At 62.2% G+C, this 55,061-nt stretch carries 59 protein-coding genes (1 of these 59 cut by a window edge); 33 read left to right on the forward strand and 26 right to left on the reverse strand.

Annotation, left to right across the window (positions count from 1 at the left end; genetic code table 11):
• Together AB0N65_RS10505 and AB0N65_RS10510 are read right to left on the reverse strand one after the other, a co-directional pair.
• Nucleotides 1–164, reverse strand: the beginning of a protein-coding gene (locus AB0N65_RS10505; RefSeq protein ID WP_364160849.1) for a LacI family DNA-binding transcriptional regulator. It extends 856 nt beyond the left edge of the window; the window shows 164 of its 1,020 coding nt (coding positions 1–164); the start codon lies at nt 162–164; its stop codon lies beyond the left edge, outside the window.
• Nucleotides 165–440: 276 nt separating this feature from the next.
• A complete protein-coding gene (locus AB0N65_RS10510) occupies nt 441–1,064 on the reverse strand; it encodes a phospholipase (RefSeq protein ID WP_364160851.1) in 624 nt (207 codons plus the stop codon).
• Nucleotides 1,065–1,088: 24 nt separating this feature from the next.
• Between AB0N65_RS10510 and AB0N65_RS10515 the strand changes: the two genes are divergently transcribed.
• Complete coding sequence (locus AB0N65_RS10515) at nt 1,089–1,502, forward strand: helix-turn-helix transcriptional regulator (protein WP_364160853.1); 414 nt, start codon at nt 1,089–1,091, stop codon at nt 1,500–1,502.
• 48 nt (nt 1,503–1,550) lie between these two features.
• Nucleotides 1,551–1,949, forward strand: a complete 399-nt coding sequence (locus tag AB0N65_RS10520) for a VOC family protein (protein ID WP_364160855.1) — start codon at nt 1,551–1,553, stop codon at nt 1,947–1,949.
• A 108-nt stretch (nt 1,950–2,057) separates the two neighbouring features.
• On the opposite strand, the gene AB0N65_RS10525 is transcribed toward AB0N65_RS10520, so the two are convergent.
• The 3 genes from AB0N65_RS10525 to AB0N65_RS10535 form a co-directional block, all read right to left on the reverse strand.
• Entirely contained in the window at nt 2,058–3,191 is a 1,134-nt protein-coding gene (locus AB0N65_RS10525) for a glutamate--cysteine ligase (protein WP_364160857.1), read from the reverse strand.
• A 37-nt stretch (nt 3,192–3,228) separates the two neighbouring features.
• The gene (locus AB0N65_RS10530; protein ID WP_364160859.1) at nt 3,229–3,681 is read right to left on the reverse strand and encodes a hypothetical protein; all 453 of its coding nucleotides are present in this window, start codon (nt 3,679–3,681) and stop codon (nt 3,229–3,231) included.
• Nucleotides 3,682–3,981: 300 nt separating this feature from the next.
• Nucleotides 3,982–4,755, reverse strand: a complete 774-nt coding sequence (locus tag AB0N65_RS10535; RefSeq protein ID WP_364160861.1) for a GAF and ANTAR domain-containing protein — start codon at nt 4,753–4,755, stop codon at nt 3,982–3,984.
• A 177-nt stretch (nt 4,756–4,932) separates the two neighbouring features.
• Between AB0N65_RS10535 and AB0N65_RS10540 the strand changes: the two genes are divergently transcribed.
• The 7 genes from AB0N65_RS10540 (at nt 4,933) to AB0N65_RS10570 (ending at nt 12,012) form a co-directional block, all read left to right on the forward strand.
• Entirely contained in the window at nt 4,933–5,364 is a 432-nt protein-coding gene (locus tag AB0N65_RS10540; RefSeq protein WP_364160863.1) for a hypothetical protein, read from the forward strand.
• Nucleotides 5,365–5,429: 65 nt separating this feature from the next.
• Nucleotides 5,430–5,654 carry a hypothetical protein gene (locus tag AB0N65_RS10545; RefSeq protein ID WP_364160865.1) on the forward strand — a complete coding sequence of 75 codons (225 nt, stop codon included), beginning with the start codon at nt 5,430–5,432 and terminating at the stop codon, nt 5,652–5,654.
• Between the two features lie 439 nt (nt 5,655–6,093).
• A complete protein-coding gene (locus AB0N65_RS10550) occupies nt 6,094–6,885 on the forward strand; it encodes a DeoR/GlpR family DNA-binding transcription regulator (RefSeq protein WP_364160867.1) in 792 nt (263 codons plus the stop codon).
• Nucleotides 6,882–7,868, forward strand: coding sequence for a 1-phosphofructokinase family hexose kinase (locus AB0N65_RS10555; protein ID WP_364160869.1), 987 nt, complete (start codon nt 6,882–6,884; stop codon nt 7,866–7,868). The genes AB0N65_RS10550 and AB0N65_RS10555 overlap by 4 nt, the downstream gene beginning before the upstream one ends.
• A 2-nt stretch (nt 7,869–7,870) precedes the next feature.
• A complete protein-coding gene (locus AB0N65_RS10560) occupies nt 7,871–9,922 on the forward strand; it encodes a fructose-specific PTS transporter subunit EIIC (RefSeq protein WP_364160871.1) in 2,052 nt (683 codons plus the stop codon).
• A gap of 56 nt (nt 9,923–9,978) precedes the next feature.
• Complete coding sequence (gene ptsP, locus AB0N65_RS10565) at nt 9,979–11,691, forward strand: phosphoenolpyruvate--protein phosphotransferase (RefSeq protein WP_364160873.1); 1,713 nt, start codon at nt 9,979–9,981, stop codon at nt 11,689–11,691.
• 45 nt (nt 11,692–11,736) lie between these two features.
• The gene (locus tag AB0N65_RS10570; protein WP_364160875.1) at nt 11,737–12,012 is read left to right on the forward strand and encodes an HPr family phosphocarrier protein; all 276 of its coding nucleotides are present in this window, start codon (nt 11,737–11,739) and stop codon (nt 12,010–12,012) included.
• A 33-nt stretch (nt 12,013–12,045) separates the two neighbouring features.
• Here AB0N65_RS10570 and AB0N65_RS10575 read toward each other — a convergent pair whose 3' ends face one another.
• Complete coding sequence (locus tag AB0N65_RS10575; protein ID WP_364160877.1) at nt 12,046–13,002, reverse strand: DNA topoisomerase IB; 957 nt, start codon at nt 13,000–13,002, stop codon at nt 12,046–12,048.
• A 36-nt stretch (nt 13,003–13,038) separates the two neighbouring features.
• A complete protein-coding gene (locus AB0N65_RS10580; RefSeq protein ID WP_364160879.1) occupies nt 13,039–13,518 on the reverse strand; it encodes a DNA starvation/stationary phase protection protein in 480 nt (159 codons plus the stop codon).
• 311 nt (nt 13,519–13,829) lie between these two features.
• On the opposite strand from AB0N65_RS10580, the gene AB0N65_RS10585 reads away from it, so the two are divergent.
• Complete coding sequence (locus tag AB0N65_RS10585; RefSeq protein ID WP_018778938.1) at nt 13,830–14,000, forward strand: hypothetical protein; 171 nt, start codon at nt 13,830–13,832, stop codon at nt 13,998–14,000.
• Between the two features lie 157 nt (nt 14,001–14,157).
• Here the strand turns inward: AB0N65_RS10585 and AB0N65_RS10590 are convergent, their stop codons facing one another.
• Nucleotides 14,158–14,436, reverse strand: a complete 279-nt coding sequence (locus tag AB0N65_RS10590; protein ID WP_364160881.1) for a hypothetical protein — start codon at nt 14,434–14,436, stop codon at nt 14,158–14,160.
• A 115-nt stretch (nt 14,437–14,551) separates the two neighbouring features.
• Here AB0N65_RS10590 and AB0N65_RS10595 point away from each other — a divergent pair, with 115 nt between their 5' ends.
• The 3 genes from AB0N65_RS10595 to AB0N65_RS10605 are packed head-to-tail and all read left to right on the forward strand — an operon-like array spanning nt 14,552 to nt 16,090.
• The gene (locus AB0N65_RS10595) at nt 14,552–15,085 is read left to right on the forward strand and encodes a DUF6328 family protein (RefSeq protein WP_364160883.1); all 534 of its coding nucleotides are present in this window, start codon (nt 14,552–14,554) and stop codon (nt 15,083–15,085) included.
• Nucleotides 15,086–15,088: 3 nt separating this feature from the next.
• Nucleotides 15,089–15,799 (forward strand): DUF6766 family protein, encoded by a 711-nt coding sequence (locus AB0N65_RS10600; RefSeq protein ID WP_364160885.1) that lies wholly within the window; start codon nt 15,089–15,091, stop codon nt 15,797–15,799.
• 24 nt (nt 15,800–15,823) lie between these two features.
• Nucleotides 15,824–16,090 (forward strand): Rho termination factor N-terminal domain-containing protein, encoded by a 267-nt coding sequence (locus tag AB0N65_RS10605; RefSeq protein ID WP_364160887.1) that lies wholly within the window; start codon nt 15,824–15,826, stop codon nt 16,088–16,090.
• An 85-nt stretch (nt 16,091–16,175) separates the two neighbouring features.
• Here AB0N65_RS10605 and AB0N65_RS10610 read toward each other — a convergent pair whose 3' ends face one another.
• Nucleotides 16,176–16,868, reverse strand: coding sequence for an FCD domain-containing protein (locus tag AB0N65_RS10610; RefSeq protein WP_364160889.1), 693 nt, complete (start codon nt 16,866–16,868; stop codon nt 16,176–16,178).
• A gap of 245 nt (nt 16,869–17,113) precedes the next feature.
• Between AB0N65_RS10610 and AB0N65_RS10615 the strand changes: the two genes are divergently transcribed.
• The 4 genes from AB0N65_RS10615 (at nt 17,114) to AB0N65_RS10630 (ending at nt 21,508) form a co-directional block, all read left to right on the forward strand.
• Nucleotides 17,114–18,331 carry an aminotransferase class V-fold PLP-dependent enzyme gene (locus AB0N65_RS10615; RefSeq protein WP_364160891.1) on the forward strand — a complete coding sequence of 406 codons (1,218 nt, stop codon included), beginning with the start codon at nt 17,114–17,116 and terminating at the stop codon, nt 18,329–18,331.
• A 70-nt stretch (nt 18,332–18,401) separates the two neighbouring features.
• Nucleotides 18,402–19,697, forward strand: coding sequence for a sugar ABC transporter substrate-binding protein (locus AB0N65_RS10620; RefSeq protein WP_364160893.1), 1,296 nt, complete (start codon nt 18,402–18,404; stop codon nt 19,695–19,697).
• Nucleotides 19,698–19,703: 6 nt separating this feature from the next.
• Nucleotides 19,704–20,675 (forward strand): sugar ABC transporter permease, encoded by a 972-nt coding sequence (locus tag AB0N65_RS10625; RefSeq protein ID WP_364160895.1) that lies wholly within the window; start codon nt 19,704–19,706, stop codon nt 20,673–20,675.
• Complete coding sequence (locus AB0N65_RS10630) at nt 20,672–21,508, forward strand: carbohydrate ABC transporter permease (protein WP_364160897.1); 837 nt, start codon at nt 20,672–20,674, stop codon at nt 21,506–21,508. Before AB0N65_RS10625 ends, AB0N65_RS10630 begins: the two co-directional genes overlap by 4 nt.
• A gap of 90 nt (nt 21,509–21,598) precedes the next feature.
• Here the strand turns inward: AB0N65_RS10630 and AB0N65_RS10635 are convergent, their stop codons facing one another.
• On the reverse strand, nt 21,599–22,465 hold the full coding sequence (locus AB0N65_RS10635) for a Ku protein (RefSeq protein WP_364160899.1): 867 nt from the start codon (nt 22,463–22,465) through the stop codon (nt 21,599–21,601).
• 38 nt (nt 22,466–22,503) lie between these two features.
• On the opposite strand from AB0N65_RS10635, the gene AB0N65_RS10640 reads away from it, so the two are divergent.
• On the forward strand, nt 22,504–25,059 hold the full coding sequence (locus tag AB0N65_RS10640) for an ATP-dependent DNA ligase (RefSeq protein WP_364160901.1): 2,556 nt from the start codon (nt 22,504–22,506) through the stop codon (nt 25,057–25,059).
• A 72-nt stretch (nt 25,060–25,131) separates the two neighbouring features.
• On the opposite strand, the gene AB0N65_RS10645 is transcribed toward AB0N65_RS10640, so the two are convergent.
• Nucleotides 25,132–25,392 (reverse strand): hypothetical protein, encoded by a 261-nt coding sequence (locus tag AB0N65_RS10645; protein WP_364160903.1) that lies wholly within the window; start codon nt 25,390–25,392, stop codon nt 25,132–25,134.
• A gap of 71 nt (nt 25,393–25,463) precedes the next feature.
• Nucleotides 25,464–25,691 carry a hypothetical protein gene (locus AB0N65_RS10650; protein ID WP_364160905.1) on the reverse strand — a complete coding sequence of 76 codons (228 nt, stop codon included), beginning with the start codon at nt 25,689–25,691 and terminating at the stop codon, nt 25,464–25,466.
• A 254-nt stretch (nt 25,692–25,945) separates the two neighbouring features.
• Between AB0N65_RS10650 and AB0N65_RS10655 the strand changes: the two genes are divergently transcribed.
• The 7 genes from AB0N65_RS10655 (at nt 25,946) to AB0N65_RS10685 (ending at nt 32,509) form a co-directional block, all read left to right on the forward strand.
• A complete protein-coding gene (locus AB0N65_RS10655; protein ID WP_364160907.1) occupies nt 25,946–26,719 on the forward strand; it encodes a putative protein N(5)-glutamine methyltransferase in 774 nt (257 codons plus the stop codon).
• 274 nt (nt 26,720–26,993) lie between these two features.
• Entirely contained in the window at nt 26,994–28,613 is a 1,620-nt protein-coding gene (locus tag AB0N65_RS10660) for an MFS transporter (RefSeq protein WP_364160909.1), read from the forward strand.
• 452 nt (nt 28,614–29,065) lie between these two features.
• Entirely contained in the window at nt 29,066–29,362 is a 297-nt protein-coding gene (locus AB0N65_RS10665) for a hypothetical protein (protein ID WP_364160911.1), read from the forward strand.
• Nucleotides 29,363–29,400: 38 nt separating this feature from the next.
• Nucleotides 29,401–30,798 (forward strand): hypothetical protein, encoded by a 1,398-nt coding sequence (locus AB0N65_RS10670; protein WP_364160913.1) that lies wholly within the window; start codon nt 29,401–29,403, stop codon nt 30,796–30,798.
• A complete protein-coding gene (locus AB0N65_RS10675) occupies nt 30,795–31,400 on the forward strand; it encodes an ATP-binding cassette domain-containing protein (RefSeq protein WP_364160915.1) in 606 nt (201 codons plus the stop codon). Before AB0N65_RS10670 ends, AB0N65_RS10675 begins: the two co-directional genes overlap by 4 nt.
• Complete coding sequence (locus tag AB0N65_RS10680) at nt 31,397–31,942, forward strand: hypothetical protein (RefSeq protein WP_364160917.1); 546 nt, start codon at nt 31,397–31,399, stop codon at nt 31,940–31,942. The genes AB0N65_RS10675 and AB0N65_RS10680 overlap by 4 nt, the downstream gene beginning before the upstream one ends.
• A 3-nt stretch (nt 31,943–31,945) precedes the next feature.
• Nucleotides 31,946–32,509, forward strand: coding sequence for a hypothetical protein (locus AB0N65_RS10685; RefSeq protein ID WP_364160919.1), 564 nt, complete (start codon nt 31,946–31,948; stop codon nt 32,507–32,509).
• A 55-nt stretch (nt 32,510–32,564) separates the two neighbouring features.
• On the opposite strand, the gene AB0N65_RS10690 is transcribed toward AB0N65_RS10685, so the two are convergent.
• From AB0N65_RS10690 to AB0N65_RS10710, 5 genes are read right to left on the reverse strand one after another with little or no spacing between them, the layout of a single operon-like run.
• Nucleotides 32,565–32,810: a hypothetical protein gene (locus tag AB0N65_RS10690; RefSeq protein WP_364160921.1), complete on the reverse strand. Its 246-nt coding sequence runs from the start codon at nt 32,808–32,810 to the stop codon at nt 32,565–32,567.
• A gap of 37 nt (nt 32,811–32,847) precedes the next feature.
• Nucleotides 32,848–34,755, reverse strand: a complete 1,908-nt coding sequence (locus tag AB0N65_RS10695; RefSeq protein WP_364160923.1) for a glycogen debranching N-terminal domain-containing protein — start codon at nt 34,753–34,755, stop codon at nt 32,848–32,850.
• On the reverse strand, nt 34,752–36,083 hold the full coding sequence (locus AB0N65_RS10700; RefSeq protein ID WP_364160925.1) for a hypothetical protein: 1,332 nt from the start codon (nt 36,081–36,083) through the stop codon (nt 34,752–34,754). The genes AB0N65_RS10695 and AB0N65_RS10700 overlap by 4 nt, the downstream gene beginning before the upstream one ends.
• Nucleotides 36,083–36,880 (reverse strand): sugar phosphate isomerase/epimerase family protein, encoded by a 798-nt coding sequence (locus AB0N65_RS10705; RefSeq protein WP_364160927.1) that lies wholly within the window; start codon nt 36,878–36,880, stop codon nt 36,083–36,085. The genes AB0N65_RS10700 and AB0N65_RS10705 overlap by 1 nt, the downstream gene beginning before the upstream one ends.
• The gene (locus AB0N65_RS10710; protein WP_364160929.1) at nt 36,877–37,929 is read right to left on the reverse strand and encodes a zinc-binding alcohol dehydrogenase; all 1,053 of its coding nucleotides are present in this window, start codon (nt 37,927–37,929) and stop codon (nt 36,877–36,879) included. Before AB0N65_RS10710 ends, AB0N65_RS10705 begins: the two co-directional genes overlap by 4 nt.
• 107 nt (nt 37,930–38,036) lie before the next feature.
• On the opposite strand from AB0N65_RS10710, the gene AB0N65_RS10715 reads away from it, so the two are divergent.
• Both AB0N65_RS10715 and AB0N65_RS10720 read left to right on the forward strand, forming a co-directional pair.
• Nucleotides 38,037–39,020 carry a Gfo/Idh/MocA family oxidoreductase gene (locus AB0N65_RS10715; protein WP_364160931.1) on the forward strand — a complete coding sequence of 328 codons (984 nt, stop codon included), beginning with the start codon at nt 38,037–38,039 and terminating at the stop codon, nt 39,018–39,020.
• Entirely contained in the window at nt 38,995–40,014 is a 1,020-nt protein-coding gene (locus AB0N65_RS10720) for an ROK family protein (protein WP_364160933.1), read from the forward strand. The genes AB0N65_RS10715 and AB0N65_RS10720 overlap by 26 nt, the downstream gene beginning before the upstream one ends.
• 11 nt (nt 40,015–40,025) lie before the next feature.
• On the opposite strand, the gene AB0N65_RS10725 is transcribed toward AB0N65_RS10720, so the two are convergent.
• Nucleotides 40,026–41,798 carry a class I mannose-6-phosphate isomerase gene (locus tag AB0N65_RS10725; RefSeq protein WP_364160935.1) on the reverse strand — a complete coding sequence of 591 codons (1,773 nt, stop codon included), beginning with the start codon at nt 41,796–41,798 and terminating at the stop codon, nt 40,026–40,028.
• A gap of 89 nt (nt 41,799–41,887) precedes the next feature.
• Here AB0N65_RS10725 and AB0N65_RS10730 point away from each other — a divergent pair, with 89 nt between their 5' ends.
• Nucleotides 41,888–42,460 (forward strand): SGNH/GDSL hydrolase family protein, encoded by a 573-nt coding sequence (locus AB0N65_RS10730; RefSeq protein WP_364160937.1) that lies wholly within the window; start codon nt 41,888–41,890, stop codon nt 42,458–42,460.
• Here the strand turns inward: AB0N65_RS10730 and AB0N65_RS10735 are convergent.
• The 4 genes from AB0N65_RS10735 to AB0N65_RS10750 are packed head-to-tail and all read right to left on the reverse strand — an operon-like array spanning nt 42,444 to nt 46,965.
• Nucleotides 42,444–43,619 carry a hypothetical protein gene (locus AB0N65_RS10735; RefSeq protein WP_364160939.1) on the reverse strand — a complete coding sequence of 392 codons (1,176 nt, stop codon included), beginning with the start codon at nt 43,617–43,619 and terminating at the stop codon, nt 42,444–42,446. The genes AB0N65_RS10730 and AB0N65_RS10735 overlap by 17 nt on opposite strands.
• Nucleotides 43,616–44,545, reverse strand: a complete 930-nt coding sequence (locus AB0N65_RS10740; RefSeq protein ID WP_364161039.1) for a carbohydrate ABC transporter permease — start codon at nt 44,543–44,545, stop codon at nt 43,616–43,618. Before AB0N65_RS10740 ends, AB0N65_RS10735 begins: the two co-directional genes overlap by 4 nt.
• Nucleotides 44,546–44,548: 3 nt before the next feature.
• Nucleotides 44,549–45,550, reverse strand: coding sequence for a sugar ABC transporter permease (locus AB0N65_RS10745; protein WP_364160941.1), 1,002 nt, complete (start codon nt 45,548–45,550; stop codon nt 44,549–44,551).
• The gene (locus tag AB0N65_RS10750) at nt 45,547–46,965 is read right to left on the reverse strand and encodes an extracellular solute-binding protein (RefSeq protein ID WP_364160943.1); all 1,419 of its coding nucleotides are present in this window, start codon (nt 46,963–46,965) and stop codon (nt 45,547–45,549) included. The genes AB0N65_RS10745 and AB0N65_RS10750 overlap by 4 nt, the downstream gene beginning before the upstream one ends.
• Nucleotides 46,966–47,251: 286 nt before the next feature.
• Between AB0N65_RS10750 and AB0N65_RS10755 the strand changes: the two genes are divergently transcribed.
• A complete protein-coding gene (locus AB0N65_RS10755; protein ID WP_364160945.1) occupies nt 47,252–48,397 on the forward strand; it encodes an ROK family protein in 1,146 nt (381 codons plus the stop codon).
• Between the two features lie 4 nt (nt 48,398–48,401).
• On the opposite strand, the gene AB0N65_RS10760 is transcribed toward AB0N65_RS10755, so the two are convergent.
• On the reverse strand, nt 48,402–49,817 hold the full coding sequence (locus AB0N65_RS10760) for a PLP-dependent aminotransferase family protein (protein WP_364160947.1): 1,416 nt from the start codon (nt 49,815–49,817) through the stop codon (nt 48,402–48,404).
• On the opposite strand from AB0N65_RS10760, the gene AB0N65_RS10765 reads away from it, so the two are divergent.
• The 3 genes from AB0N65_RS10765 to AB0N65_RS10775 are packed head-to-tail and all read left to right on the forward strand — an operon-like array spanning nt 49,816 to nt 51,829.
• On the forward strand, nt 49,816–50,769 hold the full coding sequence (locus tag AB0N65_RS10765) for a DMT family transporter (RefSeq protein ID WP_364160949.1): 954 nt from the start codon (nt 49,816–49,818) through the stop codon (nt 50,767–50,769). The two genes, AB0N65_RS10760 and AB0N65_RS10765, sit on opposite strands and share 2 nt — an antisense overlap.
• Nucleotides 50,770–50,785: 16 nt before the next feature.
• Nucleotides 50,786–51,409, forward strand: a complete 624-nt coding sequence (locus AB0N65_RS10770) for an FMN-binding negative transcriptional regulator (RefSeq protein WP_364160951.1) — start codon at nt 50,786–50,788, stop codon at nt 51,407–51,409.
• A gap of 9 nt (nt 51,410–51,418) precedes the next feature.
• The gene (locus AB0N65_RS10775) at nt 51,419–51,829 is read left to right on the forward strand and encodes a VOC family protein (RefSeq protein ID WP_364160953.1); all 411 of its coding nucleotides are present in this window, start codon (nt 51,419–51,421) and stop codon (nt 51,827–51,829) included.
• Between the two features lie 14 nt (nt 51,830–51,843).
• Here the strand turns inward: AB0N65_RS10775 and AB0N65_RS10780 are convergent, their stop codons facing one another.
• Nucleotides 51,844–52,359, reverse strand: a complete 516-nt coding sequence (locus AB0N65_RS10780) for a GNAT family N-acetyltransferase (RefSeq protein WP_364160955.1) — start codon at nt 52,357–52,359, stop codon at nt 51,844–51,846.
• The gene (locus AB0N65_RS10785) at nt 52,356–52,826 is read right to left on the reverse strand and encodes an SRPBCC family protein (RefSeq protein WP_364160957.1); all 471 of its coding nucleotides are present in this window, start codon (nt 52,824–52,826) and stop codon (nt 52,356–52,358) included. The genes AB0N65_RS10780 and AB0N65_RS10785 overlap by 4 nt, the downstream gene beginning before the upstream one ends.
• Before the next feature lie 135 nt (nt 52,827–52,961).
• Here AB0N65_RS10785 and AB0N65_RS10790 point away from each other — a divergent pair, with 135 nt between their 5' ends.
• Nucleotides 52,962–54,005, forward strand: coding sequence for an FUSC family protein (locus AB0N65_RS10790; RefSeq protein WP_364160959.1), 1,044 nt, complete (start codon nt 52,962–52,964; stop codon nt 54,003–54,005).
• Here the strand turns inward: AB0N65_RS10790 and AB0N65_RS10795 are convergent.
• On the reverse strand, nt 53,962–54,981 hold the full coding sequence (locus AB0N65_RS10795) for an Lrp/AsnC family transcriptional regulator (RefSeq protein WP_364160961.1): 1,020 nt from the start codon (nt 54,979–54,981) through the stop codon (nt 53,962–53,964). The two genes, AB0N65_RS10790 and AB0N65_RS10795, sit on opposite strands and share 44 nt — an antisense overlap.
• Nucleotides 54,982–55,061 lie beyond the last annotated feature (80 nt).

Genomic DNA, 55,061 nt, shown 5'->3' on the forward strand with positions numbered 1-55,061 from the left:
GCCGCCGAGGCCCTGTAGCCGAGCTTGCCGGCCGCCTCAGCCACTTGCCGCTGGGCTTTTTCGGAAACGTTGGGGAGGTTCCGCAGAGCCCTGGATACCGTGCAAATGGACAAACCGGAGAGGACAGCAACGTCCTGGATTGTCGCCCTGTGAGTCTTAACCATGCAACACGGCCTCAACCCTTTCCATACTCGGTGACACCTTTGGGTGGCGGCGCGTTGGGGAGCCGCAAGCCAAAAGTGTAAGCGCTTACAATTTTGCCATTCAATAACGTGTGGGCGAATGCGAAATTGTGACGCGAATCTTGGAAAAACCTTGCCCCGACGGCCCTTGATGCCGTCTAATCCGGGCCCCGCTCACCCAACTGGGTCGCATTTGTGCGCGTTTTGCCGGCCCAGAACGCGCACAAATGCGACCCAGTTGGGCGGGAGGAGCGGGGGTCAGCGCGTGCCGAGGACGTAGTAGCGCAGGAAAGCGCTGACGTCCACGAGCTCGGGAGCTTCGATTCGATGCCCCATGCCCGGATACGTCCGCGCGGTCAATGCCGTGTTGGCGTTCAGCCATTCCTCCGTGTGCGCGATAGCGTCCTCATTGATCACGGGATCGGCTTTGTCCCTGCCCCAGAAGAAGGGCGGGGGCGTGTCAAAGGACTCGCTGAGCGCCAGGAGGTCGTTGTCCATCACAAACCCGGACAGTCCCACGGTGGCAGCGAATTCCTTGGGCCGCAAGCGCAGGAGCGTACTAGCCATGGCCATCCCCTGCGAGTACCCGAGCAGGCTCACGCTGCTGTGGTTGCGTTTCACGGAGTTGATCCAGTCGAAGACCCGGTTGGTTGAGGTGATCACGTCGGCAAAATCGTTGGTCAGGAAGTAGTCCAGGAGGAACCAGCCGTAATGGTCGCCAATCACTTTGGGCCCGCGGAGGGCTGCGCACGTGAATTCTCCGGGAAGGTGCGGGAACAGCTCCACCATGCGTTCCTCGCTGGTGCCGTAACCGTGCATCATCACCAACAAGGGGGTGCCCGCGCGCTGGTTTTCGGGCTTCGACCAAACCACTGAATCCATGGGATGAGCCTATAGACTGACGGCATGACACCGCAGGAACTGGCCAACCTGGCCCATCTGCGGCGTGCCCGTGACTTCATCGACCGCGAGTACGCGCGGCCGCTGGATGTTCCCACCATAGCCGCCGGCGCACTCATGTCGCCAGCGCACTTTTCCCGCCAGTTCAAGGCAGCGTACGGAGAATCGCCCTACAACTACCTCATGACCCGGCGTATCGAGCGGGCCATGGCCCTGCTCCGTGCCGGAACCAGCGTCACCGATGCGTGCATGGAAGTGGGCTGTACTTCGCTGGGCTCCTTCAGTTCGCGCTTCACGGAGATTGTTGGGATGCCGCCGAGTGAATACCGTTCCCTGGAACACGAAGCCGTCAAAGCCATGCCCAATTGCATCGCCAAGCAGCAGACGCGCCCGGAGCGCAAAGCGGCAGCCAGAAGCTGAGCAGGATCGAAGAAGCGCGCGCCGCACAGCTGCAATAGCGTGAGTGCCATGAACATTTCATTGAAGTACGCACACGTCACTGTCAACGATGTCGATGAGTCACTCGCCTTCTACCGCGACGCCCTCGGCTTTGAGGTCAGGAACGACGTCGGCTCCGACGGGCAGCGATGGGTCACCCTCGGCAGCCCGTCGCAGGACCTGGAACTCGTGTTGTCCCCACCGCATGCAGGGCGTTCCAAAGCCGATGGCGATGCCATCCAGGAACTACTCACCAAGGGCGTCATGCCCATGCTCGTGTTCACCACGGACGACCTCGACGCCACGTTCGAGAAGCTCCGCGCGTCCGGCGCAGAAGTGCTGCAGGAACCGATTGACCAGCCATGGGGCCCGCGCGACTGCGCCTTCCGCGACCCCTCCGGCAACATGATCCGTATCAACCAGGGCTAGACTCCCACCAAGAACAAGCACGACGACGGGCGGTGACGTGGGCACCCACGGCGCCTCCCGCCGTCGTACTTTTCGTGACGCTACGCGCCCTACTACCGCAGCGCGCTGTTACCGGCGCGCAAGCCCGACGTCGGAGCGTTCCCCGTACTCGTGCGTGGATGCGATGGCCGCAGCCACAACGTCCGCGAGCCTGAGGCGCTTGGCGTAAGCCTGGCGCTGAAGCCGCTCCCCGGTGCCGCGTTTCAGGATCCGGGCCACGCCGGACCTCGCAAGCGCCAGGTCGCCGCTGGCCGTCAGCGCCCGGCGGACGTGCCGCAGCAGGGCCCCGGCGACATCCGCGGCGGGGTACGGGCGCTGGTCTGCCGGGTGAAGCAATTGGTCGTTGATGCCAAAGCGGCTGGCACGCCAGTTGGACATCCGCAGCAGGTTGGTCACAGCGTCCGACGGCGGCTCCCCCTGACGCCATTGGCCCGCCGCAGTTTCCACCAGGGCACGGGCGATGACCGCGATGGTGAGCGCGTCTTCCGCGTAAAGGCAGACGTCGGCGATGCGGAGCTCCACCGTCGGGTGTCCCCGCGACAGGCGGGCGTCGAAGTAGATCATGCCCTCATCGAGGGGGACGCCCGTGCCGAGGAGGTCTTCCAGCACTGCCCGATAGCCGTCGGCTGAACCGAAAACATCCATGGGCCCGGCCGTCGGCCACCTGTTCCAAATCTGCGTACGGTAACTGGCAAAGCCGGTATCGGCCCCCATCCAGAACGGCGAATTGCCGCTCAACGCAAGGAGCACTGGCAGCCAGGCACGCATCCTGTCCAGGATCGCGACGCCTTCCTCGGGCGATTCGATGGACACGTGCACGTGGAAACCGCACGTGAGCTGCTCCCGTGAAATCAACCCGAACTCCGTGCCCATGACGGCATAGCGCTGGTTTCCCAACGTTGGCGTGGCATGGAACTCCGGAGGTGTGGCCAGTGCGGCTACCCTCGCACCCACGGTCCGGGCGGCTGAGTCGGCCAACCACCGGCCCAACCGGATCTCGTCGCGAAGTTCAGCCGCGGTGCCGCAGGGCCTGGAGTTGACCTCGATTTGTTCCTGCTTGAACTCGGACTTGAGGGAGGGAGCATCCTCCGGTCCCTTGCCGGACCCGGAGGCCACGTCCAGGATTCCCGCAGCAAGTGCCAATGGCTTGCCGTCGACAGGATCGGCAATCAGCAACTCTTCTTCAACGCCGAACGTGCGCATAGCTCCCTCCCCATGATTGTGAAATTAGAGCTGGCGGCTATCCGACGTGACGGGGAACCTCCATCTGGAAACCGCACCGGCAGTGCAGCACCTGCGTTTGCAGGTAGACATCCAGCAAGCTCGGGCTGCCCGGATCTTCAGTGGTCCGGGGTGCCTCGATGACCCGCTCGGTGGGGCGGCCCAGCGTCATGGGTTCGCCGCAATGCGTGCAGCTGAACCAAAGGCCGGCTGCGGACGTGGACAGGAACTCGGTTTGGATCTCCGGGATCAGCTCCTCAAGGCGGACTGCGTGGGCGTAGAAGGTATCGCACTCACTGCAGGTGTAGCTGACTTCAACAACTTCGGACTGGTTTGGTTCTGCTTCTACGACGGTCTCTATGAAAATGTACGAATCTGTGTCACAAACTGTGCACCAGGGCCGGGTGCCGGTGTCCGCAATTGCGGGTGTCGCCCCGGGTTTGGGGGCGGGTATCGGGGATCCAAGCGTCATTGCCATTCTCCTTTTATGCACGTATCCACCGTGAGGTGGTTTCCGACAACAGTCCTAAATGGGGACACACCTGAACAGCGTCGGGAGAAGCGGAATGCTCCTTGTGGAAGCCTGCATGCGGTGCACGGGGCGAGCCGGCCGATAGTGGCCACGGCTATGAAGTGCAGTTCTTGGACCATCCGGGATGGTTCCAGGTCATGAGGTTCCAAGGGCTATCTGCTTAACCCACCTATGAATGTAGTTCACAAGTGGCGGGCGTCACAAGTGAGCAACATCCCGGGGGGCCAGGCGGAGTCTACGTTACGGCTTGAAATGGGAGGCCGGCGCTTCGCTGCCCACAGCCTTGATGAGCTGCTCCGCAACGTCACGCAGCTTCTGGTTCCGGCCATTGGATGCCTTGGTCAAAATCTTGAAGGCCTCGTCCTGGCTGCAGCGGTTTTGCCCCATGATGATGCCGCAAGCGAGGTCGATCACGGTACGGGAGCGCATGGCTCGTTGGAGATCGTCTGCATGTTGCTGCTTGGTGCCTATGCGCACGGCCAACCGCAGTGAACGCTCCGCCTGGCTGGCATAGAGTTCGCAATTCCGGATGGTAACGGTGTCAAATGCCCTCGCCTGCGGAGCGAAGAAGTTCAGTGCGGCCGTGGCCCCTTCATCCAACTCCAAGGGAACACAGAGAGCGGAAAGATGCCCCCGCTCCGCAATCACGGCGCAGTAGTCCCGCCATCGCCACTCGCTGGAGGTGTCCGGGACAAGAACCGTGGCGCCGGTCCGCATGGCCTCAAGGCAGGGCCCGTCGCCGTAAGCTTGCTGGACTTCGTCGATCAATCTGGCCTCGTGATTGTTCCCCGCAACAGTGATGGAGCGGTGCCGCCGGCTCAAGGTGATGCCGCAGAGCACGTTCATGCCAACGGCTTGAGAGGCTGCGTCGGCAGAGAAAACGGCAAGCTCTTCAAGGAAGCCGCCAACGTCCTCGCTGTCAATGACGAGGTCCTGCAGCTGCTCCGGCACTGAAGCTTCGTCCGACGCTGAAACGTAGTCGGGCACCTCAATTTCAACGCGAATTTCCTTCATGCCTCAGTCTAAGTTCGCCCGGGATCAATGGCGCGTCCTTTCCGGAAGAAGCGCCAGAATCCTTGCATCTGCGGTGCACCTATGTGCACAATCTTGCTACGGTCCGCGTCGACGGGCCCAGTGGTTTTTTAGCTCATGAAGCCGGGCGCCAACGTTTCCTTGCCGAGGTGAACAGCCATGCCCGCCCAGCCCGCGTCGAGAGTTCCGGACGAAGCTCATCAGCCGCCCGATGAACCACTTTGGTGTGCGCATTGCAATACCGACCAGCACCTTCTGGTCAATTCCATCCAGTCCCACTACCCGCCGGCACCCAACACCGTGGACGTCGCCTACGAATGCAGGGCCTGCAGGTACTCCTACGAGCAGACCGCCAGCGTCCAGCGGGTAGCTGTTGTCTTGAACCGCCCGGGCATCTCGCAGGGCGTACTGCAGTTCGGCGGCCAGTACCTGCATTGTGGCGAGCCCATGAAAACCAGGAGCTGCGAATTGCGCACCATCGAGGCTTCGCTGGCTTTGCAACCTGGCCGGCCGGTGCGGGTCTATGAGGTCTACATCAATACACGCGTCCTCGGATGCAAGTGCGGTTTCCGTATGGAAACACCCGACTGAGGGGCTGGACTACGCGGGAGTAGCAAAGCGCAGCAGTATCCGAAGGACCCAACCGGAGAGAAGATATGACAGCAGAGAAGCCAAGGAAGAAGTCACTGGCGACGAGTTCCGAAGCCACACGCGGCAGCAAGCACCAACTCCCGGATCCCCCCGATCCGGACAACCTTCCCATTGATTACCTGGGCAGCGGCTGGGATTCCAGCAAGTTCCCCAGCAGTACTCCCCGGAGCCTGCGGCCACAGATCCTGCGCCCCCAGCACCACGGCCACCGAAGGAGCGTCACGCCGTGAGTGGATTCCCGTCGGACCCTGCACCCGAACGGGAACCCGCGCCCAACCGCGGGCCGGGACCCACGCCGGAGCCGGTCCCGCTGCCGGAACCCGGGCCGCCCCCTGTTCCGGAACCAACACCGTCACCTGACCGGCCGGGAGAACCGCCGAAGCCCAGCTCTTAACGGTCGAACAGCCACCGCTTCGGCACACCCCATGGACCGGGTCCCGGCAAATCCCCCAGTCAGGACCCGACGAGGGCACGTCGCGCTACAGGGAGCGCGGCGTGCCCCTTTTTAAGCCTTCTTACACCACTCCAGCCTTCCATCATCTTTGTTTATGTTGGTTTCTATTGACTTACCAACACAAACAAAGATAGAGTCAAGCAATTCCACATCGTTGTGACAGCAGTCACGGGGGTGGCTGCTCCGCATTATGGCTTTACCGCAATGGAGGGTAAGTGTTCGCAGAAGAGCGCCAACAACTGATCTCCGCACTCGTCGCAGAGCGCGGACGGGTGAGCGTCACCGAACTCGCCGACCGTTTCAGCATCACCACTGAAACCATTCGCCGCGACCTCGCCGCCCTTGAGGTATCCGGGAACCTGCGCCGGGTCCACGGCGGGGCCGTACCCACGGACCGTTTGAGCACCCGCGAGGAAAGCATCCTTGAGCGCGCCATCCAACGCCAAACAGAGAAGCTCCGCATCGCTGCCGCCGCGCTGTCACTTATCCCCGAGCTCACCACGGGAAGCATCCTGCTGGACGCCGGCTCCACCACCGAAACACTCGCGGACCTCATCGCCCAGCGGACGCCGGCGTCGAACCCCAATGAAGAACTCGTGGTCATCACCCACGCCATACCCATTGCCGGAAAGCTTTCCTCCACACCCGGCGTCGCTCTCCAAATCCTGGGAGGCCGCGTCCGTGGACTGACCCAGGCCGCAGTGGGGCAGTCCACGGTGGAGGCTGCGTACAAGCTCCGACCCGATATCGCCTTCGTGGGAGCCAATGGCATCCACGCGACCTTTGGGCTGAGCACGCCCGATACCGAAGAAGCCGCAGTCAAGGCTGCCTTCGTGAAGTCAGCCCGCCGCGTCGTGGCACTGGCCGATTCTTCCAAGCTGGACGCCGAAACACTGGTCCAGTTCGCCACTTTGAAGGATGTTGACACGTTGATCACAGATCAGGAACCCTCCGCGGAACTTGCCGCGGCACTCGCCGACGCCGGTGTGGACGTGGTGATCGCATGATCGTCACCCTGACTGCCAACCCCAGCCTTGACCGCACCGTGGAACTCCCTGCCGTCCTGGCGCGCGGAGAAGTGCAGCGCGCGGTCGCCGTCCATCAGGAATCCGGTGGAAAGGGCGTCAACGTGTCCCGGGCGCTCGTGGCCTCCGGCCTCGAAACCGTTGCGGTCCTGCCGGGCGCCGACTCGGATCCGGTCCTTTCCGGACTGCACGACGCCGGTGTGCCGTTTGCGTCGCTCCCCATCGGTCAGGCGCTGCGCAGCAACGTCACGCTCACCGAGCCGGACGGCGTCACCACCAAGATCAACGAACCCGGCCCGGAACTGAGCGGTGACCAGCAGGAAGCCCTGATCGGGCTGCTGCTGGAGCGCTCCCGTGGCGCCAGCTGGGTGGTTCTCGCGGGATCGCTCCCACCAGGAGTTCCTGCGGATTTCTACGCCACGATCGCCCGCCGGCTGCGGTCGCGGAATGACGGAACGGCAGCCCCCGGCATCGCCATCGACTCATCCGGAGCGCCCCTTGCGGCAGCTTTGGAAGGCGAAACCGACGGGAAGCCGGACCTCCTCAAACCGAACGCGGAAGAGCTCGCAGAGCTCGCAAGTGCCGCCGGCTTCACCAACGTCTCCACCGCTGACGAGTTGGAAGCAGACCCGGTGAAAGCCGCCCGGGCTGCTGCCGCCGTCGTAAACAGCGGTGTTGGCGCAGTTCTGGCAACGCTCGGGTCCAAGGGCGCGATCCTTGTGACGGCGGACGGAGCGTGGCTCGCCACGCATCCGCCCATCCAGGCCGTCAGCACGGTGGGTGCCGGGGACTCCGCATTGGCCGGCTACTTGCTGGCCGCCACCCAAGGTGGGTCCCCCCAGGACTGCCTTCGTCAGGCCGTGGCACATGGTGCCGCTGCTGCTTCGCTGCCGGGCTCCACTGTCCCTGCAGTCCACCAGACAACCCCAGACGCCGTAACCATCACGGCCCTCCAGAAGGATTAACAGTGACCCAGCTGATCACAACCGAACTGGTCACCCTCGACCAGAACATGGGCGACTCCCCTGCCGACGTCATCCGCATCCTGGCCGGCAAAGTTGCCGCCGCTGGCCGTGCCTCCGAGATCGAAGGCCTCTTCACGGATGCCTACGCCCGTGAGCAAAAAACGGCAACCGGCGTTCCCGGCGGCATCGCCATCCCCCACTGCCGTTCGGCTGCCGTCACGGAGCCCGCACTGGCCATGGCCCGCCTGTCCCACAAGGTGGATTTCGGCGCCAAGGACGGCCCGGCAGACCTCATCTTCTTCATCGCAGCTCCGGAGGGCGCAGACCAGGAACACCTGAAGCTGCTCTCCAAGCTGGCACGATCCCTCATCAAGAAGGACTTCACGGCAGCGCTCCGCGCGGCGTCAACTCCGCAGGAGATAGTGGCGCTGGTGGACGGCGCCTTGGCGGACAAGCCCACGGCTGCCGCACCTGCCGCGTCCGCCGCGCCGGCCGCTGGAGCTACTGCCGCCGGGCGCACGACGACGGCTGCCGCACCCAAGCGCCTGGTAGCCGTCACCGCATGCCCCACCGGCATCGCCCACACGTACATGGCAGCAGACTCGCTGGTTGCTGCGGCCAAGGAAGTCGGCGTGGACCTGCAGGTGGAAACGCAGGGTTCCTCCGGCGCGAAGCCGCTGGACCCGGCGGTGATTGCTGCGGCTGACGCGGTGATCTTCGCCGTCGACGTCGATGTTCGCGGAAAGGAGCGCTTCGCCGGCAAGCCGGTGGTCAACGCTCCCGTCAAGCGCGGTATCGACGAGCCGGAGAAGATGGTCCAGGAAGCGTTGGCTGCAGCGGATAACCCGCACGCCCACCGCGTTCCGCATTTTGGTGCCGAGGAACAGGCCGAGCGGGCTGCGGAGGAGAAGAGCGAGCACATCGGCCAGAAGCTGAAGCGCGCACTCCTCACCGGTGTTTCCTACATGATTCCGTTCGTGGCCGGTGGCGGCCTGCTGATCGCGCTGGGCTTCCTCATGGGCGGCTACCTGATCACTGATTTCGCGGACAAGATCGTCCTGGAGAACAGCATCTTCAACCTGCCCACGGAGTTCCCGGAGAATGCCTGGGGACCGCTAGGTGCCTACCTCGGTGCTGTCCTGTTCAAGATCGGTGGGCTGTCCCTTAGCTTCCTGGTCCCGGCGCTTGCTGGTTACATCGCGTATGCGATCGCGGACCGCCCCGGCATTGCTCCCGGATTCGTGGCCGGTGCTGTTTCCGGGTTCATGGGCGCAGGCTTCCTTGGAGGCATCGTCGGCGGTCTGCTCGCCGGATATGTTGCGTACCAGTTGGGCAAGCTCAATGTCGCCCGCTGGCTCCGGGGCTTGATGCCCGTGGTGATCATCCCGCTGATCGCCTCCCTGGTGGCATCCGGCTTGATGTTCCTGATCCTCGGCGCTCCGATCGTGGCCCTGACAAATGCCCTGAACACCGGCCTCTCCGGGCTCACAGGCGCAGGTGCAATCCTCCTCGGCGTCATCCTCGGCCTCATGATGTGCTTCGATCTCGGTGGACCCGTCAACAAGGTTGCCTACTCCTTCGCTGTTGCCGGCCTGGGCACCGCCACCGTAGCCAACCAGGCACCGTGGCAAATCATGGCCGCAGTGATGGCTGCGGGCATGGTTCCGCCGCTGGCGATGGCCTTGGCTACCGTCCTGAACAAGAAGCTCTTCTCCCTGGCAGAGCGTGAAAACGGCAAGGCTGCCTGGCTGCTGGGTGCCTCGTTCATCTCCGAAGGCGCCATTCCGTTCGCAGCTGCCGATCCGCTCCGTGTCATTCCCGCGAGCATGGTGGGCGGCGCTGTAACGGGCGCACTGTCCATGGCATTCGCTGTCACATCCAAGGCTCCCCACGGTGGCTTGTTCGTGTTCTTCGCCATCGATAACTTCCTGCTCTTCTTCCTGTCGATCGCCGTCGGCGTCGTGATCACGGCACTCCTGGTCATCGCCCTGAAGCGCTGGGCAGTCAGGAAGCCGGTAGAAGCTGAGGCCGTACCGGCCACCGCAGGCGTCTGACCCACTCCAGTCCGCCCTAGCCCAGAAGTACGTAAGCAAGCAGAGGAACCAGATACATGCAGACCTTCTCAGGCGTCGGCGTAGCCCCCGGGCGCGTCCTGGCACCGGTACGGCAGATGCCCAAGCCGGTTCAGGAACCGCACCCGAACGTGAACATCCCGGCCGACGTGACGGTTGAGTCCCAGGCGCAGCGCATCAAGGACGCGGCCAAGGCCGTCCAGGCAGAACTGCGCGAGCGGGCGGCATCCGCCAACGGTGAAGGGAAGCAAGTTCTGGAGGCCACAGCATTGATGGCCGCCGATCCCATGTTGGTGAAGTCGGCCATCAAGCTGCTCTCCCCCGAGGCCCCGGGCGGTGCGAGGACTGCTGAACGGGCCATCTGGGAAGCCGGCGGCACGGTTGCGGAGACCCTCAAGGGACTCGGTGGCTACATGGCTGAGCGGGTAGCGGATGTCCTTGACGTCCGGGCGCGCATCGTGTCCGAACTTCGCGGTTTGCCCGCCCCGGGCATCCCCGCTTCGGAGGTTCCGTTCATCCTCGCGGCGGAAGACCTGGCACCCGCGGACACGGCAACCCTTGATCCGTCCAAGGTGGTTGCCCTGATCACCTCCAGCGGTGGGCCCCAGTCGCACACGGCCATCCTCGCCCGTGCATTGGGCCTACCCGCCGTGGTTGCCGCCGTGGGCGTGGACGGGATCGCAGACGGCACGGACGTGTACGTCGACGGCGCTGCAGGCACCATTACCGCCGAGCCCGGTGAAGACCTGCGCTTGGCGGCCAAGGCCTGGGCCACGCAGGCTTCCACGCTCGCTGGCTTCAGCGGCAACAACACCATGGCCGACGGCTTCCGGGTGCCCTTGCTGGCGAACGTAGGAACCGGTACGGATGCGGTCAAGGCCGCCGAAGCCGGGGCCGAGGGCGTCGGGCTCCTGCGTACGGAATTCTGCTTCCTGGACCGCGATGACGAGCCCACAGTGGAAGAGCAGATCTCCGCCTACGGTGCGGTATTCGCTGCTTTCCCGGGCAAGAAGGTCGTGGTCCGCACGTTGGATGCCGGTGCCGACAAACCCCTGCCCTTCCTCACCAACGCCGACGAACCCAACCCGGCACTCGGGGTCCGCGGCTACCGCACCGACCTCACCTCCCCGGGGGTGCTCGAGCGGCAACTGGAAGCCATCGCCGCGGCTGAGGCAGCCAACAGCGCCGACGTTTGGGTCATGGCACCCATGATTTCGACGGCGGAGGAGGCTGCGCGGTTCGCCTCGCTGTGCGCCGCGGCCGGCTTGAAGACCCCGGGCGTGATGGTCGAAGTGCCATCCGCCGCACTGACCGCCGCGACCGTTCTTCGCGAAGTCAGCTTCGCGTCGCTGGGCACCAACGACCTCACCCAGTACGCCATGGCCGCGGACCGGCAGTTGGGGCCGCTCGCCACCCTGAACGATCCGTGGCAGCCAGCCGTCCTGCAACTGGTCAAGCTAACGGCCGACGGCGCCACGCTCGCCAGCGGTGCTAGCGGCGCGCCCAAGCCGGTTGGCGTCTGCGGTGAGGCAGCCGCGGACCCGGCCCTCGCCGTCGTACTTGTTGGCCTGGGCGTAGCGACACTGTCCATGAGCGCCCGGGCGCTTGCCGCCGTCGCAGCCGTCCTTGCCACTGTCACTGTTGCCCAGGCGCAACAGCTCGCGACTACCGCCCTTGCCGCCCCGAGTGCCTCTGCGGCACGCGCCGCAGTCCGGGCCCAGCTCCCCATCCTGGACGAGCTCGGGCTCTAGACTTCCCACAAAGCCGGACTCAACCACACCACCTAAGGAGCACCAATGCCCGAACGTACAGCTACCATCGCAAGCCGCGTCGGACTCCACGCCCGCCCGGCAGCCATTTTCGCCGAAGCCGCAGGCGAACTGGACCTCGAGGTCACCATCGCACGCCAGGGCGAGCCCGCGGACGACGCCATGGACGCTGCCAGCATCCTGTCCCTCATGAGCCTCGGCGCCGAGCACGGCGACGTAGTGGTGCTGCGGGCCGAAGGAGAAGGCGCAGACGCAGCACTGGACAGCCTCGTGAAGATCCTGGAAACGGACCACGACGCTTAGTCGGAACAAATCAGGCGGCCCGCGGACCCCTCCCTAGCTCTGCTTTTCGATCAAGAAGGCAGCAATGGAGGGTTCCGTGGGCTTCACTGTTTGGAGCTCACCACCGAGGTAGGCCTCCACGATCCTCGGATCCACATAGGAGGTGCGCGCTACGGTGGGCGTGTTGCCAAGCAGTGCCGCGGCCTCTTTCATTGCCTTCACCAAGGCCTGGGGCCGCGTCATGGTCCCCTCCGACTTCAGCAGGCTCAGGGCCGCAGCCGCTGTCCCCTTCCACGTCCGGAAATCCTTGGACGTATAGGCAGCTCCGGCGATCCCGCGCAGGTACTCGTTGATCATCGACGCGTCCAAGGGAACCCAGGACCCATTGTCCTTGTAGGCCAGGAGGCGCTCCTTGCCGGGTCTCCGCGCCAGGGGTTCAAGGAAGGTCGCTAGCGCGGGGTCGTTAATTGACGTGTCCCACCATTGGCCGCTCTTGCCGGGGAACTTCAGGGATACCGCGTTGTCTTTGACCCGGGCGTGCCGGCAGCGCAGGGTTGTGAGTCCGTAGGAGCCGTTCTGGCGCATGTACGCCTCCGAACCGACACGCAGGGCGCCCAGGTCCATGAGCCGCACGGCGGCCGCCAACGTTTGTTGCTTGGGCGAGGTAGCGTCCTTCAAGTGCAACGTGACCGTTCGGCGCACGGAAGGGAAGACTGAGCCGAGTTCGGCTGCGCGCTGGAACTTCTCGCTGTCTTTGCGTTCGCGCCAACGCGGGTGGTAGATGTACTGGCTTCGGCCCGCTGCATCTACGCCCGTGGCTTGAATGTGGGCATTCTCGTAGGGGCTGATCCACACCTCGGTCCACGCAGGAGGGATCGCCAGCGCGTTGATGCGCTGGCGATCCTCCGGTGCAACCAGCGTTCCGTCAGGGTGACGGTAACTGAATCCCTTTCCGGACCGGCGCCGTACGATGCCGGGCTTGGACAGGTCGCTTCGCCTTAGCCGTGGCATGTTGGATGCGCCTGGCTGCAGTCGTGCTTCGGCCGCTTACGCTTCGTCCGGATCCGTGACCGCAGCCCCTGCGTTCATGATTTCCGCGTTAATCATCCAGACGAACTGCTCTAGGCGTGCTATGAACTCGTGCAGCAGGTCCGCCGTGGTGGGGTCTTCCTCGTCGACTTCGTCGTGGACGTCGCGCATGGTCTGCACCGCGCGTTCCACGCGGTCGGTGATCAGCTTGACGGCGTTCTTTGTGGTAACCAGGCCGCCGGGGAATTCCTCGAGCCTGGTTCCCTTGGCAATGGTTGCGCTTCGGCCGTCCGGCAGGGCGTGGAGGGCCCGCATGCGCTCAGCTGTATCGTCGGCAAACTGGCGGGTAGCGACGACGAGTTCGTCCAGTTGGAGGTGGAGGTCCCGGAAGTTCGGGCCCACGATGTTCCAGTGTGCCTGCTTGCCTTGGAGCTGTAGCTCGATGAGGTCGGTCAGGACGATTTGAAGGTTGTCAGCAAGCTGCTGTGACGCTTTCATTTGTTCCTCTCTTGGACGGTCGCGTGGGCGAAAAACCTTGACGCCAAAATTTCTGGGCGGTAGGTCAATCATCGAGTGACGACGTGAATAACTCTTTCATAAGGTTGCTTAGTAGTACAATGAAGAGTGTCGCTGTTCACAACTGGCGAACTCGCCCCTTGGCGAAGACCGGAAGTGATAGCGATTAAAGGCACTTGGAGACGATGGGGCGCCTCCTGATGCTGGAACAACTCAATTGAAGTAAGTAGGAATGCATAGTCAGGAATCCAAAAGATTCTTTGCGGATTCCCCCAGAAAGGAATGTGCTGACCATGAACACGCTTCTGATTATTGCTGGTGTAGTGGCAATTGTCCTTCTTCTTGTGGGCGGCTTCTCGCAAGCCCTGAACTGGCTGCTGTGGGTAGGCGTCGTGCTCCTCGTCATCGCAGCAATCGGCTGGCTGCTCAGCTTCATGTCGGGCCGCAGGGGTCACACGGTATAGAGAGCGCGCCGCGAACATTGACCCGAACCGGCCGTCCATAACGGCCGGCACGCCCTGAATATCCGCGGAACGCGAGGGCTGTCCCCGCTGCAGCAAAGGCTGCAGCAAGGGGGCAGTCCTCCACCGCTCTTGGGATGTGAAACTGGATACCCACAAATTATTGTTGGGGCTGACCGCCAGTACTTGGCGGCGGAGCAGCATCAGGATCCTGCGGGGTGGGGAACTCATGCGGTGCCGGGGGAACCGGAGACGTATCCGGATCCTCCGGAGTGGGACTGCCTTCAGGTGGCTCCCCCGGGCCGGGAGACGTTCCGGGTGCCGGTCTTTCCGGCGTTTCACGTTCCGAACCCTGCCCGGGCAATTCCTGCTCCGGAGTGGGTGTACCGTATCCGCCGGCGGCTTCGTCCGGGTCTACGCGGTGCTCGTCCTGATTCATTTCTTCCTCCTTGGAAATCCTTTGAGGCCCCACAAATTGTTCGAGGAATGCTGACAGTTCGACCGTAGTCCGGTGTATCGTCAGCGTCCACCAATACCTATCCGGAGGTGCACGAATGGTAGAGCCAGAGCAGGCTCCCAGAACGGGCAGGAACGAATCCACCGAAGAGCGGATGGACCGCAATTGGATGGAATTGATCCAGGAACTGCGCGTACTCCAGACCGGTGTCCAGATTCTGGGTGGTTTCCTGCTCACACTGCCGTTCCAAGAGCGGTTCGAGGATCTGGACGACTGGCAGCGGGGGCTCTACCTCTTCAATGTCATGGCGGCAGCACTCACCACGTCCCTGATTGTGTTGCCGGTCAGTGTCCACCGCAGGCTGTTCCGCCAAGGGCTCAAGTCGACGCTGGTTTCCAGCGCAAACATCGTCACCAAGTTCGCGCTGTTCGGTGTTGCCATCCTTATCGTCGGCTCAGCGTCCTTGGTGTTCGATGTGGTGGCGGGCAGGACGGCGGGCCTTGTATCAGGAGGTGCCATCATCCTGGTCCTGTTGGTGCTGGTGCTGGGAACGCCTATTTGGCTGCATCGACGCGCCGTCCGCAACGGTAACGGCAACGGTAATGGGAGTGGTCCGGGCAAGGAGGTATAGGCCATGCTGCGACCAATCAAGCACCAGGAAGCCTCAACGAAGGGAGGACCTGTGCGTCAATGGATCAAAGAGCACGGATTACTGCTCGTGAACGCGGGGCTGTTCGTCGCGTTCCTTGGTGGCATGGTGGTCTCCGGTGCTGCGAGCTACAGCGAAGAGCAACAATCCCATGGACAGCCGCCCATGGGCATTCTGGAGTATGTGGGCACCGGCCACTTCGTTGAAGCCGTCTTCGAGAACTGGGAGTCGGAGTTCCTTCAGATGGCCATGTACGTGGTGCTGACTGTGTTCCTGTTCCAAAAAGGTTCCTCCGAGTCCAAGCCCATGGGCAAGCCCGCTCCCCAGGACGAAGACCCGCGTGAAGCCACGAAGTCCGCAAAAACCCCTTGGCCCGTGCGCCGCGGTGGTTGGGCGCTGAAAGTGTACGAGCATTCCCTTTCCTTGCTGTTTGCCCTGCTCTTCCTGGCCTCGATCACGGTGCACGCCATCGGCGGCACGGCGGCCTACAACGAGGAGCAAGTCAGCCACGGCCTTCCGGAGGTGTCCTTGTTGGAGTACATCGGGTCCAGCCAATTCTGGTTTGAGTCCTTCCAGAACTGGCAGAGCGAGTTCCTTGCTGTTGCAGTCCTCGTGTGGGCATCCGTCTACCTCCGTCAAAGGGGCTCGCCTGAATCCAAGCCAGTAGCTGAGCCACATTACGAAACCGGCGCCTGATCGATAAGAGAAAAGACGAACGCCATGCCTGGTAAGAAGAATTCCAGCCTGAAAGACCCAAAGCTTTACGAGGAACTCCGCGATGACGGAGCGTCCAAGGAGAAAGCAGCCCGCATCTCCAACGCCGCCGCAAACCGCGGCCGCAAGGAAGTGGGCCGGAAGGGCGGCAAGTCCGGCGATTATGACGACTGGACCGTAGACAAGCTCAAGTCCCGCGCCAAGGAACTGGGCATCAAAGGGTACTCGGGGAAGAAGAAATCCGAAATCATCTCGATGCTGCGGAACCACTGATCCCACCCAACTAGGTCGCATTTAAGCGCGTTTAGACCTCTCTAAACGCGCTTAAATGCGACCTAGTTGGGAGGACGACGCCGGCTCAGTCGCTGAGCCTCGGGGCAGGCCTCAATCTTTTGAGCCAGGCTTCGGTCTGGGCAATGTGTGCTGCCATCGCAGTCGCGGCAAGCGTCGGGTTCCGCTGCACGATGGCGTCCACGATCGCAGCATGGCCTGCGGTGCTGCCCTCCCGCACAGTGGTGCCCTCATCGCCGTCGAAAATATGGAAGTGGCCACCTCGGGAACGGAAGAGGCGCACCAAGCCGGCCAGGGTGGAGTTACCGCTTGCACGGCAAATTTCCTCATGGAATTGGGAATCAAGTTCGGAGTATTCGGACGGGTTGTCCGTGCCATCCATTCTGGCCACCAGAGCCGTCAGGGAAGCCAAGGCAGCCGGTGTTGCGTTGGCGGCGGCTGCCGACGCCGCGTGCGATTCCATCAAGCGGCGGATTTCGAACAGCTCCAAAAGGCCGTCCAATGGAAGCAGATCGACCAGCAGCGCGAAGTTCTGGAGGATGACCGTCGGCTCCAAAGACGAAATGTAGGTCCCTGAACCGTGTCGTGACTCCATGATCCCAAGCGCTGACATGGCGCGGACAGCTTCCCTCAGGGAACTCCTGGAAACTCCAAGTTGGGCACACAGCTCAGCTTCCGGAGGGCATTTCTGACCGGGCACCAGTTCACCGGAAGCGATCTTGTTCCGCAGTCCCTGCATCGCCGTTTCAACAGCACCCAATTAACCGCCTCCTCCAGACTCGGTACACGCTACAGCACCGGGGCCACTCCGTAGCGGTATGACGTGGTTGTCAGACTTCCAAGAGAGATACATCGTATCTCTTATGCAATTTGCGGGCTATATCTCGCCGAAATACAGCTGTTTTGGAAAAGTCATCTTATGTCTTTGGGAAGTTGTCTGTTGTCTTGACCCGGGGTGTGAGGTAACTTACAGACAGTCCCGCCTCTCCGAGCAAGAAGGCCCCTGTGTACCCAGCCAGCAACCTCACGGCTCCCCGTCCCATGATGAATCCCGACGGCGCCCCCTCCTCTTCTGATTGGAGCCTCGCTCCCTCCAAGGTCCACCTGAATCACGGCTCCTACGGTTCCGTTCCCCGCGCTGCGCAGGAATACCAACTGGAACTCAAGGCCCGTATGGAAGCGAACCCCTGCACGTGGTTCATGGGGCAATACAACGCAGTGGCGGCAGCGCGCACGGATGTTGCCGCGTTCCTCGGAGTCGAAGCCCAGGATGTCGCCTTGGTCCAAAACGCCAGCGCCGGAATCAGCGCCGTATACAACTCGCTGGCATTAGCCCCGGGTTCGGAGATAGTGATGACGAACCACGCCTACGGAGCCGTGTTGCATGGCGCCTACCGCGTGGCCCGCAAGCACGGCGGCAGGGTCCGGGTCGCGGAAGTCCCGCTGGATGCGGACGCAGTGACCGCAACGTCCCTTGTCATGGCAGAAGTCAGCGACCGGACGGCACTCATAGTGGTGGACCAGATCACCTCGGCGACAGCACGGGCATTCCCAGTGGAGGCCATTGCCGAGGCAGCCTCTGCAATGGACGTTCCAGTGCTCGTAGACGGGGCCCACGCGCCGGGCATCGTGGAATTGCCCGTTCCCTCCTTTGATGGCTTCTGGGTTGGCAACCTCCACAAGTTCGCTTGCGCACCCAGGGGCACGGCCGCCCTCGTCGCCCGCGGCGAGCGCGCCGGCACACTGACCCCGCTCATCGATTCGTGGGGTTTTCCGCACAGCTTTCCGGAGAACTTCGATCACGTCGGAACCCAGGACGTGACGTCTTGGATGGCGGCCCGCAAATCATTCGACACCATCAGTGAACGGTACGGATGGGAAACGTTCCGCACCTATGCCACTGCGCTCTGCGACTACGGCGAATCCCTCATCAGCACTGCCTTCGCGGACCTCACAGGGCAGGACCACACGGTGGAGGTCGGCATGCCCGTGGGACCGATGCGCTTGCTCCGCTTGCCGGAGGGCCTTGCCACAACGCATGAAGATTCGCATAACGTGCGGGCCTTCATTTCGGAAGAACTGGACATCGAATCCGCCGTGACCACTTTTAACGGAGAAGGCTTCCTGCGACTTTCCGCGCACCTGTACAACTCGCCGAAGGACTTTGAAATCTTCGCCGGTATAGCCGTTCCCGAACTCGTGCGGCTCGCACGATCCCTCTAGACACCACCTGCCGTCGCCGCTTGGTCGACGCACCCGTTTGTCCGTCTCAACCAATTAACGGAGGACCCACGTGAAATCCAGAATTATGGCGTCTGCGGCAGCAGGCCTGGCCGCTGTTCTAACCCTTGCCGGATGCGGCGGCGGCCAGACTGCTGCCGAAGGCAAGGTCACTTTGAAGATGGTGGAAAGCCTCACCAATCCGACCAGGACGGAAACCCTGAAGAAGCTCATTTCGGGCTTTGAGAAGGAAAATCCGGACATCAAAGTCGACCTTATTTCGCCTCCGACCGATCAAGCCGACCAGAAGATCCAGCAGATGCTCCAGTCCGGCAAGGGCATCGACGTCGTGGAAGCACGTGACATCACGGTGGGATCCTTCGGTGCCAACAATTGGCTCTACGACATGACCAAAGACCTGGACGGCTGGGATGGCTGGAACAACCTCACGGAAAACGCGGTCACGTACTCCAAGCAGAACGGCAAGACCTACTACATCCCTTACGGCTTCTACGGCCTTTCCCTCTTCTATCGCTCCGACCTCGTCAAGGACGCCGGATTCGACGGTCCCCCCAGCAGTTGGTCAGAGATGGCCGAGCAGGCTGCAGCGCTGAACAAGCCTGCGGAGAACAAGTTCGGCTACGCCTTCCGCGGGGGCACCAACGCCAACTCCAACGCCGTGGCCATCATCGAGGCCTACGTAGCCGACGAGATCGACCGCGAAAACGCCTTCAAGCTCACCAGCGGCAAGACGATCTTTTCCTCCCCCAAAGCCCAGGAAGCCATGGACCTCTACATCGACCTCTTCAAAAAGGGATCCCCGCCGTCCTCCGTGGCCTGGGGCTACCCGGAGATGGTCCAGGGCTTCAGCAACGGCTCCACGGCCTTCCTGCTGCAAGACCCTGAGGTCATTGCCACAGTGAAGGAATCACAGGCCATTAAAGAAGACCAATGGAACGTCGCGCCGCTGCTGGTGGGCCCCGGTGGTAAAGCCGTCCAGCCGGTAGCCTCCGCTGGGTGGGGTATCGCCGAGTCTTCAAAGGCAAAGCCCGAGGCAGTCAAGCTCATAAAGTACTTGGCTCAGGGGGACGCCGCCACTACCTTCAGCAAGGACAACAGCCTTGTCCCCATCCTGAAATCCGCTGCACAGGACACCTTCTACAGCACTGGCCCATGGGCTGCCTACGTCAAGATGACGGAGAACCCTGACACCTATGTTTCCGCCATCCAGCCACGCAGCGTGTCCTGGTGGACGGAGTGGATCAAGAAGTCTGACGGCGAATTGCAGCGGGTGCTCACGGGGCAGATGACCACGGCCGAGTTGCTGTCCAGCTGGGACACGTATTGGACCGAAAAGATGAAGGGATAGCTTCCCGTGAGTCTCGACCTCAAGCGGGCCGCGCCCACTCCACCGGGCCGAAAGACCGGACCACCTGGCCCGGGCAGCGGCAACCCGGCCAAGCGACGGTTCAGCGCCCGGACAGCCTTTACCTTGCTGGCTTTCCTGGCGCCGGCAGCTGTGTTCGTGGGGGTCTTCACGTACTACCCCATGATCGCAGGCAGCCAAATGGCGTTCCGTAACTGGAACCTGAATGATCTCTCGGACACGTCGTGGGTTGGTTTTGCCAACTTCCAGAGCCTGTTCGATGCTCCCGAATTCGGAACGATCATCCGCAACACCGTGGTGTGGGTTGTGGGCTCCCTGGTACCGCAGGTGGTCATCGGCTTCGCAGTGGCGCTGTTCCTGAAGCGGCGATTCAAGATGCGCGGTGCATACCAGGCCATGATCTTCTTTCCATGGGCCGTATCCGGATTCCTCATCGGCATGCTTTTCCGGTGGATGTTCAACGCCGAATTTGGTGTGGTCAATGACCTGCTGATGAAAGCGGGGCTGATCAGCTCGCCCATCCCGTGGTTGTCAGACCCGGGCTTCGCCATGACGGCCATCATCATTGCCAACATTTGGTACGGCGTGACGTTCTTCGCCATCATGATCCTCGCCGCGTTGCAGTCGGTCTCCGACGAAATGTACGAGGCAGCCGCCCTGGACGGTGCCGGGAAAGTGCGGACGTTCTTCAGCATCACGCTGCCGAGCATCGCCACCACCCTGGCGCTCACCATCCTTTTGCGGGTGATCTGGATCTTCAACTTCCCGGACATCATTTTCGCCATGACGGGCGGCGGGCCGGCCGATCAAACCCACATCATCACCACGTACATGATCAAAATTACCCAAGAGGGCGACTACGGCAGGGCATCCGCCCTCGGCTTGATCGTGGTGGTCACCCTCATGCTGTTCGCAGTCTTCTACCTCATGGCTGTCCGCTTTCGAAAGGGAGCCCGATGATCAACAGTCCGACGCTCGCAGGCAGGGTTTCCAAGGTTGTTTTTCTTGGGTTGTGCCTGATCGTCACCGTTTTCCCGCTGTACTGGATCGTGGTGACGTCCTTGAAGGAACCGGGGGCCATCTATTCGCTGCCACTGGATTACTGGCCGCGGCAACTGTCCTTTGACAACTACATCGGGCTTTTCACGAAGTCGGACTTCGGCCAGTACATGCTCAACAGCCTGGTGGTGGCGTTGGTGGCCGCGTCGGTGGCAACGCTGATCTCGCTGCTCTCCGCTTACGTCCTGGCCCGCTTCCATTTCTCCGGACGGGGCGCGGTGCTGGGGGCGTTCCTGGTGACGCAAATGATCCCTGGATTCATTGCCTTGGGCCCGCTCTACCTCATGATGACCGACTTCGGGCTGGTGGATTCCAAGACCGGGCTCATCTTGATCTATATTGCGATCTGCATTCCGTTCTGCACCATTATGCTTCGGGGATTCTTCGAGAATGTTCCTGACGCTTTGGAGGAAGCCGCCATGATTGATGGCTGTTCCAGGATGGGTGCACTCTTCAAAGTGATTGTTCCTGTGATGCTGCCCGGAATTGCTGCGAGTTTCGTCTTCAACTTCGTCAACTGCTGGAACGAGTTGTTCTTGTCCGTCACGTTGATGAACAGCGACAGCAACAAGACGATCCCGACGGCGCTGGCCGGCTTTATTTCCAGCTTCAACATCGATTGGGGTTCCATGTCCGCTGCCGCGGTTCTGACGGTGGTTCCAACGCTGGTAATTTTCGCCTTCGCCAGCAAGTTCATCGTTCAGGGACTCACTGCGGGTTCAGTCAAAGGCTGAGGCGAACTTCCCCAACTGGGTAGCAATTGTGCGCGTTTACAACGCCCTAAAAGCGCTTAAATGCGACCCAGTTGGGAGTACGACGCCGGGTCAAGCCTTTTTCTTGGCCCGCGTCTTTGGCTTGCTGGCAGTTTTGGTGGCGGCAGCGTCGTCGTCGGCGGCTTTTTCCTTCCCGCGTTTCTTGTCCAGGCTGCGCTTCAGCGCTTCCATGAGGTCGATGACGTCGCCGCCCTCGCCTTCGCCTTCCACGGCGCCAAACGTGGCTTCCGTGTCCAGGGCTTCGCCCTTCTCCAGCTTGGCCTCAATCAGGGTCCGCAACTGGACCTGGTAATCGTCCGTGTACTCATCGGGGTCGAAGTCGTGAGCCATGGAGTCCACCAAGGCGGAGGACATCTCAAGCTCTTTGTCCGAGATCTTGATGTCCGTTTCCAGGGAAGGGAATTTGGCTTCACGGACCTCGTCGCCCCAGAGCAGCGCCTGGAGCAGCAGCACATCGCCGCGAACCCGCAAGGCACCCAGCCGGGTTTTCTGACGCAGGGCGTACTGGACGATCGCGATTCTGTCCGTGTCCTCCAGCGTTTGCCGCAACAGCATGTAAGCCTTGGGCGACTTGGAGTCCGGCTCCAGGAAATAACTGCGCTCATACATGATGGGGTCCAGCTGCTCGGCGGGAATGAACTCCACCACCTCGATTTCGCGGCTGTTCTCCTCCGGCAACGACTTGAGCTCCGCCGCTGTGAGGACTACGGTGCGGCCTTCCTCTTCGTAGGCCTTGTCAATGTCCTCGTACGCCACCACTTCGCCACAAATTTCGCATTTGCGCTGGTAACGGATGCGTCCACCGTCCTTATTGTGGACTTGATGAAGGCCAATATCGTGGTCCTCCGTGGCGCTGTAGAGCTTAACTGGTACGTTGACCAGACCGAACGCGATAGATCCCTTCCATATGGCCCTCATGCACCCAGTCAACAGCACAAGCCAGCAGAGGAGAAGAGGTGGCAGGCAAGCAGAAGGAACGTGTCGTCGTCGAGGGCCATGAGCTGACCCTCACGAACCTGGGCAAAATCATTTACCCGGAAACCGGCACCACCAAGGCCGAGGTCCTTGAGTACTACGCCGCGGTAGCCCCGTTCCTCATCCCCGCGGCAGCCAACCGGCCGGTGACGCGCAAGCGCTGGGTCAACGGCGTGGGCACGGCGGGGGACCCCGGGGAGGTGTTCTTCCAAAAAAACCTTGAGGACTCGGCGCCTAAGTGGATTCCGCGTGCCACGATCCACCATTCGGACCACACCAACGACTACCCCATGGTCAACAACCTCGCGACGCTTACGTGGATGGCGCAGATCGCGTCGTTGGAGATCCACGTCCCGCAGTGGCAAGTGGATCCGGCCGGCAATCCGCTGCGTCCGGACCGTTTTGTCCTGGACCTCGACCCCGGCCCTGGCGCCGGCCTTCCCGAGTGCGTGGAAGTGGCCAAGCTTGCCCGCTCCATACTGCAGGACATGGGGATGGAGCCCGTGCCCGTCACCAGCGGGAGCAAGGGCATCCACCTTTACACAGGCCTCGAGGGGACGCTGAAGTCGGAGCAGGTTTCGGCGTTCGCCCATGAACTGGCACGCGCGTTGGAATCGGACCACCCGGAGCTCGTGGTCAGCGACATGAAGAAGTCCCTCCGGCACGGCAAGGTGCTGGTGGACTGGAGCCAGAACAGCGGCAACAAAACCACCATCGTGCCTTACTCCCTGCGCGGCAAGGCACATCCCACCGTTGCAGCGCCGCGAACGTGGCGGGAATTGTCCTCGGCTTCCCTGGACCACCTCGATTTCACGGCCGTGATGAAGCGGGTCAAGACAGGCAAGGACCACTTCGCGGCGATCTCCTCCCGCCATTTGCCCCCACACGGTGAAGATGAGGACGACGACGGCGGCATCCGGTCCGGCGGTTCCGCCGCCTCACGCGGGGGTACTACGGGAATTCGGGAGCGGGTGGTGACCGTCGAGGACCGCCTCGCCAAATACGTCGGGATGCGCGATCCGGGCAAGACCCCGGAACCGTTCCCGTCGTCGTCGAACTCTGCACCAGGCGACCACGCACTGCAGTCCTCCTCCGGGCAGCCGAAGCCAGGCGACCCTCCCCCGCCGGGCGGAATCTTTGTGATCCAGGAACATCATGCCCGGCGCTACCACCTTGACCTGCGCCTGGAACGCAACGGCGTACTGGCCTCATGGGCTTTGCCGCGGGGCGTGCCGGAGACGCCGGACCGGAACAACCTGGCAGTGCACACCGAAGACCACCCCATGGAATACGCGGACTTCGCCGGCGTGATTCCCAAAGGTGAATACGGAGCCGGGACCATGACCATCTGGGACCGTGGCGAGTACACCTGCGAGAAATGGCGCGAGGGCAAGGAAGTGATCGCAACACTCACCGGCCAGCCCGGGGGCGGGCTTCATGGCACCAAACGCCTGGCCCTCATCAACACGGGCGACCGCTGGCTCATTCACCTCATGAAGGAACAGCCCGGAGGCCGCCGACCGGCCAAGGCGCCCACGCGTCCGTCCGTACCGGCTGCGCCCGCGCCCCAGGCCATACCCAATTACACGCCGATGCTCGCCAGTTCGGGTTCCGTGGGCGAACTGCGCGGCGGTGACTGGCTGTATGAGCTGAAGTGGGACGGAATCCGGGCCCTCATCACGGGCACGGAAGGCAAGATCCGCTTGATGAGCCGGAACGGAAACGATCTCACAGCCACTTACCCGGAACTCACCAACCGGTCATGTTGGCCTCCCGGTGATTTCGTGGCTGATGGAGAAATCGTGGCTTTGGGGAAAGGGTCCCGCCCGGATTTTGGACGGCTCCAACTCCGCATGAACCTGGTCAAGGCGGCGGACATCGAACGGGCACGCGCGTCTGTTCCGGTCCGCCTCATGCTGTTTGATCTCTTGTACGACGGCGGCACGGACCTCAGCAGCTTGCCCTTCCGCGAGCGTCGGGAACGGTTGGCCGCTTTCGCGGGACGACTTCCGGGAGGCTGCCCCCTTCATGTCTCCGAGGTGTTGGACCACGACGTCGAGGACCTGATGACGAGCGCCGGGGAACTTGGCCTCGAAGGGGTCATGGCAAAGAAGGCCGACAGCCGGTACGTCATCGGGCGCCGCAGCAGGGCCTGGCTCAAGCTCAAGTTGGAGCAGAGCCAGGAAGTGGTGGTCGGCGGATGGAGGCCGGGTTCCGGCGCACGGAGCAAGACGGTGGGTTCGCTGCTGCTGGGGATCCCGGAAGGGGGCAGGCTGCGCTACGTAGGCAGGGTGGGGACAGGCTTCAACGACTGGCAGTTGCGGGATGTCGTGGAGAAGCTTGAGCCCTTGGCGACACCCGACTCCCCGTTCCTGGACATACCCCGCGAGGACGCAGCCACGGCCCGCTGGGTGGCGCCGGACTTGGTCGCCGAGGTGACGTTCGGCAATTGGACCGGCACGGGCAGGCTGCGTCATCCCGTGTGGCGGGGTTGGCGTCCGGACAAGTCCCCTTCAGACGTGACCCAGCCCAACTAGGTCGCAGTTGTGCGCGTTCTGGACGTCCAAAACGCGCGCTGCTGCGACCCAGTTGGGCCGGGACGGTGCGGGTTAGGAGGAGTGCGGCATCTGCGGACGGCTGGTCCGGTGAATCGCCGTTACTGCAGCGCCTTGGCCCATGCGTCCGTGGGCGTGGTCGCGCTCCTTCGGGTGCCGGCGCTTGCCGTTTCCGTCAGGCCATTGCTTGCCTTGGTCCATGCCCAGGGCAACTGCAATGGTGGCCGGCTCCGGCATGGGGGCCATGTCCATGGACTCCACCAAGTGGCTTGCGACCTCGGGATTGATGCTTTGGGCGTCATGATTCGCGGTCATGGTTCTTCCTTTCTGCACTGAAACGAAGGGATCTTCAATTTTAGGTCCGGAGAAGGCTGATGTCTGCAGGGCTACCACCGGACCTTTTTCATCGTTTTCGCTTGCTTCCCGCTGGCGGCAGTCGGCTTGTGTCCTTTGCCGGTGCTCTGCCAGCCGGCGGGGGCACCGCCGCCTGACTTGCTCGCGAGCATGGCACGCTGGGCATCGGTGAGCTTGGACTTGATGCCGCCCGAAGCGACGGTCCCGTTCTCTTGGCTCCCGTTCTCCCGGGTGTTGTGGTCTGAAGGATTGGCAGTCATATGGACTCCTAAGAAATGTGAGTCCTGAAGAGACACTGATCCCATGGCGCTGGTCCGAAGGTACTGGCTTCGAAAAAAGGGTCGACAACGGGAACGGCATGGAGGCAAGGCCTCTACAGGCGTGGATTTTTGTGATGTGGAGACGCGGCGAAGGCCGGTCTACTCAAAAATCAGTGTTCCCATGCGTCATACCCTAGCCAAGACCCGGCGCATTTGTGAACCCCTCGGCGGGACGGCTTTGCTAGCATGCGAGGATGCCCGAGGGATCCTCGATTGTCAGTACCCTCCGTTCCGCTGGCTGCGTTTTCGCCGAAGACGAAGCCCGGCTCCTTCTCGACGCCGCCCACACACCGGACGAGCTTGACCGCATGGTGGAACAGCGGGTCAATGGGCTGCCCCTCGAACACATCCTCGGTTGGGTGGACTTCTGCGGGAGCCGTATGGTCATCCGGCGCGGGGTTTTCGTTCCACGACGTCGCACGGAGTTCCTTGTGCGCCAGGCGGCGATGATCGCTAAACCGGGTGCCGTCGTCGTCGATCTTTGCTGTGGCTCGGGCGTTATCGGGGCTGCGCTCAGCGACTTCCTGGCGAGTTGCGAACTCTACGCGACGGATATCGATCCCGCGGCGGTCGATTGCGCGCGCCGCAACGTGGAGCCCCGAGGGGGCCGGGTTTTTGCCGGCGACCTTTACCACGCCCTCCCCCGCCAACTCCAGGGTCGGGTGGACATTGTGCTGGCCAACGCACCGTATGTGCCGACGCGGGCGATCGGGATGATGCCGCCGGAGGCGCGGCTGCACGAACCGTTGGTGGCGCTCGACGGCGGTACTGACGGTTTGGATGTCCAACGCCGGGTTGCGGAGCACGCGGCTGATTGGCTGGCGCCGGGTGGATCACTGGTGGTCGAAACCTCCGCGGCGCAGGCGTCGGAGACGTCGCTCCTACTGCAGCATTTTGGCCTGGCGACACGGATCGTGAGGGACGAGGACCTGGACGCCACGGTGGTACTTGGCCAGCTACGTCGATGAACCTCGATTCGTAAGGCGTTCGCCCCGAAACGCTCATGTTTCGTGGGCATAACCAAACAATTTGGTAACAAGGCGCACCCGAGGGCAACTTCCGCGTGATGACAGGGCAAAACCAAGCAATGAGATCCCCCACAACTAGGCAATTTGCACCCTTAAACTGCCCAAAAATCGGATCTCAACTCGGGTTTTCGGCCCAAACCCCGTAAAATTGAAACCCTGCCCGGAGCGGGGCAGCAGAAGTCGCAAGCAAATGACCTCCCTAGGAGAAGCCCAAATGCCCATAGACCCAAGCAACACCGTCTCTCCGGATGGCGCAAGGAACGCCGCCGGAATACAGGTAGCAGCAGCCCACACCGAGGCCGCTGCGAACGCACTAAAGACCAAGAAAACGAAGCTCCGCACCAAGCGCCGGTTGAAGGAATCCGACGTGAACGTGGTGGACCAGCCGATGCTGAAGAAAGCACTTGGCGGCACGATCGTCGGCAACACCATGGAATGGTACGACGTCGGCGTGTTCGGCTACCTCATTACCACCATGGGCCCTGTCTTCCTCCCCGAAGCAGACAAGTCCGTTCAGACACTGTTCCTTCTCGGCACCTTCGCTGCCACCTTCATCGCCCGCCCCTTGGGCGGCGTCGTCTTCGGCTGGCTCGGTGACAAAGTGGGCCGCCAGAAGGTGCTCGCAGCGACACTGATGCTGATGGCGGCAAGTACGTTCGCCGTCGGACTTTTGCCCGGCTACGCGCAGATCGGCATCTGGGCCGCCGCGCTGCTGGTGCTCCTGAAGCTCATCCAGGGCTTCTCCACGGGCGGCGAGTATGCCGGTGCCACAACCTTCGTAAGCGAGTACGCCCCGGACAAGCGCCGCGGCTACTTTGCCAGTTTCCTGGACATGGGCAGCTACATCGGCTTTGCGCTCGGCGCCGCCCTTGTGTCCGTCCTGCAGCTCACCCTCGGACAGGGCGCCATGGAGGAATGGGGCTGGAGGATTCCGTTCCTCATCGCAGGACCGCTTGGCCTGGTCGCCGTGTACTTCCGTAGCAAGATCGAGGAATCCCCGCAGTTCCAGGCAACCCTGGACGCGCAGGAAGCCCTTGCGAAGGACGCCGCTGCACAGGACAGTGCCGTCGCCAAGGGCCCCGTTGGCATCATCAAGGCCTACTGGCGCCAGATTGTGCTCGCCATGATTCTCGCAGCGGCAGCCAACACCGTGGGCTATGCATTGACCTCCTACATGCCCACGTACCTCACGGATTCCAAGGGCTACGACCCCGTCCACGGCACCCTGCTGACCATTCCCGTTTTGGTGATCATGGCGCTCTGTATCCCGCTGACCGGTAAGTTGTCCGACCGGACCGGCCGCCGTCCGGTGCTGTGGATCGGCGCAGGCAGCACCATCCTGTTCGCTGTTCCGGCGTTCATGCTCATCGGTATCGGCGACGTCTGGTCCACGCTGGCCGGCCTTGCCTTGGTCGCGTTCCCCGTGACGTTCTACGTCGCCAACCTCGCTTCCGCGTTGCCGGCTCTGTTCCCGACCTCCAGCCGTTACGGCGGAATGGGGATTGCCTACAACTTCTCTGTTGCGATCTTCGGCGGAACCACTCCGTTCATCGTGCAGGGACTCATTGCGGGCACAGGCGATGACATGATGCCGGCGTACTATCTGATGGCAACATCCATCGTTGGTGCGATTGCCATCTACTTCCTGCGTGAATCGGCCAAGCGTCCACTGCCTGGCTCCATGCCAAGCGTCGACACCCAGGCCGAGGCACGCGAACTCGTGGCGACACAGGACACCAACCCGCTCATCAACCTGGATGAAATGCCGTTCGACGGCCAGCCCATTGATGACGCAGTGTTCGGCGGCCGCGACAAGGACCTTGCTTCCGCCTAGGAACCACTTGCCTGCAACTTCTGCGCAGCGTTTCGGTTAGTTCGCGGCCAACAGCCGCCCACCGTAGCCACCAGCCCCCGGCGCTCTCCTTGGGGCAGGTGGCTACGGTCGTTAACGGGACCTCAGGGCTGCAGGAAATGCGACGGACAGCAGGACTCGGCGATCCGGAATGGTGGCTTGAATTTCGCCTGAATGGCGTAGTGACCTGTGCGCAGACGGCATGCAGGATTCATCATGGACTCTCCCCCTGAGTCGATCAAGACGTTTTATGAAACAGGAGTATCGTAGCGCAAACACCCGCCGCCGCAACCCGCTTTCCTTGACTTGACTTCCCGACTTTCTTCGGGAACGCTCATTCAGGGTTGTCCATGACCGGAATATTTTTCGGGCTTTGAATAACCGACTCATCACATTCATGTCCCTTGTTGGACCAAAATTGAAAGGGCATTCTCATGTCAACTACTGTTGATGGCGGTAAGCGCATTTTCGGTCGCACTCCGGCCCAGGTGGCGAAAATTGGAGGCGTCACCTTGGCCTTCTTTGCGACCTTGTCCGTGGCTTTCCAGGCTGTTGCTACGCTGGGTATTTCATCCGGCCTGGCAACCAACCTGTACTTTGCCTTGAACGCCCTCTCCTGGGCTGCCGCGGCGGCTGCAATCGTGGCTTCCTTCGGCATCGGAACGGCGCTTGCAGGGCTGATCTTCGGACTCGCCAAGAAGTGGGCCCTGAAGCAGTTCGTCGCTTGGTAAACCGCTGATCCGCGCCACATAACCCAGAGAGGGCCACAATGACTTCACCCGCCGCCGTCCAGCGGCGTGCCCGTGCCGGCACTGTGGCCCTCTTCGGGTGCAAAGCGACGTTCACCAATGAATTCCGGCGGAAATCCCACCGGTTCCAGGACCTGCTCAAGAGCCTGGGCTTCACCGCACGTGCCGCCACGGTCAACGGTTTCGTGGTGGCCGGCCACATGCTGACACTCCTGGTTATCCTCGCAGGGCTGCTGTGGACCCCCGGGCGTGAGGGACTGACTCCGCTGGGTGTCCCGTTCACGACGCCGGAACTTGCCAGCCTTGCGGCGGTACTCCTGGCGGTGGCCCTCCTGCAGTCGCGCCGACGCTTTACCCGCGCCCACCGCAGCTGGGCCGCCGTTTCAGCGCCGTTGGAAGCCGGAATGAGGAGCGGCCTGATCCTGCTGGACGCCGGACTCGCCGTCATGCTTGTTGTGCAGAACCTCCGTTGGTTCGAGCCCGGCAACGTCCTTGCCGCGGGCAGCGTGGTGACTTCCCTGGTACTGGCCGTGTCCCCGATCGGGACCCGCCCGGCCCTTCTACTTGGGGTTGCTTCCGCGATGACAGGGGCGGCTGCGCTGGCGACGAGCCTCCTCCGCGCCCCTTGGCTCGCTGAAGCAGGCGGCCTCGGCGCCGGTGTATTGCCTCAAGTACTGCTGGTGGCGGCTGGTACGGCCGCAGTCGCGGTCCTTACCCCCGCGTGCTACAAATCAACGGCGCACACCTACGCCCTTCGATCCCGCGGGTTACTGATTGACCTCAGCGCCAAATCCGGTGGTGTATTCCTCCTGGCGGGTGCCGCTTTGCCCATCATGGAAGTGACACTTTGGCCATGGACTGCCCCTTTTGTTTCCATTGCATTATTCTTCCTTGGCCTGGTGATGTTCCGCTCGTCTTTTTCGCGGATATCATCTCCTGAAGCCTTGGGTTATGGCCTTTTTCTTGTCCGTTTGGCACCGGACCACATTCGGCCCCTGCTTTTCCGCAGCCTGCTCACATCAGTGGCGATGGTAATTCCACTTATTCTGGTATTGATGCTTTTCTTGTTTATCAATGGTTACCTCCAGGCGGCACTTTTGCTGGGTTCACTCTTCATTCTCGAGACCAGTATTGATGCCCTCATCACCCAGCGGCGGACAGCGGTTCTGCCTGCGTCCCACATCCAGCAATTGGCACAGAAATCCAAAGTCGGCCTGGGGGCGGCGCTCTGCGCCGGTGTGGCAGTCGTCTTTTCAGGCATCCTTGGCGCCGTGACACCCGTGCCCACGGAAAATCCCTGGCTCGGCATGGCAGCCGGCGCCTTGGTGCTGGTGGCCGTCCTGCTGACGGCCATCGTCTTCACCGACGCGCCCGCGTGGTTGCGTGAACTATCGGCGACAGAAACGGAAGAAGCATGAAATCCCTGGCCCGTGTAGACCACGCTTTTGGCGAGCACGTGATCTTCAACGGCACTTCCCTTGAGCTCCCCGACAATGGAGTCGTGGCACTCAGGGGACCCAACGGCTCCGGCAAGACAACCCTGCTCAAGCTGCTGGGCGGCGTCATTGCCACGTCCTGCCAAGAGATACAGGGGTGGAGGAAGGACTACACGGCGGTCTACCTGGACACCGATTACCTGACGCTCGACTATCTGACGGCAGGCGAACTCCTGGATATGGTGCGTCCGCTGACGGGAGATGCGCCGGGGGAACGCGGCCACCAACTCCTGACGGAGCAGATGCTGGCCACCAAAGTCAGCGACCTCTCCCTCGGACAGAGGCAACGGCTGGCCCTCACTGTGGCGTTGGCTCTCCGGCAGGTCGACGTGCTGCTTCTGGATGAGCCCTTAAACGGACTGGACCACGAGGCTTCCGGAACCGCGCGCACCATCATCCGTGAAGCGGGCCAAAGCCGGTTGGTCATCGTGGCAACCCACGAGGATGAGCATTGGACGGATTACGATCTCCTGATCCGCGGCGACCAGGCTGTTGAGTTGAACCGGACAGGGGCACGGCAGTGAACACTGTCCTGGGCCGCAGCACCCCGCGTGCATCCTTCTTCGGCACCCTGCGTGCCCGCTTTCCCCACCTGGGCGTGGACCTGCTGAAGATCTTCGTGGCCTTGGTCTGTGGTGCAGGGTTCGCGTCGCTGTTCCGCTGGGATTCGGGCACCGACGCAACCACGGTGACGGCCCACGGTATCTTTCTTCACAACACTGCCCTGGCCCTCCTGGCACTCTTCCTGACGCAGTACGGTGCCACGGTGATGATGATCCTGAACGGCTTTTGGCTGGGCATGGGCCTGGTAGGCAGTGCCGCCTCAGCGGGTATCCAGCAGACCATGGCGTTGACCGTGGTCCACGTCCCCCTGGAGATCGTCGCGTGGGCACTCACCATCCAAGGCGCGCGTGTCCTGTGGCCTGCCCTGCTTGGGGTGGTCCGGAAGGAATACAGTTGGCGCCGGCTGGTTGCGATGCTGCGTGGCGTCCTGGCTGCACCCATCGTTTTCTACGTTCTGGCGGCCCTGGCCGAGTGGGCCGAACATGCACAACTGGAAAGGTAAGCAATGACCCCCGCGTACCCCGCAACCTCCAACCAGCCCTCACCGCCGGCGGTGAAAAAGATCAACCCGGTGTGGATCATCTGCCTCCTGCTGGCCTACACCGCCGCAGCCCAGGTTGCTGTGGGGTCCGGACTTGACCGGCTGGTGGCTGAGAATGCGGAGTACAACGAGTTCTCCAGCGAGGAAGTGCTGCTCACGTTCCTGCGGGTCGGGGTGATCGTTTGGAGCATTCTTGCCTCCTTCCTGCAGGCCTTGGTCCTCAGGCTCATCTACAAGGGCATTGTCAGGGGACAGTCTCCCACCCTGCGGACCAGTTGGTTGTGGGTGCTCCTGGGCCAGATTCCGTTCATGCTCACTGTGCTCGTCATGGGCCTGTTCCTGCAGCCCGACGCCATCGGCCTCCTCGGCCAGGCCTGGCTCCGCATCCTGTTCGGCGCCGTGGGAGCTGCCATCTACGTGGGATGTGCCCGCAAAGCACTCGGCGCGTCCAAGGGACGACTCGCTGTGCTCTTCGCCATCGTCACCATCGTCAACTCAGTCCTGCTGGTGGCCGGCGGTTCAGCCTGACACGGCCTGACCGATCAATGCCTGGCATGTATTGGACCTGCGGGATCAATGACACTCACGGGAGGACGCGGGCATACACTCCGGCCGCTTTCTCCACTATCCGACGCTCCACGGCGCCCTCGAAAGCGAGCCACAAGACCAGCCCGTCGGGCGTCACCGCATCAACAATGCCGCGGTCCATGACGAAGCCCCGTTGATGGACCTCTATGGTGAGACCCTTCAATCCGGTCCAGTCGTCCACCGGCTGCCAAAAGACAACCTCTCCTGGCTGTCCCGGTGCAAGCAATTGGGGGTGATCCATCTACTTTCCCTCTGGGTTTTCCGGTTGCCGATGGCTTCTAGAGAGAGTCCCGGTTCGGGGAAGAAAGCCGATCCGCCGACAGGCCTGCGGCCGCTGCCCAAGCCTGTGGCGACCCTGCATGGTGATACTTCAAGGGCGTGGCAAAATCTGCCTTGGAAAAGCCACCAAAGAGCTCAGGCAGGGAGTTTCCGAAGTGTCCTGCCGCTTCCCGCATGCCATCGGCAATCCTGCTCGCCTCATGCATGAACCCGTACGCTGCCATTCCCTCAGCCGCCAGCATCGTGTCGTGCGGCCAGACTGAGCCGTTGTGGTACGACATCGGGTGATAGTAGTGCTGTCCCGCGGCCAACGTCCGGATCCCCCAACCGGTGAAAAAGTCGTCCGCCATGAGCCGTGTTGTCACGGCGCAGGCATCGTCTTCATCCAGAATTCCAGCCCAGAGGAGATGCCCGGCATTGGAGGCCAAGGCATCAACCTGATCGTTGTTCCCATCCAGGGCCATCGCCGGGAAGTTATGCCTTTCCATCCAGAAGGCCTCGCGGAACCTCTTTCGGAGGTCATCCGCAACCCTGGACAGCTTTCTCGCCCAGCCGTTGTCGTCCCAGAATTCAGCGGCTATGAGGGCACATTCGTGAAGTCCGCGCCACGTATAGCCCTGTACTTCGGCCAGTGCTATGGAGCCAACGGGTTCACGACCGTCCGCCCCTGCAACGGCGTCAAAGGAGTCCTTCCACCCCTGGTGGAGCAGGCCGTTGGGATCGGGGGTGTAGCGGACGAAACCCGTAGTTTCCAGGCCACTCTGTTCACAGATCCAGCCGACCGCGGCCCGTGCCGCAGGCTCAAGCTCGCGAAGCAACTTTGGATCATCCACATGTCCAAGTGCCATGAGGAACAACGCGGTGGAATCAACGGTTCCGTAGTATCGCGAGTATGGAACGGCACCAAGATGGGCCAGTTCACTCACCCGCACCTCATGAACGATTTTTCCGGGCTGTTCGAGGCGTTGGGCATGGTGGACCGTGCCCTGCGTGGCCGCGAGCGCCCGAAGGACATCGCCCAGCAATCCGGGACGTTCCTTGCGTGCCAGCATCGACGTTAGAAGGGAGTCCCTGCCGAACAACGTAAGGAACCAAGGCAGGCCCGCCGCAGGTATGGTGAGACCGGGCAGAGCAGGGCACGGCATCAGCAGGGAGTCGAGGTCCTTACGGCTTTGCAGCCCCAAAGCGCTGGTGCCATTCCCGGCCGTCTCAACCCGTAACGGCTCTGCCAGGCGCGGGGGTGCGTCTTCAACGGTTGCGCTGATAACCAGTTTGTGGCTCTCCCCTGCGGGTATCGTCAGGCTCCATGTCATCACGACACCCACGAACCGCTCGCCTGGATCGTCCTCCAAAACCTTGGGCACCGGGCTCCCCACGAGATGTACGCCGGCTTGGAAGGTGAGTTCATTGAGCGTGTGCGAGTACCGCATAGTGACGGTCTGGTCATCGAAGATCTCCACACGGGCTGCGGCTCCAGCGAGGTCGAACTGCCTACCGTCCGTTCTCAGGGCGAACTGGTCCGCGAAGTCAGTCCCTGCCCTCAGAACCACCTGAACTGCGGCGGCTTCCCGTCCCAGGTTGCGGATCTCAACTGTCTCGGTCAGACCCGACGCAGCCAGTTCCTGCTTTCGCACTGCAAGGATGCTGTGGGTTTGATTCCTCTCTGACATGGGAACCAGCGCCGTGGTCCGGCTTCCTGGTTCGCGAAGGTTTCCCACCGCCCACAAGCTGGCTTCGTCGATCTCCAACAACCACCGTGACAGGATCCGCGTGTCACCTACGTACAGCCCTTCCGTTCCGACGCCGGGCAAGTCGCGGCTGCCGATCCCACCGTCTGCGGGGCCGCGCATCATTGCCCCGCGGGCGACGAGAACTGACACTGCTGAGGGTGGGGCCGTGCTGGTCATTGCATGCTCCGATCGGTTGCAGCTTCCAACGCCAGCGCGGCAGTCCAGCTGAATTTGCGGGTCCCGTGTGCAGCTCCCGTCCAGGGGTCCACGTACTCCGGGAAATCGTGGGAGGCGGCGAGGAGCCAGATGTTGTTTCGCAGGGCCTTCGCTTCGTCCGTTCGGCCGAGGCCATCCAGCGCCTCAGCGATCATCCAGGACATGTTGAACCACGCTGGGCCACGCCAATACAACGCAGGATCATGGTCGCTGGCTGTCGCGTCATAGCTGGGCACCATCACGGCACCCGAGCCCATGAAGCGTGGGCCGGTAAGAGTATCAAGAAGGTTTCCCGCCCGGGAGTTTCCAGGCAGCAGCAACGGGATAAGGCCGTTGATAGTGGCCTTGCGTACAAGTGTTCCGTCCGTGGCGTCCCTGGCCGCGTAGCAACCCAATTCCGGGATGAACAGCTCATCCAATGCGGCTACAAGGGACTGCGCGCGCTGCACGTGGACACTCGACGGGAAGCCCAAGTCCTGGGCGATGTCAGCCAAAGCGTACTCAGAAAGTGCCCACAGTGTGTTGAATAGCGGGTCTTCAAGGAGGAACGGGTAGTTGGGATCGACGTCGTCGCATCGGTGGTCCCGGTACCGCTCAGCCAGCCAGAAGTACTTCGCGTACTCCTTCTGGCTGGGGCGCTCCCCCGCGTCTGCATGCTGAAGGTCCGGGCGGTGTAACGGTGTCCGACAATCCGTAGGGATGCGCTGCATGGCGGAATCCCACAGCGGCGAGTTGTCTGTTCCGGACTCCCATGGATGGACGATGCACGCCAGTCCGGACCCGCCGCGGTTGCGGCGTTCCACCAAGTAGTTGTGCCATGCCAGGAGTTTGGGATAACTGCGCTCAAGGAAGGCCCGACGGCGGGACTCACCTGGATCTGCTTGGTGGATCTTCCATACGGCCCAGGCGTGGTTGGGCGGCTGGACGAATCCGGCCGTCTCCACTTTCGCGGGAGCGCCTTCCAGACTGGTGGACTGCCAAAAGGCAGCACCCGGTGCATAGTCTTCGTCCCGATGGGGATCGAAAATAATCTGCGGCAACCGACCATCCGGCCACTGGCCAGCGAAAAGGGCATCCATCTCCTGGCCCGCCCGCCTGGGAGACAAGAGGCTGAGGCCGACGGCAATGAACGATGAGTCCCAGCTCCACTGGTGCGGGTAGAGCCCGGAGGCAGGCAGCGTGTGGCTCCTCCTCCAATTGGCTTCGAGGACAGCCGTGGCACGGGCGGTTGCCACCGCGGGCGTGATCATGTCGATGTCATCCGCAAGCCCGCCATCCCTGCCCGCCACTACAGATACCGCCCCAAGAGCGAGGGCACCCGCGGCAGCACTTCCTCGGCCGGTCCGGAAAGGCGGGACTCGACGGCCACTGTTCCCTCATAACCGATGGATTTCAGGGTGGCCCCAAAGAGGGCCCAATCGATATTGCCGGCACCAGGTTCCAGCCGGTTCGAGTCACTGGCCTGGATGTGCCCGACGTGAACTACGGCCTCCTGCAGTGCCGCCGCCGGATCACTTTCTTCAATGTTCATGTGATAAGTGTCCGGAGCAAGACGTACAGAAGGCAGCCCAACCAACCCCAACAGCCGGATGCCATCTGCAAGCCGGTTAATCATGTGGTCTTCGTAGCGGTTCAGGGGCTCAAGATAGATCTCTACGCCTTCCGATGCGGCATGCTCACCCAGCGTCGTGAGTGCCTCAACAAGCACCGCGGTATCCTCTTCCTCCGTGCGCGGAGGAACGAACGGTGGGAGGCGTTTGGAAAACATTCCGTAGGACGCCGGCGTCATCACGCCACGGCCACCGATATCCGCCATGACGCTGATCTGGGACTTCAGTTGCCGTACCGCGTCCTCCCTGAGCGATTCATCGAAGGCACCAATGAAGTGGGTCATGTCCACGCAGGCCGTCGGCATCACCACGCCGGCGGCATGGGCCCTCTTCAGGTCCCCCAGCCTGCCGGCAAAGTGGAAGTCACCGCGGGAGCGCAACTCGATTCCATCGAAGCCCCACGCCAGTGCCTGCTCGAACTTTTCCTCCAGGGAGTTCCCGGGAAGGTGTTGTTCCTGAACGGTGATCAGTGTCATGAGAACTCCAATACGACCTGAAGGGCCGAGCCGGGCTGCGTATCCAGCAACCGATAGGCATCAGCAGAGCCAGCCAAAGGAAACTTGTGTGTTACCAGCGAAGGTACGTCCACCATTCCGCCGGACAGGAGGTCAACTACGGTGTCCTGGATGCGGTCGACAGTCCAGCGCGGCCGGAGCCGGTTGGGAACCGATCCAATTTGCGAAGCAAGAAGCTGCACACGGTTGTGGTGGAACTCCTCACCGAAAAAGACCCCTTCGGCTCCTCCTTGGTAGAAGCCCGCCGCCACCACTGTGCCGTCCGGGCCCACCGCACGCGTGGCTTCGTGCAGCCCCTTGTAATTGCCGCTGAGTTCAATTGCGACGTCGGTCCCTCCACCGTCCGTCAGCTCCCGAATGTGGGCGGCCAACATCTCCGACGGCGCAAGGGAATGCGCAGCACCCCATTCCAAGGAACGTTGCCGGCGGTTGTCGATGCCATCCACCGTGATGACTTTGGCACCGTTCAACACGGCGAATCTGGTAGCGAGCAACCCAATGACGCCTTGGCCGAAAATTGCCACGGTTGACCCAGGCCCTAGGTCCGCGGCCAGCACTGCGTTGAGGGCTATTGCTCCAACCCGGACGAATGCTCCGGCAAGGGGATCCATTCCGGCCGGAAGCACGTGGCCGCGAAGAGCCTCCGCAGTCAACACGCCTTCCTCCCGGTGCCCCCAGACGCCCCACACGATGTCGCCCGGTTTCACAGGAGGGGTGCCGCTCCCAGGCGACAAGGCGGGCGCTATCTCAACAACCTCGCCGACTTCCGAGTAGCCCCAAGCGTCCAAGGGATAGTTGAGACCGCTTTGCCCCGCTTCAAACAGCCGGGTTGACGGGTTCCAGGACGACGTGAGGTAGGGGTTGGTTCCCCGATAGGCCGTCATTTCAGTTCCGGCGGAAATCCCGGAGTAGAGCGTCCGTACCCGTACTTGTCCGTTATCGAGCGCTGGTGAGGGGGCGTCCACGATGTCCACGGTGTGCGGCGCAGCGATTCTGAGGAAGCGTGACACTTCGCATCGGTCCTTAGGTTGTCAAAAATGTGATGTAATCGACATTAGCACTATTTCTAGTCAGATTCTGTATAGACATTATGCATAAGTTGGAATAGCGTCGATCCATGAGCCCTGAACTTTCCGCGCGTGCCGCCTCCCAGGAACCCACTCCGGTAAAAATCGGGCTCGTGGGAGCCGGGCAATGGGCCGCAACCATGCACGCCCCGCTGCACGCGGCGGGGGCCGAAACCCGGCTCACAGGAATCTGGTCCCCAGGAAGCAGGCACAACGCCGCCCGGCTCGCCAAGGAATTCGGCGTTTGCGCTTTCGACTCCTACGAGGAACTCCTTGCTTGCAGCGAGGCCGTGGACTTTGCCGTCCCGCCAACTGTTCAAGCTGACCTTGCACCGCAGGCGGCCGACGCCGGTCTGGGCTTGCTTCTGGAGAAACCACTCGGTGTTTCACTGGCACAAGCCACCAGGGTTGCCGATGCGATAAGGCGCAACGGATCGGCCAACGCCGTCGTCCTGACCAAGCGCTACCACGCCCGCACCCGGCAGTTCGTCACCGCCGTCGCGGATCTTCGAGCCAAGGGACCGGTGGCCGGAGTAACCGGCACATACCTGCATGGCGGGTTCCTGGAGGCCGGATTCCTGACCGGCAAGGAGAGAAATGGGTGGCGAAGCGAGTACGGCGCGCTCTACGATCTTGGCCCTCACCTGTTGGACCTCATGGAGCTTGCAGCCGGTCCCGTGGTTGCCGTGCGCACCGACGGCACCAATACCTACACTGCTCTAACAACACACCATGCCGACGGTGCCACGAGCCAGGCAGTGCTCTCTGGTTCTGTGACAGGGCCGTCGGCAACTACTACCTTGAACGTCCATTCGCCCGTTGGAAGCCTTGAGTACAGCACGCGGGGCATGGATCACAGCGAATGCTGGCCGGCGCTTCGCCGGGAATTCGCCGAGGCCGTGCGTCATGGAACTCCCCCTACCGTAGACGTGGAACGCGCCCTCATCATCCAGGAAATTGTGGAAGCCGCCGCCCTCTCAGCCAAGGAACACCGTCAGGTATGGGTTGATGAAGTGCGCAACGGCGGGAGGTAAAGCCATGGTTGTGTGGCTGGCTGAGCCAACAGCGGTGCCGGTCCTGGAAATCGGCGGAACACACGTCACCGCTGCCTTGGTACGCCGGCCCGCCCATGGGCCGGTAACCCGGTGTTGGCATGTCTTGGCTGGCAGTGTGGTGCGCAATTCCCTTGATGCGCAGGGGTCCGCTGACAACCTCCTGGCAGCTTTCGCCTCAGCTGCAAATGCCTTGGGAAATGAGCACACAGGCAGGTGGGGAATAGCCTTGCCGGGGCCGTTCGATTACCGGCGCGGAGTTGGACAGTACCAGCACGTTGGCAAGTTCGAGAATCTGCGTGGCATTGATGTTCGTGCCGAATTGACTGCGCGCCTCGATCACACGCCGATGGCCATGGTCTTCCTGAACGATGCTCACGCATTCGGGATTGGGGCCGGCGCCCACAGCCGAACCCCCTCCAGGTCAGCCATGGCCGGACGAACAGTGTGCATCACCTTGGGAACAGGCATAGGTTCCTCCTTTCTCGAGGGCGGCCTGCCTGTTACGGCCGGACCAGGTGTTCCTCCTGACGGACATTGCCACCGCATCGGGTTCCAGGGGCGTCCGTTGGAGGAAACTGCATCCAGGCGTGCGATTCGCCGGGCTTACGCTGCGTCCTCGGGACTCATCGCCCGCCATGCTGATGACAGGCAGGCCGCCGAATGCCGCGACATGCCCGATGTCCACAACATCGCACGGTTGGCCCGGGGAGGAGACTCCGTAGCCACCGCAGTGTGGGAGCATGCCTTCGTTTCCCTCGGCGCTGCAATAGGTCCCTACATCAACGAATTTGGGGCTCAGGAACTCCTCGTTGGAGGGTCCATGACGGCGTCATGGGACATCCTGGAGCCAGCCCTGCGGCAAGGGCTCACCTTGGCGGAGGCGGGCTTGCGTCAGCTTCCAGTCGTCAGATTCGACGGTTCCGAAGAGGCAAGCCTCGTGGGTGCGGCTATCTGGGCAGCCCGTACGCCATGACCGGCTGTCAGCTACGCGCCCACAATTGCGGCTGGCAGGCCGGTCGCGGTCCCGCGAACATACGCCTTGACTGTGGCAAGCCGTTGGGTGGGTCCACGGCCCCAGGGACGGATGGTGTAAGCACCCACAGACGCCGGGACGATGAAAGTCTCGGCGTAATGGACAACAAAGGGTGCGAACTTGCCTTCCGGGCTTTCCACCACTGCCTCTTCGCCCTCCACCAGGTTCAGGACGTTGACCGTACCGTTGGTGTCGTGCCGGACGACGTCGGTGAACCAGTGCCTACGGACCTCAATGAACTCGAGCTCATGCAGTCCGGTCCGCTCTTCACTCCATCCGGGCCCGGATCCGACTGGCTCCACTTGGTGGAGGAGTTCCTTTTCTGCCCAGTCCGTGTTGCGGTCCCACTGGATGTTGCGGCTCGCGTGGTCCACATGGACAGGGCGTGGGAGACCGTCCAAACCCAACCGGTCCCAGTCCCACATTTTGAACGTGAAGATGTACGGCGTCGCAGAAATTTCCAACACCATCGAATCGGCACCGGAGCAGTGCACTGTGCCCGCCGGTATGGAGAAATGGTCGTGTTTCCTGGCGGGAAACGCGTTAACGTAACGCTCCGCGGGAAACGGAGTTCCGCCGTCGGACGCTTCTTGAAGAGCCGCAATCATGGCGGCAGGTTCCGTCCCGGTCTTGAGTCCCAAGTACACCACGGCGTTTTCGGAGCAATCCATCAGGTAGTAGCTCTCGTCCTGGGTGTAGGTCATTCCAAACCGGTCCTGGATGTAGTCGGTCAACGGATGGACCTGCAGGGACAAATTGCCGCCGCCCATGGTGTCAAGCATGTCGAAGCGGATGGGAAACTCAGCACCGAACCTGGCAAAAGTCTTGGCACCCAAGAGTGCCACAGGCTGAGCGAAGACCACGTCCAGCGCGGGAAGTTCCACAATCTCTCCGCCGACATCCAGGAGCACGCTGTTTTCCTCGGGCACGCAATCGAAGCACCAGGCAAAGTTGTCTTGATCGCTGTCCAGTCCAAAGACCTTCCTCATCCATTGGCCACCCCAAACGCCCGGATCGAAGAAGGGCACCACCCGGAACGGCGCGGCCGCCGCAGCCTCCATGCCCCGATGGAAAGCGTCCCCTGTTATGAGTTTGGCTTCCCGCACGCTCCGGTTGGTGTCCAGGACATAGTCGACGTCGGGCATCAGCTGGCGCTTGTGGCGGTCGGCTACGCGCCACTCAACAAAGAAGCTCCTCTTGTACTTACGAAGGTTGTCATCGTTCCCGTTATCGCATCGCCAGTTGGGGGCACCTGCCCGCTGACGTTGCTGCAGCTCCCAGCGAGCCATGTCAGCCAGGACGAGAACCCGGTCAGCGAGAGGCACCAAGGCAGCGCCCCAGCCAAGCAACACCGTGCGGGGACCCGCTACGGCTACTTCCCTCGCGATCTCCTCCAGCTTCTCCTGGTGGTAGAAGTCCGGCAGAGTGTGATGGCTCATGACGCCGAAGACCCGGTCATCGGTCAGGTTCGCCGCGATGAGAGCATCAATTTCAGAGATGTCCCGAGCCCCGGCTTCCTCAACGTTCACCACCCTGTGATCCGGAAGTACCTCCTCAATGAAAGCCTGAAGGCCTTCCACGTCCGCGCCCGGGTAGGTGTCCACAACAATCGGTTTGCTGCCGGCACGGGAGAGCTCGTGCCATGCGTCTTCACCCGACCACGCCCCAGGCTGTCCGGGGACGACGATTGTGGGGAATTTGTTGTAGTAGCTGGTGGGATTCATTCTCTTCCGTTCGCGAAGGGGAAACTGATCGCCCCTGCTGCACCTCGGTGCAGTGCAGGGGAAGCAACAAGGGAAAGGGTTGGCATTCGATGAAAAAGCTGGTCTGTTATGGGCATTCCTGGGTGGCCGGGGACGGTGCTTCCTTCCCTGGTGCCTCGTTGGCGGCCATTGTGTCCCGGCGATGGGGTTTGGCGTTGGACAATCGCGCGGTAGGCGGAAGCAGCAGCACCGAGACTGTTTCCTTGCTGCAGTCCGCGCCGCCACCCGTGGCGTCCGCATACATCCTGATGACGGGCCTCAACGATCTTCGGCTCGGCGGAGACTCCAGCTCGTCCTTTGGCCTGTACTCAGGGGCTTTGGACACCATCCTCACCGCCTTGGGCACCACGGCGCCCCTTGCCCGCGTTTTTGTGGTCGCTCAGCCGCACCTCCTCGACTTCAGCCGCCACGCCCCGCACAACCGAGGTTCGAATCTCCTCATAGACACTTACAACGAGGAACTCCGGCGCGTCGTCGCGCGCTATGGGAACGCCAGGGTTGTGGAGGCCATGGGGTGGCAGCCTTCTTCGATGCTGGCAACGGATACGGTCCATCCCAACGACTCCGGCCATGCGTGCATTGCGGACGCAGTGGTGCATGCTGCCCCTACTGCATTCCGATGACGAGGCCCGCCCAGCTCTGGGGAACGGCTCCCAGGCCCCGCCCGACTTCGGGGTTCCAGTACTCTGCGAACCCGCTTGCTGCAACGCCGGCCGCCGTGGCCTTCTTGAGCCTTTGCACCGTTCCTTCCATGCCATGACGCTGCGCCGCCAGGGTGAAGAGATAGTTCAGGGGAGGCCATGCCGGGCCCCGCCAGTACATGTCCGGCTGGTAGGCGACGTGCGCTCTCACCACGTTGGAAGGGCCAAAGGGAGCGTGGAACCTGGAAGGATCGTCCAGTTGCTGCAGTGCCGCCTGTGCCTTCACAGCGTCGGCCGTGACCAGCGCGCCCATCACACCGTCACTGATCGGTATGCTGGCAGACGCTCCTCCGCCCACTACGGCGAGATCGGACCAGAGTCGCTCATCTTCGTTCCACAAAAACGCATCCATGCTGTCAGCCAATTCGGCAGCCTTGGCCTCAAGCCGTTGGTCTTCAGTGACGGCGGCCAGCTCGCGGAAATTGAAGGCTGTGTAGGCGTTGAACGCCGCCGGACAGACCACAAATGCGGATGACCAGACTCCCGAACCATCCGGACCGAAGCTGACGTCCCTCATCCGATCCTTGTTCCACGCCGTCCTGGCTTGCCTGTCGTAGCCATCTTTTGTGGGGCCGGGAGCACCCCAACTGTCCCAACGTGGCGAGTGGTCATTACCCGCTTCCCAGGGATGGACAACGTAGATGAGCCCATCCTTGGTTCTCCTGTTATCCCAGAGCCAGTCGAGCCCCGCCTTCGCCTTGGCCAGCACGGATGGTGCGACCGTGATTCCGGCTTCCATGACCACGCGCACTGCATGGCCGAACATTGGCGGCTGCGTCAGTGAAGACGTCTTCTCCAAAGGACCGAGCCACGTGTCCGGCCCTGCTGCTCCGTAGCGCATATGCGGCACCATTCCACCGGCGAGCTGGCCCGTGAGTACTGCCTCGAGTTCCCGGGCAGCGCGGACGTCGCCAAGAAGCGCCCAAATAACGGCGTGAAAACACGAGTCCCATAGCCACAGATGTGGGTACGTGGCTGGGTTGGGCACGGAGTATCCGAGGTCCGCTCGCCAGTGCGACTCCATCATGTCGCGGACTACCTTGGCCATGGACCAAGTCGTCTCAAGGTCCGGCATCGTCATCCCTTCTCCGCCCCGGCTGTCAGCCCCTCGGTAAGGAGTCGCTCCGAGGCGAAGAAGATGACGATGATGGGAAGTGTCAGCACCACGGAGCCTGCCATCAGCACGGTGGTGGGAACCTCGATGCTGCCGGCCAGTTGGGACAGACCAAGCGACACAGTCCAACTGTCCCTCGAGTTCACGAGGAAGAGCAGCGCGAACAAGAACTCATTCCACGCGATCATGAAAACAAACAAAGCGTTCGAGATGATGGCGGGCATGGCCAGCGGCAGGCTGATCCGGAACAAAGTGCCCAACCGGCTGCAACCATCCAAGGCTGCCGCTTCCTCCAAGCTGGTGGGGATCGTATCGAAGTAATTGCGCAGCATGTAGATGGTCACGGGAATGACCTGGGCAACGTAAACGATCAGTAGTGCTACCAGTTGTCCGCGAAGTCCCGCACGCGTAAAGAAGGTGAACAAGGGGATTGCCAACAGGATGCTGGGAAATAGATAGACGGCAAGGAACAGGGCGCTGACTTGCCGACGACCGAAGAAGTCCAACCGGCTGATGGCGTAAGAGCCCGGAATGGCCACGATCAAGGAGATCAACACCGTACCGACGGCCACAATTGCGCTGTTGCCCATGAACTGGAGGAAGCCTTGCCCGCCGTCAGCCTGAGGCGTCAAAATACTGAGGTAAGCCCCAAGATCCAGCTCATTGAAGGGTATGACCAGCGAGCCAGGATCTCGTAAGAGCGCGTCCAAAGGCTTCATGGACAAAATAACCATGTAGTAGAACGGGAAGAGGGTCACGAGCAACAAGCCGGCGATGACTACCCAGCGGAGGCCGCCGAAAATCTTGTTCTCGACAACATCCCGACTCCAGCGGGAGACAGGCCGATTCGGCAATGGCGATGCTTGGCGCTTGGTGGCTACCGGGGCTGTCATCACTTAAACCTCCTCTTTCTTGGCGAAGAACCGGATGTAGATTCCTACGAACAGGCCCAAGATCAGGGCGAGGACCAGTGCCTGCGCTGAAGCTGCACCGATATCGCCCCGAGCCGTCAGGTAGTTGAACACTGCTACGGACACGACTTCCGTTCCGGCTCCGCCCCCAGTGAGCAGGTAGATGTCATCGAAGCTGTTGAACGTCCAGATGAAACGCAAGACGGAAAGCATTGCAATGGTCGGCAGGAGTTGGGGAAGCAGAATGAAGCCAAAGCGCTGGATGGGCGTAGCGCCGTCCACTCTCGCTGCTTCTTCCAAGCTCTCAGGCACAGCGTGGAGCCTGGCCGTGATGAAGAGGAAGGCGAACGGGAACGATCGCCAAACTTCAAACAGGATGATGGCTATCAGCGCCGTGGGAACGTTGAAGTCCAATCCCAGAAAGGAGACCTCGCGCGAGCGTTCGCTGAGGAAGGGGATGGACTCTTCCCACCCAAAGATCGCCTTGCCCCAGTGGTTAAGCAGCCCGAACTGCGGATCAAGCAATGTGGTCCACGTGAAGGTCACTGCCACGATCGGCGAAACATAAGGTATCAGCATGGAAGCGCGGACCAGCGTGCGGCCTTTGAACGGCTTCCGCAACGCCAATGCAGCGATAAGTCCCACCCCGATTGCTCCCGCGGTTCCGAACACGGAGTAGGCAAGCGTGGTCCCCAGGGACTGGAAAAAGCTGCTTGAAAACACATTGTCGAAGTTGTCGAGGGTGTACGGACCAAAAATTCCGGCCGTGCGGATATTCAGGATCCGCACGCGTTGGAAGGCCAGCACCAGGGTCCACAGAATCGGAAGGACGACCATGACCAACACCAGGATCAGGGTTGGGGAAAGCAGCGTCAGGCCTGCACGTTGCTCCTCACGCGCCATGCGGGATCGCTTGGCGCGAGCGCCCGGGAGAGCGCCGGCCGTAACCGCCCGCTCTCCCGGAGCGTTCTTCTCGACGAGGCTCACTTCAACGAATCCTGGATGGAACGCAGTGAGTCTGCCGCTTGCTTTGCTGCCGTTTCGGGATCGACACCGCCGGAGGTGACGTCACTGACAGCTTTCGCGATGGGCAACTCTCCGAGCGCCGCTCCGACGAGGTCGCCCTGTCCTTGCGTGATGCCCCAGCGCTTCAAGTCATCGGGTCCCGACTGCAGGACCGAGAGGACCTCAGCGGAGTAGAAGTCACCCAAGGGCTCCTTTTTGTCGACGCCGGCAGGCATGGTCTTCCACTTGTCCGAGTACTCCGTGGGGTTGGCCGCGGTGCCCGAACGTACCGGGAGGCGCCCCTCAGGAGCGATGGAGAGCCAGTCAGCGTAGCCGTCACTCATGAAGTACTCCATGAACTTCCTGGCCGAGTCCGAAGCGGAATCCTTGGTTGCCGTCCAGGAGACAATTTCGCCAAACTGGGCCGGCTGGTCTCCATCCGGCCCCTGGATGCCTGTCACCACACCTGTGTTCTTGGCCAAAAACGCAGGGTCTGCCGCGCACTCCGGGCAGGTAGGCATTGCGTCATTTCGCAGTCCGGCCATTTCGTCAAGGATGAAGGTCGACCAAATAGCCATCGCGGCCTGGCCGGCAAAGTAGCTGGCGCGCACGGTGTCCACGTCTTGCGCGCCCGCTGCGGAATAGTCCTTCAGAACGTCCCGGTAAAAGGCCAGCGACTCAACGCACTCCGGGCTGTCGAAGGTTATGTCTCCCTCTTTGTTGACCATCTCACAGCCATTGCCCTGGGCTATGTGCTCAAACGTTTGCTGGGTGAACGCCTCGCCAGGCTTATTTGCAGCAACCAAGCCGGCAAGTTGCGGCGAGTCAAGCTTTTGCGCTGCAGCCTTGATGTCGTCATAGGTCTTCGGGGCCGGGATTCCAGCTTTGTCGAAGAGATCCTTGCGGTAGTAAAGCAGCTGCTGCCACGACGCGTCCGGAACAGCCAACTGCTTTTCGCCGTCGCGGGTCAACTCAAGGGAGCGGGGCGAGAAGGTCTTTTCGTCCAAAGCCTTGATGACTGCCGCATTGGTATCGGTGTCCACAAAATCATTGGCTGATAGCGTTCGCACCTGAGCCAGGGAAATGGAACCTATGACGTCCGGAAGATCACCTGCGGCGGCCGAGGATGTCAGGACCTGGTTGAACTGGTCCTCCGGTACCCCCACGAGGTCCACCTTGACGCCGGTAGCTGCAGTGAACTTTTCAATAATGGCCTCGGTCTTGGCCACCCTGTCCGGAAGAGTGTCCGCAGTCCACACGGTGATGGCCTCGACGCTGCCGTCGGGGCCGGAACCGCTATCCGCCCCGTCGTCGGGCGTGCAGGCTGAGAGCATTGCGACGGCGAGGGTTGCTGCGGCAATGACGGCGACGTTCGACCGTCCTTTGGTTCTCTTCACTTCGATGCTCCTGTCATGGGCGTCGCCGGCACTGGCTCCGCGGGATTCTCGCTGGCATTCACTTTGGGCAAACCCACCGTCATGGCGGCATTGCCAAGGGAAGCACACGTCAAACATGCGTGTGAGTGCTGTCACACTAGCTAACTTGTGTCTAAAGGCTATCCAAATGTTGTCTAGCTGTCTAGCATTAGGTGGAGAGGGCGCTGACGCTCACGTACAGTCGAGGTCATTGGATGTTCATAGGGGCACTTCGATTCGTGGCCAAGGCAAAAGTAGGGAGCGGCAAATGTACGTTGGACCAGGCGATGTACTTCACCTGATCAAGTCCGGCAAGGCCCGCACCCGCGGGGACATCCAGGAGGAAACCGGGATGTCCCGGATGACGGTGGCCCAGCGCGTCGACGCCCTGCTGGGGGCAGAGTTGATCCGCGAGGCTGGAGCGGACAGGGCATCAGGCGGACGTCGCCCTACTCAACTGGCCTTCAACCTGCAGCATTCGTGCATCCTCGCCGCAACCGTCGAGACCACATCGAGCAGGGTTGCCCTTACCGACCTCGGTGGAGAGATACTGGCCGTTGACCAGCTGGATCTGGCAGTCAGCGACGGACCCGAAGAGGTCCTCGGCGCCATCACGGACGCAGGACGAGGCCTCCTCAAACGAACCAAAACCTCCCCGGCCAAGGTTTCCGGGGTCGGTATTTCGATTCCCGGTCCCGTGGATCCACACACTCTTCGCCCCAGCCAACCGCCCATCATGCCCGGTTGGGACGCTTACCCCGTGGCCGAATTCCTCAAGGATGCCTTCGCTGCCCCTGTCCTCGTGGAGAATGACGCCAACGCCATGGCTGCCGGTGAATACAGCGCAGGCTTCCCGGGGGTGTCCTCGCTCTGCCTGGTGAAAGTCTCCACCGGAATCGGCACTGGCCTGGTCATCCATGGCCAGGTGTATCAAGGAGTCGACGGCGGGGCAGGGGATATCGGGCACATCCGCCTCCCTGCGTTCGCCGAATTGCAGTGCCAATGCGGATCTTTTGGTTGTCTCGCCGCCGGAGCAAGCGGTGGTGCCATTGCGAGGAACCTCACCGCACTTGGCACCTCCGCCACGTCGGGCCGCGATGTCCAGCGCCACCTGTTGGCGGGCGACGTTGAAGCCATGCGCCTTACGCACGAGGCAGGCCGCCGGCTCGGCGAAGTGATGGCCACCGTGGTCTGCCTCTTCAACCCGGGCGTCCTGCTTGTCGCAGGCGACCTCGCCTCGTCACACCTTATTGGGGGCATCAGGGAGACCCTCTACCCGATGTCGCTCCCCCGTGCTACGCGGAATTTGGACGTCCGGCTCGCCTCGCTTGGCGAGGACGCTGGAATCCGGGGCTTGTCGTGGCTTCTTGTGAACCAAGTATTTTCGGCGCCCGCTGTCAACGCCCGCCTTTAACGGATTAGGCGCCCAGCAAACCCCGAACCGCTTCGCCCAAGACCCGCGCCCCCTCCGGGAAAGCTCCCGGGTTGGGGCCGGCGTAGTTGAGCCTGATGTATGGGCCTTCCGGTTCCGCCGGGAACCACTCGGTCCCGGCAGCAATGAGCACCCCGGCCGCTTCGCAGTCCTTGGTGAGCTGCTCGGCGTCGAACCCGTCCGGCAAACGCAACCACAAATTCAAGCCGCCTTTGGGCAGGTGGCTGAGGTGCGCTTGCGGAACGTGCTCGCGCAGGCTGGTGACCAGGAGGTCGCGCCGGGACTGCAGTTGATGGCTCAGGCCGCGAAGGTGAGTTTGCCACCCAGGCTGAGTGACGACGTCGAGCGCCGCCGCCTGGAGGAGGCCACTGACGTACATCGACTCCGCCGCCTGCGCGCCCATAATCCGTTCCCGCGCGGGACCCCGGGCAATCACGGCTGCCACGCGAATGGCGGGTGACACGCTTTTGGTCAACGACCGGATATACACCACGTGCCCGGAGTCGTCCTTGGCCGCGATCGGCATGGACGGTGCGGTGATTCCGAAATCGTGCGCCCAGTCGTCCTCCACAAGGAAAGCTCCGTGCTGCTGGACGATCCGCAGCACTTCCTCGCCCCGCTCAACGGACCACTGCGCTCCAGTCGGGTTGGCAAAGTTGGGTTGCGCATAAAACATACGGGCACCCGATTCCTCGAAAGCCCGGGCGAGTTCTTCGGGGTCCGGCCCTGCGGGACCGCTGGGCACGGGAATAACGCGAACGCCCGCCTGGCCAGCTGCCAGCAACGCACCCCAGTAGCTGGGCGACTCCACCAACAGCGGCTGCCCATGCCCCACCAGGCCGCGGAAGATCGAGCTGAGTCCGCTCTGGCTCCCGGGAAGTACGACGACGTCGCCCGGCTGGGGCGGCGTGACGCCCACTGGCGTTGAGGTGCTGAGTTCATGCGCAAACCAGGACTGCAGTTCGGGAAGGCCCTGCGCGGGCGGGCGTGAAAGCGCGGCATCTCCGCGTGAGGCGCGGGTGAGGGCGGCGCGGACGAGCCGTTCCGGCAGAAGTTCGCGATCCGGATAGCCGGAGTGGAACGCGATGACGTCGTTGGACGCATTGCGCATGGCGGCGGAGTTCAAAGGGCGCACGGCTTGGGCAGGGCGCAATGCCGCGGTCTGCCAACCGTAGTCGGAAGGCCTCGCGGTGCGGTAAGCCCGGACGAACGTCCCAACGCCCGGGCGGCTCTCGATTAGTCCTTGTGCAGTCAGAGTCCTCAAGGCCTTCTGCACCGTTACCGGGCTGGCTTGGTATTCGGCCACCAGTTGGCGGGTGGATGGCAGCTTCGCACCCGGAGCAGCCCCTGCGATCCATTCCTTCACTCGCGAGACGATCCGGGAACTGCTATCGTTATTCATGAGTCACAATAGTAGCGCTACTACACTTTCGCCGCCAGTGGTATCCACTCCAACCTCAACAGGAATCTTGTGGGGGTTGTTGGGCGTCGCGGCTTTTTCCCTCACCGTTCCGCTCACGCGAGTGGCTGTTGAGGGACTCTCTCCCCTGTTCATTGGCGCAGGACGGGCTGTGGTTGCAGCTATTCTTGCCGCGCTGGCATTGGCCGTTACCCGTCAGCCTTTTCCCCGCGGCATCCAATGGCTGCGTCTGGCCGTGACTGCCGGGGGCATTGTTGCGGGCTTCCCCCTCCTGACGACATTCGCGCTCACCAGCACCTCCGCAAGCCATGGAGCCGTGGTGATCGCGCTACTGCCTGCAGCCACGGCGACGGTAGCGGTAATCCGGGGTCGGGAACGTCCCCGACTGCTGTTCTGGGTCCTGACAGCCCTGGGCGTCATAGCCGCATTGGTCTTCGCCTTCCTGCAGTCCGGCGGATTCGGCTCGCTGCACTGGGCTGACCTGCTGCTCCTTGGGGCCGTGGTGGCCGCGGCTATCGGCTATGCAGAAGGCGGCTTGCTGGCCCGTGAGCTCGGCGCATGGCAGACCATCTCCTGGGCGTTGGTGGTGGCGTTACCGGCCATGATCGTGTTGACCATCATCTCCGTGGGTCCAGGCATCCAATCCGCCACCCCTGTTCAGTGGGCTTCCTTCGCATACCTTGGCGTCGTGAGCATGTTCCTGGGTTTCTTTGCCTGGTATCGAGGGCTGGCCATCGGCCCCATGGCGCAGGTCAGCCAGATCCAACTTGTCCAGCCCGTCATGACCATTGCCTGGGCAGCCCTGCTTCTTGGCGAGTCCCTGACCTGGACCACGGCAGCGGGCGGACTCGTGGTGATTCTCTGCGCAGGTGCGGCTGTCCGCGTAAGGCTCAACCCGCCGTCGAACATCAAGCCGTCGACCATCAACTCCTGAAAGGAAGAAGAACACCATGTACACCCCGGCGCATTTCGCCGCACCACCCGAAGCCGTAGCGGCACTCCTCAAGAACCAAGAGGCCGCCAACCTCGTCACCATGAGCCCGGAAGGCCTGGCCGCTACCCTGCTGCCGTTTGTCTTCGACGAGTCAGTAGGAGAGCACGGTGCCCTGCAGACGCACATGGCACGGAACAACACGCAGTGGTCCTCGTCAACCAGCGGTGAAGCCCTGATGATCGTTCAAGGAGCGGACTCCTACATTTCGCCGTCCTGGTATGCATCCAAAGCCGAGCACGGCCGCGTGGTACCCACTTGGAACTACTCCACGGCCCACGTCTACGGGAACCTGGTCATCCACGACGATACGGAGTGGCTGGGCCAGCACGTCCGCCGGCTATCCGACCAGCACGAGGCAGGCATGCCGAAGCCGTGGACCGTTGATGAAGCACCCGAGCGGTTCATTGCGGGCCAACTCAAGGCGATTGTCGGCGTCGAACTTGTCATTACGCGGATCGAGGCGAAGACGAAACTCAGCCAGAACAGAACCCCGGACGATGTTGAAGGCGTCATCCTTGGCCTTCGCCAGGTCGGCGAGACAGCGAGCGCTGCGGATGTGGAGCACGCCCGGACCTCGTAGACTCGGGCCATGCGTGACATTGCTGCGGGGTCTGTTGGGTCAATCCACCACCTTGAGATCTGGGTGCCGCACCTTGAACGTGCCCGGGAGGAGTGGGGTTGGCTTCTGGGCGAGCTTGGCTACAGGCCCTTCCAGGAATGGCCCACGGGGTGCAGTTGGAAGCTCGATGGCACGTACGTCGTGGTGGAGCAGACGGATGCGATCACGGCAACCACACATCGGCGCACCGATCCCGGCCTCAACCATGTGGCCTTCCACGCGGGCACGCGTGAGAATATGGACAGGATCCGGGCGCTCGGTGCGGACGCTGGCTGGTACGAGATGTTCGAGTCAAAGTACCCGCACGCCGGCGGGCCGGATCACTACGCGGCGTACCTGATCAACACGGACAGTTACGAGGTTGAGCTGGTGGCTGACTAAGCGATTACTTGGGACTATCCGGGCGGGACCGCCGGGCGCTGCATCGCCACACGGGGCCAGCGGGTCAACCCGAGCTCGGCCTCGTGCTCCATGAGGCGCCTTAGCTCGGGGCCCCAGCTGCCGGCGTCGAAATCCTCAAATCCCAGGCGACGGTAGTACGGGGCGTTCCACGGCACATCCCGGAACGTGCTCAGGGTCTGCCTCTGCATTCCGTGCCCCCTGGCCCAGATCCGGGCAGCGTCGAGCAACTCGCTGCCCAGGCCCTGATGCGCCTGTTCCGGATGGACGCTGACCTGCTCCACATGGGCATTGCCGTCCACGATGTCCACCAGGATGTACGCCACGGCGAAGTCGAGCCCGTCCGCGTGCACCCAGGAACGCGCTCCCGCCACGTAGGTTCGCAGTTGATCGATGGTGAGTGGTTCGTCGTCCGCTACCGAGTCCATCCCGAGCGCACGGAACGCCTCACCCGCAGCCTTTTCGATGTCCTGCAGTTGAAAGAGGTCGTCGTTGCGGGCGAGCCGGATCATGGCTCTGCGTCCAAAGCGGGCGGGACGGGACTCACGAGGAACCCGTTTCGCTTCTCAATCAGGTTCTGCATGTACCGGGCGAGGACCAGCTTTTCCACCAACCGGCCCAACGGACCGAACGGCGCGGCGAATTCCACGGTGTCCACCATCAGCGTGCCGCCGAAGTCCGGCCGGAACTCGTGAGTGTGGCGGAGGTACTTGAAAGGGCCCCTCACTTGCTCGTCAGTGAACGACGTCGGCGCGTCCATCCGCGTGATGCGGCTGGTCATGCGGAACCGGACTCCCAGGTGCCAGGCCTGCCACGTGACTTGCTGACCCTCCGAGATGAGCCCGCTGGTCACACCGGCAATGGCCCGTTCCCTGCTCTTGGTCATGAACCCCACGTGGGCGTCGATGTTCCGGGACAGATCGAACAACTCCTGCGGCGACATCGCAGAGCGGGTTCGGCAGACGAAAGCTACTGGCATAAGACGATTTTCCCACTCCTGCACGGTTGGCTTGCTACGGCTTGTGACCGGGAACATGGCAGCGCGCATCCCGATCCTGATAATTTTCGATTCAGACTGTCCATCCACAAACGCTGCACGATTGGTGGTGTTCCCGTGCCCGCAATCATGACGCATGCCCGTGAACTCCACAGGATAGGGCCTGCAGACAACGACCGAATGTCTGCAGTGCGCGTTGCCCTTAGCGTTGCAGTTCCGGGGATTGTCCTGATCCTCATTGGCCGCCCTGACCTCATGATGTACGCGGTGTTCGGCGCTTTGACCGGCATGTATGGCCGCAATGAGACCCACCAGTTGAGGCTCAAGCACCAAGCTCAGGCCGCACTGGTACTGGTCGGCGGACTCACCATCGGCGTTTTCCTGTCCGTGAACCACATCCATTCATGGTGGTTGGTGCTGGTTGCGACGATCTTCGCCGGAGCCGGGTCGATCTACGCCGACGCCGTGCGCCTCAAACCCATCGGACCGTTCTTCGGTATCCTCGCGTTGGGCGCCTGCGCCTCTGTCCCCACCAGCGTTCCGCTCACGACGGCGGTACTCATCGGAGCAGCGTCGGCGGCCTTTTCGATGGTGGTCGGTTTTGCCGGCTGGCTTAGGCGCCGGACCTGGGATTCGGGAGCGGCCCGGGACGTGCCGTTGCTACGCGGTCCGTTGCGGCAGTCCGCATTGGTCCATGCGGCGCGCTACTCCATTGCCGTTGGCGCAGCCGGTGCGGTAGGCGTGTTGACCGGCAGCGGCCACCCACACTGGGCCATGGCAGCTGCCGCTGTGCCGCTGGCCGGCGCCGACCTCCCAAGCCGCGTCCACCGAGGCATCCACCGCATTGTGGGGACGTTCCTCGGCCTGGTGGTTGTCGCCGGCGTACTTTTCCCAAGTCCGTTCTCGCCGTTGGAGTACTTTCCTGGGCACACCCCGGTGGTCCTTGCCGTCCTCGTGGTCCTGTGCCAATTCCCCACCGAGCTGTTCATGACGCGGCATTACGGGTGGGCCATGGTGTTCTTCACGCCGGTGGTCCTGCTGATCGCACAGCTCGCCGCACCGATGGATCCGGGCTTGCTGGTTCTGGAGCGTGCGGTGGAAACGTTTGTGGGGGCAGTCATTGGGATAGCGGTGGCGGTGGTGGTTCAGCGGCGGAGGTAACCCGACCGTTCTCGTCGAGTATCCGCCCGAGGTGCTTTCCGGCGTGAATTACCAGAGACCGGTCAGCAATCCGGGCCCCTGGGATTGACTTCTCCAGCATGACCTCCAGACGGTGAACGTCATCGAGGGTTCTCAACCACACTGACATGATCAGGTTGTATTGGCTGGCAGATCGGGCTGCAAGCCTTACTTCTTCCACGCGTGCCAATGCTTCACGCACGTTTTCTATCGAGGAGGCCGGGACTTGCATGAAGTACCAGGCATGGACAGGCCAGCCCGAGTAGCTTCTGGCGATATCGGTGCGAAATAGGAGCTCCCGATTGTTCCTTAGCACTGCGATGGCGTCCGCAACCCGCTGACTCGTGACCCCGGCTTTGGTGGCGATGTCCGATGTCGTAGCCCGGCCGTTGGCGGCAAGCTCGGATTCGATGACTCGTTGCAGGTCGTCTGGAATTTGGCGGGATGCCCTCGGTCTCGGTGGGCGAAGCGGCGGAATCCGCTGTATGTCGCCTGCTGAAAGTTCCCGCAGACGCCAGGCACCGCCTTCCTTGATCACGTCCGTGACGAGATGCGTCCGAGCGGAGCGAATAGAGGCGAATTCGCCCAACTGGTAGAGCACGAAGCTAGTAACGTCACGCATCGATTTGGCGACGAAGGTGAGAATCAAATCGCGGCTTCCAGCCGTAAAGTCGACCGAAATAATGTCCGGATTCCCGGCCAGAGACTGAAACGTTGCCATGGCACCGCCGGGTCCGCATTCCACTTCGATCAGTGCAAGCGTTGACCGTCTCTTTCCGGGACTGTAGCCACTGACCCACGCCAGTCCGCTGGATGACAGCCGTTCCCATCGGCGCGCCAATGTCACCGCATCTGCACCAACCACCGGCGAAAGGTCGCTCCAAGAGGCTCGTGGATCAATCTGTAAGGCATGGACCAGGCGTAGATCAATCGCGTCAGGCTCGTATTCCTTCACCATGAGGCCAGTAGAACACTATTTCCTTCACATGAACCATGCGAAGCCTGTGACGCATGACACTCATAGCGCACCCTGGCCTT

The sequence above is a fragment of the Paenarthrobacter sp. NPDC089322 genome (assembly GCF_040684895.1).
In the GTDB taxonomy this organism is placed as follows: Bacteria; Actinomycetota; Actinomycetes; order Actinomycetales; family Micrococcaceae; genus Arthrobacter.

Bases quoted from the DNA above. Each gene is read 5' to 3' on its own strand.
- ptsP (WP_364160873.1), top strand. From the start codon at position 9,979: ATGCAGACCTTCTCAGGCGTCGGCGTAGCCCCCGGGCGCGTCCTGGCA.
- AB0N65_RS10695 (WP_364160923.1), bottom strand. From the start codon at position 34,755: ATGACCAGCACGGCCCCACCCTCAGCAGTGTCAGTTCTCGTCGCCCGC.
- AB0N65_RS10660 (WP_364160909.1), top strand. From the start codon at position 26,994: ATGCCCATAGACCCAAGCAACACCGTCTCTCCGGATGGCGCAAGGAAC.
- AB0N65_RS10705 (WP_364160927.1), bottom strand. From the start codon at position 36,880: ATGACACTGATCACCGTTCAGGAACAACACCTTCCCGGGAACTCCCTG.
- AB0N65_RS10720 (WP_364160933.1), top strand. From the start codon at position 38,995: ATGAAGTGCGCAACGGCGGGAGGTAAAGCCATGGTTGTGTGGCTGGCT.
- AB0N65_RS10785 (WP_364160957.1), bottom strand. From the start codon at position 52,826: ATGCCAGTAGCTTTCGTCTGCCGAACCCGCTCTGCGATGTCGCCGCAG.
- AB0N65_RS10530 (WP_364160859.1), bottom strand. From the start codon at position 3,681: ATGACGCTTGGATCCCCGATACCCGCCCCCAAACCCGGGGCGACACCC.
- AB0N65_RS10580 (WP_364160879.1), bottom strand. From the start codon at position 13,518: ATGAAAGCGTCACAGCAGCTTGCTGACAACCTTCAAATCGTCCTGACC.
- AB0N65_RS10730 (WP_364160937.1), top strand. From the start codon at position 41,888: ATGAAAAAGCTGGTCTGTTATGGGCATTCCTGGGTGGCCGGGGACGGT.
- AB0N65_RS10590 (WP_364160881.1), bottom strand. From the start codon at position 14,436: ATGAATCAGGACGAGCACCGCGTAGACCCGGACGAAGCCGCCGGCGGA.
- AB0N65_RS10545 (WP_364160865.1), top strand. From the start codon at position 5,430: ATGACAGCAGAGAAGCCAAGGAAGAAGTCACTGGCGACGAGTTCCGAA.
- AB0N65_RS10715 (WP_364160931.1), top strand. From the start codon at position 38,037: ATGAGCCCTGAACTTTCCGCGCGTGCCGCCTCCCAGGAACCCACTCCG.
- AB0N65_RS10555 (WP_364160869.1), top strand. From the start codon at position 6,882: ATGATCGTCACCCTGACTGCCAACCCCAGCCTTGACCGCACCGTGGAA.
- AB0N65_RS10520 (WP_364160855.1), top strand. From the start codon at position 1,551: ATGAACATTTCATTGAAGTACGCACACGTCACTGTCAACGATGTCGAT.
- AB0N65_RS10685 (WP_364160919.1), top strand. From the start codon at position 31,946: ATGACCCCCGCGTACCCCGCAACCTCCAACCAGCCCTCACCGCCGGCG.
- AB0N65_RS10740 (WP_364161039.1), bottom strand. From the start codon at position 44,545: ATGACAGCCCCGGTAGCCACCAAGCGCCAAGCATCGCCATTGCCGAAT.
- AB0N65_RS10595 (WP_364160883.1), top strand. From the start codon at position 14,552: ATGGTAGAGCCAGAGCAGGCTCCCAGAACGGGCAGGAACGAATCCACC.
- AB0N65_RS10515 (WP_364160853.1), top strand. From the start codon at position 1,089: ATGACACCGCAGGAACTGGCCAACCTGGCCCATCTGCGGCGTGCCCGT.
- AB0N65_RS10770 (WP_364160951.1), top strand. From the start codon at position 50,786: ATGTACACCCCGGCGCATTTCGCCGCACCACCCGAAGCCGTAGCGGCA.
- AB0N65_RS10665 (WP_364160911.1), top strand. From the start codon at position 29,066: ATGTCAACTACTGTTGATGGCGGTAAGCGCATTTTCGGTCGCACTCCG.
- AB0N65_RS10650 (WP_364160905.1), bottom strand. From the start codon at position 25,691: ATGACTGCCAATCCTTCAGACCACAACACCCGGGAGAACGGGAGCCAA.
- AB0N65_RS10525 (WP_364160857.1), bottom strand. From the start codon at position 3,191: ATGCGCACGTTCGGCGTTGAAGAAGAGTTGCTGATTGCCGATCCTGTC.
- AB0N65_RS10655 (WP_364160907.1), top strand. From the start codon at position 25,946: ATGCCCGAGGGATCCTCGATTGTCAGTACCCTCCGTTCCGCTGGCTGC.
- AB0N65_RS10725 (WP_364160935.1), bottom strand. From the start codon at position 41,798: ATGAATCCCACCAGCTACTACAACAAATTCCCCACAATCGTCGTCCCC.
- AB0N65_RS10575 (WP_364160877.1), bottom strand. From the start codon at position 13,002: ATGCCACGGCTAAGGCGAAGCGACCTGTCCAAGCCCGGCATCGTACGG.
- AB0N65_RS10735 (WP_364160939.1), bottom strand. From the start codon at position 43,619: ATGACGATGCCGGACCTTGAGACGACTTGGTCCATGGCCAAGGTAGTC.
- AB0N65_RS10675 (WP_364160915.1), top strand. From the start codon at position 30,795: ATGAAATCCCTGGCCCGTGTAGACCACGCTTTTGGCGAGCACGTGATC.
- AB0N65_RS10585 (WP_018778938.1), top strand. From the start codon at position 13,830: ATGAACACGCTTCTGATTATTGCTGGTGTAGTGGCAATTGTCCTTCTT.
- AB0N65_RS10795 (WP_364160961.1), bottom strand. From the start codon at position 54,981: ATGGTGAAGGAATACGAGCCTGACGCGATTGATCTACGCCTGGTCCAT.
- AB0N65_RS10510 (WP_364160851.1), bottom strand. From the start codon at position 1,064: ATGGATTCAGTGGTTTGGTCGAAGCCCGAAAACCAGCGCGCGGGCACC.
- AB0N65_RS10570 (WP_364160875.1), top strand. From the start codon at position 11,737: ATGCCCGAACGTACAGCTACCATCGCAAGCCGCGTCGGACTCCACGCC.
- AB0N65_RS10635 (WP_364160899.1), bottom strand. From the start codon at position 22,465: ATGAGGGCCATATGGAAGGGATCTATCGCGTTCGGTCTGGTCAACGTA.
- AB0N65_RS10630 (WP_364160897.1), top strand. From the start codon at position 20,672: ATGATCAACAGTCCGACGCTCGCAGGCAGGGTTTCCAAGGTTGTTTTT.
- AB0N65_RS10760 (WP_364160947.1), bottom strand. From the start codon at position 49,817: ATGAATAACGATAGCAGTTCCCGGATCGTCTCGCGAGTGAAGGAATGG.
- AB0N65_RS10645 (WP_364160903.1), bottom strand. From the start codon at position 25,392: ATGACCGCGAATCATGACGCCCAAAGCATCAATCCCGAGGTCGCAAGC.
- AB0N65_RS10765 (WP_364160949.1), top strand. From the start codon at position 49,816: ATGAGTCACAATAGTAGCGCTACTACACTTTCGCCGCCAGTGGTATCC.
- AB0N65_RS10775 (WP_364160953.1), top strand. From the start codon at position 51,419: ATGCGTGACATTGCTGCGGGGTCTGTTGGGTCAATCCACCACCTTGAG.
- AB0N65_RS10690 (WP_364160921.1), bottom strand. From the start codon at position 32,810: ATGGATCACCCCCAATTGCTTGCACCGGGACAGCCAGGAGAGGTTGTC.
- AB0N65_RS10540 (WP_364160863.1), top strand. From the start codon at position 4,933: ATGCCCGCCCAGCCCGCGTCGAGAGTTCCGGACGAAGCTCATCAGCCG.
- AB0N65_RS10670 (WP_364160913.1), top strand. From the start codon at position 29,401: ATGACTTCACCCGCCGCCGTCCAGCGGCGTGCCCGTGCCGGCACTGTG.
- AB0N65_RS10535 (WP_364160861.1), bottom strand. From the start codon at position 4,755: ATGAAGGAAATTCGCGTTGAAATTGAGGTGCCCGACTACGTTTCAGCG.
- AB0N65_RS10605 (WP_364160887.1), top strand. From the start codon at position 15,824: ATGCCTGGTAAGAAGAATTCCAGCCTGAAAGACCCAAAGCTTTACGAG.
- AB0N65_RS10755 (WP_364160945.1), top strand. From the start codon at position 47,252: ATGTACGTTGGACCAGGCGATGTACTTCACCTGATCAAGTCCGGCAAG.
- AB0N65_RS10600 (WP_364160885.1), top strand. From the start codon at position 15,089: ATGCTGCGACCAATCAAGCACCAGGAAGCCTCAACGAAGGGAGGACCT.
- AB0N65_RS10780 (WP_364160955.1), bottom strand. From the start codon at position 52,359: ATGATCCGGCTCGCCCGCAACGACGACCTCTTTCAACTGCAGGACATC.